The organism is Streptomyces sp. NPDC030222, assembly GCF_055573115.1.
In genome coordinates this window covers 1-57047 of the sequence record NZ_JBVICA010000032.1, presented here as the reverse complement: position 1 = coordinate 57047, position 57047 = coordinate 1, and the positions used below count along the sequence as shown (strand labels likewise).

The window sequence follows — 57047 nt, the reverse complement described above, 5'->3', positions numbered from 1 at the left end:
TGGCGCGGGCGGCTGCCCAGTAATGCAACGGCGCCAGCAGGGCGGGGTCGTCTCCGGCCTCGGTGAACGCCTGCCGCAGCGCTTCCGCCACATCGGCGTCCCCCAGGGCCTGGCCGGCGCTGTTGAGAACTACCGTCCAGGCCCGCACCCGGTCGGTCCGCCGCCTGGAGATCGCCAGCGCCTGGCGTGCGGTCCGCCCGGCCAGCTCCCAGCTACCGGCCGCGATCGCGTCCTCCGCAGCGTTCAACAACCGCGCGCTCAGGACGTCGGCCTCAGTACTGTCCCGCAGTGTGCGGTCCACGGCGAGCAGCCCGAGCTCCAGTGCCAGCGCCGGTGCGCCCCGTCTGCGGGCGGACCGGGCCGCTGCGTCGAGAGCGGCGGCCACCGCCTCGTCGGGGCCCGGCGAGGCCAGCGCCAGGTGCCGGCCACGTTCTACGGGGTCTGTGACTGTACGGGCCAGTTCAGCATGGGCGCCGCGCCGTTCCTCGTCGCCTGCCTCGTCGTACACGGCGGCCGCGAGCAGTGGGTGCGTGAACCGCACCACTCCGTCCTCGTCCAGCTCGACCACCCCGGCCGCCCGCGCCGAATCCCACGCATCCCGCCCGCCCAGGTCCTGCGCACGCGGCCGTACTGCCGCACTGACCAACAGCAGCCGCTTGCGGGTATCCGGGGGCAATCGCCGCACGCGTTCGAGAACGAGCCCTCGCAGCGAGTCGGGAACGGGCAGCGGACCGTACGGCGGAAGCGGTCGCCCGCGCAGGCTCCGGGCCAATTCCCCGGCGTAGAGCGGGTTTCCGCCGCTGACCCGGTGCATCTCACGCACGAGGGCACCGGACAGACCCGGTCCGATGACGTGTGCGGCCTCGGAACGGTTCAGGGGCGGCACGGTGAGCAGCTCCGCCGGAACCGGTGCTATGGCCAGCCATCGGCGTGCCTCGTCGCCGGATTCCGATTCCGTACGGACCGTGGCCAGCATCCGCACCACGCCGCCTGACAGCCGTCGTGTCGCGAAGGCCAGGAGTTCTGCACTGGCCTGGTCCATCCACGGCACATCATCCACCGCCAGCAGGACCGGCCCCCGAGCCGCCAGGGCTCGCAGCGCCGACAGCACCGCCAACCGGAGGGCAAGTCGTCCCCGGGGCGCCGCGGGCGCCACATCCCCGATCAGCACCGACCGCAAGACGGCGCACTGAGGCTCGGGCATGTCCTGACGTACCGCCTCGAAGGCCCCGGCCAGAAGATCGATGATCGCCAGGAAGGGCAGACCGCTCTCCGCCCGGTCCAGCGAACACGAGAGCACGGCCGTATCCGGCCGCCGTCCGCTCTCCGCTGCCACGGCCGCGCGCAGCACAGTGGTCTTGCCGATCCCGGCAGGTCCGGCCAACACCACGCTGCCGCCGGCGTGGAGTCGACTGTGTATCGCTGAGTGCAGACCTGTCCGTGAACCGACCCTCACCGCTGCCTCCCGACCCCGCAAGAATGGCGCCTTCAGGTGAACCGGTCTCTCATCCAACCCCACCGCATCACCGCCTGGCGAGCACGCCCGAACGGCGGCTGCACTGCCGGGTGATCGCTCACTGGTGGCTCCGAGGCGGGTGAGGTCGGGGCAGAGGACGTTCTGGGGCCACGGCCCGAGAGGCCACCTGCGCTCGATGCATGACCTCATCCCCCCTATTCTGTAAGCCAGTTGAACCCGAGACGCTTCATACGCTCCAGCGAATCAGGTCGTGGGATCCCATCGGGCATGACCGGCAGCCGGGCCGCGCAGGCACGGCGGGTGCGGCACCCGCCGGCGGCGGCGTCGGCCACGTCACGACCACGAGGACGGGCAAGCCCGGCTTCGCCTACTGAACCCGGCCGGTACGTGCCGCCGTCCCTACAGGCGTTCCGGCGGCACGGCCGCGTACACCTCGCGGAGTGCGTCGAGCACCGGGTCGTCCACCGCGAAGCGCACGTCGTCCACCGCGCCGATCGCGCGTACGCCGATCGACGTGCTGGTGGCGAAGGCCGCCCGCAGGGAAGGCAGTTCACCGACCGTCACGGGACGCGTGACGCACCGCGGGTGCGCGCCCCGGAGCAGCCGCATGGTGACGCCCGGCAGCACGTCGGCCTCCGGCCACACCACCGTGCCGTCCCGGTCCACGAAGCCGGCGTTCCAGGTGCACCCTTCGGAGACCAGCCCGCCGGGTTCGACGAACAGGACGTCGTCGAACCCGGCGAGCTGCGCCTCGCGCCGCAGCCTGAGCTGGCCGAAGAGGGCGACGTGCTTCACCGCCGCCGCGTCGCGCCGGAACGGGAGGGTGCCGGCCCTGAACGGCGGGGGTGACAGTGCCCCGGCGGGACGCGTCGTGACGAGGACACGGGGGTTCGCCGGAGCCGCGGGTTTCAGCATGTCCAGTGCGGGGTCGAAGACGGTGACCCGGACCGTGAACGTGCCGGGCCGCCCATCGGTCTCCTGCCGGACGCAGCGCAGGACCCGGGCGGGATCGAGGTCCGCCCCGAACACCGTCGCGCAGTCCCGGGCCAGCCGTTCGAGGTGCAGCGACAGTCCGCGCACCGCTCCGTCCTCCACCCGCATGGTGGTGAAGTGCCCGTAGTTCGTGAGGGCGAGGGCCTGCATGTCGTCGGTGCTCGCCGGCGCTCCGTCGAGGGTAGCCATGCGGAAAGTGTGACAGCGCCGTCGCGGCGTGACGCGGTGACGGCCGCCGGAGCGTGGTTGCCGGAGCGTGGTTGCCGGAGCGTGGTTGCCGGACGAGCCGCCGCCGCGCACGACGGCGTGCCCCGTGAAGTGAATGGTGCTAACTTCATTGGCACCATGTTGCTGAGACTGAACACCGCGGACACCCGTCCGCTGCACGAGCAGGTGGCGGGCGCGATCCGGCGTGCCATCGCCGAGGGGGAATGCGGTCCGGGTGACCGGCTGCCCCCCGCGCGCGATCTCTCGCAGGCGCTGGGGGTCAACGTCAACACCGTCCTGCGCGGGCTCCGGGCGCTCCGTGACGAGGGTCTGCTGGAGTTCCGGCGCGGCCGGGGCGTGACGGTGGCCGGCGATGCCGACGGGCGGTCCGCGCTGCTCGACCGGGTGCGCGAACTCGTCGCCGACGCCGCCCGCATGGGTTACAGCAGAAGCGATCTCATAGAGATGATCAGGGGGATGCCGTGAACGACAGCATGATGCGCGGGAACGTGGCGAGGTGGGCTGCGGTCGGCTGGGCGCTCGGTGTCCTGGCGCTGCTCGTGGCCCTCCCGGCGGCCGCGAGCGGGCGTCTGCCGGACAGGCTGGCGACCCACTGGGACCTGTCCGGAACACCCGACGGCTCCATGCCGCTCTGGGCGGCCGCGGTCTTCCCGGCGATGATCTGGGGAGTCCTGGCACTGGGAGTCGCGTTCGTGCTGCGGCGGGCGAAGCCGGGCGTGGGCCCGTGGACGGGCGGAGGGGCCGCCACCGCCCTGCTGTCCGGCGGGGTCTTCCTGGTCGGTGTGCAGGCGACCGTCGTGCGGGCCAACCTCGACCACGCGGACTGGCGCGAGGCGGGTCCGGTGACCGGCGCCGTCGCGTCGGCCGCCGTGACGGGCGTACTGGCGGGCGTCGCGGCCTGGTGGGCAGCACGCCGGAGGTCCGCCGCGTCGGGTGTCCCCGCCGTGCCGGGGCCGAGCATGGACGTCCCCGCGGGCGAACGCTTCGTATGGCTCTCCCGTACGTCGAACCCGTGGCTCCAGCTGACCTCGGCCGTCACCGGCCTGTTCGCGGTCGGCGCGGCCGTGCTCGTCGTGAGCGGTCTGACCGGTGCGCAATGGGCGCTGATCGCACCGTTCGCGGTGGCCTCGCTCGCCCTCCTGGCTGCGTCCTCCGTGCAGGCGCGGGTCACCGAAACGGGCCTGGAGGTGGGCTTCGGCCCGCTCGGCCGGCCGGTGCGCCGCTGGTCCGCCGACGACATCGAGTCGGCACGGGCCGAGCACCGCACGCCCGCCCAGGTGGGCGGCTGGGGATACCGGCTGAGCGGCCTCGGGACGACCGTGATGCTCCGCGGCGGCGAGTGCCTCGTCGTACGCGCCAGGGGCAGGGACTTCGCGGTGAGCGTGGACGACGCCGAACGGGGCGCGGCGCTCCTCAACTCCCTGAAACGACCGGACCGTTCCTGAGAACCCCCGGTCGGCGCCGCACGTCGTCCCACGTGGACGTACGGCCGCCGGCCGCGCCGGTGCTCCGCCTTGCGGAGGATCTCGCGGGTGACCACCGATCTTCACGCCGTCGGCAAGCCTACGCAGCGTGACAGCGTTCTCCCGGTGAATCACGACCAGTTGGGAGCGGTGTACGGCCAACGGCGGTACGCCCGTGCCCCGTGAACGACCACCCGGCACGGCATGCGTCGGGGGAGAGGAACCCTCTGGGGGAGGAAACACCCTCAGGGCTCGGGGGAAAACCTCCTCAGGGCCGGGAGGAAACCTCCTCGGGAGCCCGGGGAGAAAAACCTGGTGCCCCGGCCCCTTCCCGTTCACTACGCTCGCCTCGCGCGCTGACACGACATCACAGCCCGCGATCCGACGAGGAGGGGAGACGACCGTGCACCACAGCACCGCCGCCGTCGTTCCCCGGTCACGGTACGACGTGATCCTGATGTCCTCCTGTGCCCGGTGCCGGCTGCGCGGCCAGGCACCGGTCCCCGTGACGAACGGCTGACCCCTGATCTCCTGAAGTCCCGTCCCCGGTACGGCCGGTGAGTCGATGGGATGGGCGCGACCCTCCGCGGTCGCGACGCATCAGGGTTCCCGCACGCACGTGCCGGGCAGCCCCGTCCGGACATCGCGCCGCCCTGCTCCCGACCGATCCGAAAGGCACCGGGCCGTGCGTACCGAACTCCACCGCCATCATGTGAACACCCTGTCCGACGTCCGCAACCTGGGCATCCTCGCCCACGTGGACGCCGGCAAGACCACCGTCACCGAACGGATCCTGTACCTCACCGGAGCGACCCACAAGCGCGGTGAGGTCCACGACGGCACGACCGTCACCGACTTCGACTCCCAGGAACGCGACCGGGGCATCACCATCTTCGCCGCGGCCGTCAGCTGTACCTGGGACGGCCACCGGATCAATCTGATCGACACACCGGGCCATGTCGACTTCTCCGACGAGGTGGAACGCTCGCTACGGGTGCTCGACGGGGCGATCGCGGTCTTCGACGCCGTCGCGGGAGTCGAACCGCAGAGCGAGGCGGTGTGGCGGCAGGCGGACCGGCACGGTGTGCCCAGGCTCGCCTTCGTGAACAAGCTGGACCGCGCCGGAGCCGACCTCGACACGACGGTCGAGTCGATCCGGCGGCGGCTGCACACCGTTCCGCTGGTGGTCCAGCTGCCGGTCGGCAGGGAGGACGGCTTCACCGGAGTGGTGGATCTGCTGCGCATGCGCGCACTGGTCTGGGCCGACGGCCGCGACACCTTCGAGGAGACCCCGGTGCCGGACGCCCTCCGGGACGAGGCGCTGCGCCGCCGCCGACTGCTCGAGGAGGCGGTGGCGGAACTCCACCCGGACGCGCTGGAGGAGTTCTGTGCCGAGTCGACGCTCTCCGCCGGGACCCTGGCCGACGCACTGCGCGATCTGACCCGCACCGGGGAAGGCGTGGTCGTGCTGTGCGGCTCCGCCTACCGCAACCGCGGGATCGAACCGCTCCTGGAGGCAGTCGTCGCCTATCTGCCCTCACCGCAGGACGTGCCCGCGGTGCGCGGCACCCTGGACGGCGCGGTGCAGGAGCGGGCCGCCGACCCGGCCGGGCCGTTCGCCGGGCTGGTCTTCAAGGTGAACTCCACGGCCACCGGACGGATGACCTATCTGCGGGTGTACTCGGGAACGGTCGCGAAGGGGGACGTCGTGCTCGACGCGAGCGCGGGCCGGACCGAGCGGATCGGCCGGATCCTGCGGGTACAGGCGGACCGGCACGCCGAGGCGGACCGGGCGGTGGCCGGCGACATCGTCGCCCTGGTCGGACTGAAGGCAGCGCGTGCCGGGACCACTCTGTGCGCACCCACCGCACCGGTGGTCCTCGAACCGCCGACGACGGCCGCCCCGGTGGTCTCCGTCGCGGTCGAGGCCCGGAGGAGCCTCGACACCGACCGGCTGGCGTCGGCGCTGGCACGTCTCGTCGAGGAGGATCCCTCACTGGCGGTCCGGACCGATTCCGAGACTGGCCAGACCCTGCTGTCGGGGATGGGGGAGCTGCACCTCGAAGTCGCGGTGGAGAAGGTGCGCCGCGCCCACGGGCTGGACATCGGCGTCGGCCGTCCGCAGGTGGCCTACCGGGAGACGGTCGTCCGCGGGGTGACCGGCCTGGTGTACCGGCACGTCAAACAGGAAGGAGGCGCAGGACAGTTCGCGCATGTGGTCCTCGACGTCGAGCCCCTGGAGGCCGACGCCGACACCGACGGCGCCGGCGGCCTGGTCTTCCGGTCGACCGTGACCGGCGGACGGGTGCCGCAGGAGTTCGTGCGGGCGGTGGAGGCCGGCTGCCGGGACGCGATGACGGACGGGGGTCCCCTCGGCGGTCACCCGGTGACCGGGCTGCGGGTCGTCCTGACGGACGGAGCCACCCACTCCAAGGACTCCTCGGAACTGGCGTTCCGTACGGCCGGCCGCTTCGCCCTCCGGGAGGCACTGCGGACCAGTGCCATGGCGATGCTGGAACCGGTGGCCGAGGTCACGGTCACCGTGCCGGACGAGGCCGTGGGCGCGGTGCTCGGCGACCTGGCGGCGCGCCGCGGCCGCGTGTCGGGCTCGACCACGCGGGCGGGCACCGCGGTGGTCACCGCGACCGTGCCGCTGGCCGAGCTGTTCGGCTACGCGTCCCGGCTGCGCAGCCGGACCCAGGGCCGCGGGACCTTCACCAGCCGGGCCACCGGCTACGCACCCGTGCCGGCAGTGGTCTCCGACGGGCTGCCGACACGGTAGGGCCTGGTGAAGGCCCCGCCCGCGGGAGGCCCCGCCCCTCGGCGGGCTCTACGTCCTTGATCGGGTTGGTCCCCCCATTCGTAGGGTGGGGACACCCGGGGGCATCGGGTGTGGCTCTCAGTGGGCTGCCGTCTTGTGGCTCCCCCCGCTTCGCCGCCCGGTGCCCCACGACGACTCGGCCGCCGATCAGGAAGTGCGAACAAGTCGCTGAGCAGAGCGGGGCCGTCCCGTGTCGTGCGCGGACCGGCCCCGGGGCCGCTGCCCCGCCCGTCGGGGTGTCACCCCTTGCGCCAGATCCTCAGGTACGCCTCCTGGTAGCCCACGGGGTCCCAGGACGTGGCGCCGCCGGTGTTCTCGGCGGTGGAGACGTGGACGGGGGCCACGTACCCACTGGGGGGCCGGCCGGCGAAGGAGCGGTTGAACTCGTCGACGATCTGCCAGCCCTGCTGCAGCAGCGGCTCCGGGACGGTGGCGGACTGGTACTGCTCGCTGTTGATGCGCTGGAAGGCGGAGGGGTCGCCGTCGCCCGCCCCGATGTTGAAGGGCGGGCCGGAGCCCGGCTTGCCGGCCGCCCGGAACGCCGGCGCGGCATCGGCGAAGTAGAGGTCGTTGATGGCGACGGAGTACGTCCACCTGTCCCGGAAGCGGGACAGCAGGGAGGAGACCTCCTGGGGCGTACGGCGGCTGGCGTCCGGGATGGGGATGTTCTCGTACGCCAGGATCCTCACCCCGGCGCAGGTCTCCAGTTCCTTCCGGATCAGCTGTGCCTTGTTCCTGGCGAACGGGATCGAGTCGTCGGTGAAGACGACGACCCCGGCGTTGCCTGCGGAACGCGCGATGATCCAGTCCGCGCTGATCCTCGCCACGTCGTCCACATTGGTGGTGATGTTGGTGAACAGCCCGTCGCCCGGGCCGGGGGAGGCGACCGCGTGCCAGCCGACGAGCGGGATGCCCGCGGCCCTGGCCCGCGCCAGCTGTTGCTGCGTCAGACGGGGGTCGAAGCCTCCGATGGCGATGCCGGAGGGCTTGAGGGTGATGGCCTGGCTGAGCGCCGCCTGGATGCCGGCGGGGGTGCCCTCGCCGTCGATCACCCGCACGTTCCAGCCGATCAGCCGGGCGGCCTGCCTGATGCCGTCCGCGACGCCCGCGACACCGGGGTTGGTCATGGTCTGCGCGACGTACACGATGGTCCTGCCGGGAACCGCCGGCGGGCCGCTGGTGGGGCCGTGCCAGTCGGAATCGGGGCTCTCGGCCTGCCGGACGGCCGTCGCGGCCCCGGCGAGGACGGCGGGGCAGCCCGGTCCGGAGGGCCCGGTGCCGGTCGTCGAGCCGCGCTCGCAGCCGGCGAGGACGGTGGCCGCCGCCGACAGCAGGACTGCGGCGGTGAGGGCGGTCATGCGGCTCGAGTACACGGTGCTCCTGGTGCGGGTGGGGCGTCGGTGACGTGTCCTACGGTTGTCGTCCGCCGTCGGTGCGGTGTCCTACGGTTGACTGTCGGCCGTCGGCGCGGGCGCCGGCTCCGGGCGCGACGGCCCGCTCCCGGTGGTGTCGGCGCGCAGCCGGCGGCGTGCGGAGTAGCCGGCCATGCCGACCGCGATCAGCAGGGTGCAGCCGTTGAACAGCGGAGTGACCCAGAACGGGGCACCGAGCTGGCCGATGCCCGCGAGGCCGACGGCGAGCACGGCGACGGCCACGACCGTGCCGACGGCGTTGGGGCGGCCCGGTTTGATCGCGGTGGAGCCGAGCAGTGCGCCGACGAACGCGGGCAGCAGGTAGTCCAGGCCGACGCTCGGATTGCCGGTCTGCTGCTGTGCGGCGAGGAGGACGCCGGCGAAGCCCACGATCAGGCCCGAGGCGGCGAAGACGTAGACGGAGTACCTGCGGGTGGGGATGCCGAGCATGCCGGCGGCGCGCGGGTTGGAGCCCATGACGTACAGGTACCGTCCGAGCGGCAGCCGCTCCAGCACCACCCAGAGCGCGACGACGAGGACCAGGACGTAGAAGGCGGGGACGGGGAGGCCGAGGAACCGGGAGTCGTAGACGTCGGTGAATCCGGGTGGCAGGCCCTGCGGACCGGGGACGATCCGGGCGCCGTCGGTGATCCAGCCGGTGAACGCGTACATGATGCTGCCGGTGCCCAGGGTCGCGATGAGCGAGTCGATGCGGGCGAGCTCCACGACCACGCCGTTGAGGGCGCCGACCACCGCCCCTCCGAGGACCACGACGAGACAGGCGAGCGGCCAGGGCCACCCGCCGCCGACGATGAGGTGCATCACCACGACGTGTGCCAGGCCGAGGCCGTAGCCGAGGGAGAGGTCGAACTTCCCCGTGACGATGGGAACCGTCGCCGCGAGGGCGAGGACGGCGGGGATCGCCTGGTTGGAGAGGATCGCGGAGACGTTCTCCCGGGTGGGGAAGGTCTCCGGCAGGACGACGGAGAAGACCAGGAAGAGCAGCGCGGTGAGGGCGAGAAGGCCGTAGGTCCCGAGGACTTGGCCGCGCAGGCTCCCCAGCGGGGACCGGGAAGGGGCAGGGGCCATCTCGGCGTCACCGTCCGGTGATGGCGGGCATGGCCGACGCGGTGCGGGTCAGTCCGGCGACGGTGAGGGTGTCACCGGTGAGCTCGGCGGTCACGGTCCCGCGGACGAACACCAGGGCACGGTGGCACACGTGGGCGACCTCCTCGAAATCGGTGGAGATGAGCAGGACCGCCAGGCCGGCGGCCAGCGCGTCGTCGAGCAGCCGGTATACGGCCGCCTTGGCCCCGACGTCCACGCTGGCGGTCGGCTCCTCGAGGATCAGCAGACGCAGACCGGGACGCAGCCACCGGCCGATCATCACCTTCTGCTGGTTCCCGCCGGACAGCGTGGCGATCGGGACCTCGCTGTCGCGGGGGCGCACCGAGAACCGGTCGATCAGCGCGGTGGCCTCCGCCCGCTCGCGCCGCGGCGCGAGCCAGCGCAGGGCGGGCACTCCCGCCGCCCGCGGGTTGGCCAGGAAGTTCTCCCGCACCGTCAGGTCCGGGGCGCAGCCCTCCTCCTGACGGTTGCCGGTCACGAGGGCGACACCGGAACCGAGCGCTGCGGTGACGGTACGCGGGTGGTACGGCCGGCCGTCGAGCAGCGCCCGTCCGGCGAGCACCGGCCCGGCGCCGGCGAGGGCACGGCCCAGATCCCTGTGCCCGGCGCCGGTCAGGCCCACCGTGCCGAGGACCTCCCCGGCACGGAGCTGCAGGCTGACCGGTCCCGCGTACGCGGTCCGCACGCCGTCCAGGCTCAGGACGGGCGGTCCGGCGGACGGGGTGGTGGCGGGCCGGTGGCCGGACTCCTCCCGGCCGACGATGTCGTGAACCAGACGGGCGGGGGCGTAGGCGGCGAGCGAACCCCGGCTGACGAGGCGGCCGTCGCGCAGCACGGCGAACGTGTCGGCGACCCTGTACACCTCGTCGAGCCGGTGGCTGACGTACAGGATGCCGTGCCCCCGGTCGCGCAGGGAGTGCAGTACGTCGAACAAGCGGGCGCAGTCCGCGGCCGGCAGGGTGGCGGTCGGCTCGTCGAGGACGATCAGTTCGGCCCGTGTCGTCAGGGCGCGGGCGATGGCGACCAGTGAACGTTCGGCGGGTGCGAGGTCGGCGATCCGGGCGTCGGCGTCCAGATGTCCGGCGACGATCCGCAGGGCCTCGGCGCAGCGCTCCCGGGTGCGCCGCCAGGAGATGAGTCCATGACGCCGTGGGTAGCCGGTGCCCAGGGCGATGTTCTCGGCGACGGTCATCCATTCGACGAGTCCGGGATCCTGGTGGATGAAGGACATGGTCCGGGCGGCGGCGTGCGAACCGAGCGGGTGTCCGGCCACCGTGACCTCGCCGGTGTCGGCGTGGTGGACACCGGCGAGGATCCTGATGAGCGTCGACTTCCCGGCTCCGTTGGGACCCAGCAGGGCGAGGACGCTGCCGCGGTGTACGTCGAGGTCGACCGCGTCCAGCGCGAGCGTGCCGCCGAACCGCTTGCCCAGACCTCGTATACGGACGAGAGGTACTCCGCCGCGGCCCGGACGTGGGTCCGACGAGGTGTCGGGAGCGTCATGCACGGACTTCTCCGGGGGTCGGCCTCCGGGTTCTTCCCGACTGCATGGGGGATATTACTGGGATTCGAGACGATATCTCCGGTATTGCGCACGGGTCACGCCGCGTCAAGGGCGCACTCCGCCCAGATGACCTTGCCGTCGGTGGTGTAGCGCGTGCCCCAGGACTGGGCGAGCTGCGCGACGAGGAAGAGCCCCCGGCCGCCTTCGTCGGTGCTTGCCGCGTGACGCAGCCGCGGGGCCGTGCTGCTGGTGTCGGACACCTCGCAGATCAGGCTGTGGTCGTGGATCAGGCGCACCTGGATGGGCTCCGAACCGTAGCGGACGGCGTTGGTGACCAGCTCGCTGAGCAGCAGTTCGGCGGCGAACGCGGTCTCGTCCAGCCCCCAGTCGGTCAGTTGGCGGACGGCCGCGGCCCGGATGTCGGACACGCGCGCCGGGTCGGCCGGCAGGTCCCAGCTGGCGAGCCGGTCCGGGGGCGTGGCATGTGTGCGCGCGACGAGCAGCGCGACGTCGTCGCCGGGGTGTTCGGGTGCCACGGCGTCCAGGACCGCCCGGCAGGTCTCCTCGGGGTGCCGGTCCGGGTGGGCCAGCGCACGGCGCAGGGCGTCGAGGGACACGTCGACGTCGCGATGACGGCCCAGCACCAGTCCGTCGGTGTAGAGGACCAGTTGGCTGTTCTCCGGGAGGTGGACCTCGGCCGTCTCGAAGGGGAGACCGCCCAGGCCGAGCGGTGGGCCGGCCGGCACGTCGGGGAACGTCACGGTGCCGTCGGGGTGGACCAGCACCGGCGGGGGGTGCCCGGCGCGGGCCATGGTGCACTGCTGCGACGTGGGATCGTAGACGGCGTACAGACAGGTCGCGCCGACGATGCCGGTGCTGCCCACGACCGGGTTCTCGCCGCACTCCTCCCGGTCCAGGCGCACCATCAGATTGTCCAGGTGCGTGAGGAGTTCGTCCGGAGCGAACTCCAGCTCCGCGAAGTTCCGTGCCGCGGTGCGCAGCCGGCCCATCGTGGCGGCGGCGTGCAGGCCGTGGCCGACGACATCGCCCACCAGCAGCGCCACCCGCGTGCCGGACAGCGGAATGACGTCGAACCAGTCGCCGCCCACTCCGGATTCGGCGGGCACGTAGCGGTGGGCGACCTCCACCGCGTCCTGTTCCGGAAGGCCCCGGGGCAGCAGGCTGCGCTGGAGGGCCAGGGCAAGGGTGTGCTCCCGGGTGTAGCGGCGGGCGTTGTCGATGCACAGCGCGGCCCGGGCGGCGAGCTCCTGGGCCAGCGAGCGGTCGTCGTCCCCGAACGGCGCAGGGTCCTCCGACCGGTAGAAGGTGGCGATGCCCAGCACCACGCCGCGCGCCAGCAGGGGGACGGCGATCAGTGAGTGGACGTTCTGCTCCAGGAGCCGCTCGGTGTGCCCGTAGTCCTGTGCGAGCCAGCCGGCGGCGGCTCGGAGGTCGGGCTCCAGGACCGGCTGTCCGCTGGCCAGGCAGCGCAGATGGGGGGTGCTCGGGCGCAGGTCGACCGACTCGCCGACCGGGTAGAACGGGCAGTCCTCGCGGATGCCGTGCACCACCGTGCGGTGCAGGTCGGTGCCGGGGTCGGCGGACTCCTCGCCGCGCAGCACGGCCTCGGGCAGGTCGATGGTGACGAAGTCGGCCAGTCGCGGGACCGCAGTCTCGGCGAGCTCCCAGGCCGTGCGGCTCACGTCCAGGGTCGTGCCGATACGGGTGCTGGCCTCGGCCAGCAGCTCCAGCCGGCGCCGGGCGGCGACGGCGTACTTGCCCACCTCCGGTTCGCCGAGCAGGACCAGCCCCCTGACGGGGCTGTCGCCGGAGCCGTCGGCGCCCGGTCCGCCGGGCGCCCGCACTGGGGCCGTGGCCCGGCCGGGTACGACACCGGCGGGGTGCCCCGGGGGGCCCGCCGGTCCGTGCGGCGCGGCCGCCGGGGCACGGACGCGCTGCCCGGCGGCGCCGGGCTGGCGGCCGCCCCGTGGCGGGGCGGCGACGCGTGCGTGCGGCAGGTCACCGGACAGGACCGCCTCGATGGCGACGCCCTCCACTCCGGAGGGGCTGGTCACCGGACGGCTGAGGAGGGTGACCCGCCGGTCGTGGTCGAGGTCCACCTCGACTGCGGCGCGCTGCGCCGAGGAGATGAGCTCGGTGGCCTTCTCCCTGAGGATCATCTGGTCGCGCAGATCCAGCCCGCCGCGGAACAGGGTGTCCTGGACGCCTTCGGCCGGGGCCGTCTGCTCGTGGAGGAGTTCGTCCATGCCGACCGTCCGCCCGTTGTTCCCGGGCCCGCCCGCCGCCACGCCGCGCAGAGTGTCGAGATATGCGTCCAGCAGACCGCGCTCGCGCGCCGAACTCTGCTCCATCAGCCGCCGCTCGATGGCCTCCGCGGCATCCCGGATCACGGTGCTCAGCACCGGATCGGCGTCCGCGAGGGGGAAGCCGAAGCAGAGGACCCCCTCGATGCGCCCGCTGAGCTGGTCGCGGACGGGGATCGCGGAGCAGCCGTTGGACTGCGACCGTTCGGCGAAGTGCTCGGCGCCGTAGACCTCGCACAGCCGCCGCTCCGCGAGGGCGAGGCCGATGCCGTTGGTGCCCCCGAACTGCTCGGCGAACACGAAGCCCGGCACACTCTGGATCGCCTCGAGACGCCGGACCAAGGACGCCTCGCCGAAACGGCGCTCCAGCACCATGCCCTGTGCGTCGGCCAGGGAGATGTTCATCCGGCTGCCCGCGAACATGGCCTGCAGCCGGTCGAGAACGGGCCCGGCCGCGCGGACCAGCCGGCTCTCGGGGTCGAAGTCCGGCCGGAAGGGAAGCTCGCAGTGATCCGGTGCGAGTCCCAGCAGCAGGCAGCGCTGCCAGGAGCTCATGATCGGACTTCTCACGTTCTTCTCGTCGACCGATTCGCCGTGCAGGAACCGCTCACGGGAACGTACGGGGCCGATGCGATCACCCGCGACCCCCATCTGTACCACTTCCCTCACGGAGGATTTCCCACGGAATTCGGCGATCACCCCACTCTCCATTTGAGTATATTCCTCGCTTTTTAAGTGATTATGCGAAGGGAAATGGTGCAGCGACGGGTGGTGGCAGGAGGGTTTGGCGGCGAGAACGGCGGTGAGCGGGGCGGCGTGGTCCTGGCCGTGCGGCGCCCCCCGAGCCCCGCTGCCCGTCAGCGGTCCGACGCGCGGAGTACGGCCCCCGTGACGGACAGATCACCGCCGAACTGGGCGATCTGTGAAACGGTCACGTTCTCGAAGGAGACCGTGCGGGTGGGCACGGAAGGGTGGGAGAGCCACGGCGGCGGCGCCGTGGGGGTGACCGTGACGTCGCGGTCCGCGGGGAGCGGCGCACCGCCCAGACCGGTGACCCTGCCGGACAGCTTCCGCGTGTACATCGTCACCCTGCCGGTGCCCCTGCTCGTGATCGTGGAGGTGGTCGCGGGCTCCGACCGCAGACGGACGACCGCACCGGCGGGGCCCGTCGCCAGGTCGAGGCCGCCGACGTCCAGCGAGCGCGCGGTGAACTTCAGGGCACGCTGGGGCCCGGCCGCGGTGGGCACGGTCACCACGCCGTGGAAGACGCTGCCGTGCAGCACGAGCCGTCCGGCGCGCAGCACCCAGGGGACCCCGGCCGGACGATGCGCCGGGGCCTCGGCCGGTGGCGTCCCGGAGGACCGGGCGGCGCCGGGTGCGGGCCGTGCGGCGGAGGCGGCGGTGACCGTCGCCGGGGCCGCGACCAGCACGGCCACCGACAGGGCGGTCAGGGCCGGCGCCCTGGTGGCCGTACGCACCGGCCGCCGGCCGCGCGCGGGTACCGTGGCCGGTGCGTAGGGCGGGATGCGGTGTGCGGCGTCCGTCGGCCGGACGCCGGGGCGGTCACCCGTCGCCATGGCCTTCACCCGCCGTGACGGCAGCGACACGGCGGTCCGGTGCCTGTGCCCCCGGCGGCTCGGGGCCTCCCGCGGGCGGAACCCAGGCGCAGGCCAGGGAACCGCCGATCAGACCGCAGGCCAGCCCCATGAAGAGGCCCCCGAAGTTCGCCACGGGGAACGAGACGAGGGCCAGCACCATGGCCGTGATCCCGGCGAAGACGCGTACCTGCTGGTGGAACCAGAGAGTGAGACCGAGGACCACCAACAGGATCCCGATGACCAGGGAACCGGCGCCCGCCGTGGTCGACAGGGCCAGTGGGACGCCGGCCAGGCGCAGCCGCGCGTAGGGGAAGTAGACGACGGGAAGCCCCGCGGCGACGGTGAACAGTCCGGCCCAGAAGGGCCGCCCGCCCCGCCACGCCCGGAAACGCCGTCGGGCGGCTGCGGCTGCTGCGCGCGGATCCGGACGGCTGCCGGGAGGGATGAGGAACACGTGCATCGTCCAGTGGTTGAGGAGCGGGCGGGGGCCGGGTGCGCACTTCCGTGCCGGGGGCTCAGAAGCAGTCGTGGCTGCCCTGTTTGAGCCGCATCTCCAGGTCGGGCACGTCGAGCGTGGCGGCCGACACCGCCACCGCGGTCGCCCGGACGTCGGTCAGCTCGGCCGACACCGCCTGCTGGGCGACGCCGTTGGGGTCGAAGAACCGGGAGTCCTTGTCCCCGGCGTCCACCGGCCCCTTGGTGATCGATCCGGCCGCCACACCGATGTCGATGTCCTCCAGTTCAGCCTCCCCGATAGACAACGACGTCGCGTCGATGAACATCCGCTTGGCCTGGACCGTGTCGCCGCCGGTGAGCCTGAATGTGTACGGTCCCAGCACCGGGACGGGGACCACCACGGACTGGCACAGCCCGGTGATCTTCGCGCGCCCGAAGCCCTGGACCGCGACCGGTACCAGGGTGCCCTTCCTGGTGACGTCGACCATGCCGTAGACGCTCAGGCCCTTGACGTCGATGGTGTCCGCACGGACCTGGAACTTCTGGCCGGAGATGAAGAACGACGCAGCCAGCGCGCCCTGCGCCATGCAGACGCCGAGCGCTGCCGCCGCCATGACGCCCGGCACGAGGACGGCGGCGAAGCGCTTCCAGCGGGTCCTGCCGACGCAGTGCGACATTCCGTCTCCTCCGTTCGCGGAGTTCCCGTGCCGGCGCCGGACATGGAGTACGGCGCCCGCGCATGCGGTGACGGATCCCAGGCTTCCCGGCCCGTCAGCCGACGGCACGTCAGGCAGGGCAGACGAGTGACGGGCCGCGAGCCCGCCGTACGGGGCGCCCCGTTCACCGCGCGAGCCGTCACGCCCGGCAGTGCGAGCCGTCACCCCCGGCAGTGCGAGCCGTCACGCCCGGCCCGTGCGGGGTGTCGGGTCCGATGCGCGCGGGATGTCGGGCCCGAGGGACCTTCGGCCCATGCACATCACCGGCCACCGGCGCAGGATGAGGTAGCAAGGGCACGTCCGTCTGGAAAGGGCTGATCCGTCATGGGCTGGGCATCGTGGACGACGACAGGGGTGTTTGCCGGTTCGGGGGGCGTACGCACCGACGAGCTGGGCGTGCTGACCGGCGACCTGACCGTGCACACCACCTGGGTGGGCGATCAGGTGCACGTCACCGTGCAGTACAGCGGCGCCTCCGACTGGTTCACGGTCACCGGCAGCCCCGCGCCCTGCTTCTCCGAGGAGGACAGCCGGAAACTGCACCAGGCCATGGTGGAGGCGGTGCGGGCGGGGGAGGGTGCCACCGTGCCGCGCGACGGACAGTCCGTGCGCTCGGCACCCTCCTGAACGCCCCGGGAGACTTGACGGGCCCGGCGGACGACGTGGTCCCGAGCCGGCCCGCCATCGGACGTGACGAACAACGGACGACCGGCGCGTGATTCAGCCCGCGGGTTCACGGGTGCCGGTCGCACGGAGCCGTTCGGCGGGCAGCCGACGGGTGAACGGGAAGCCGGCCAGCGTGATGGCGGCGGCGGCCAGGAAGGCCGTCTTCAGCCCGCCGAGCTGTGCCTCGGCGTACTCCTCGACCAGGGTGTCCGTCTCGTCGGGCGGCAGCGACGCCTGCTCCGCCGCGGTCCGCACCTGGTCGGTGCTCACGAAGCTGACCCCGGCTTCGACGGCCACCCCGGTCTGCTGCCGTGCCGCGTCGGAGATCCTCGGGTCGTCCTCGATCCGGGTGGTGAAGGCCACCACGAGGGCACCGATCAGGATGGAGCCGATGAGGGCGGTCCCCAGGGAGGAGCCGAGGTTCTGGGCCGTGTACTGGAGGCCGCCGGCTTCGCTGCGCTCCGACTCGCCGACGCTCGACTGCACGACATTGCCGAGCTGTGAGGCGAGCAGCCCCATGCCGAGGCCGAGCACGCCCATGGCCAGCGCGAAGGAGAGATCGTCGATGCGGGGCTCGACGGTGGCGATGAGCCACAGGATCGCGAGGAACAGCACACCCAGCCCCGTCCGGACCACCGCGCGGGGACCGGCGACGCGCGCGAGCACGGAGCCGCTCATCGAGGCGATCAGCATGGTGACGGAGGCCGGCACCAGCCGCAGTCCGGTCTGGAACGCGTCGAACCCCTGGACCACCTGCAGATAGACCGGGATCGTGAAGAACAGTCCCAGCAGGACGAGGTTCTGGATGAGCAGCATGACCAGACCGGACCGCAGGGGGATGTTGCCGAAGAGGCCGAACCGCACCAGCGGCTCGCCGTTCCGAGCCTCGACACGGCGTTCCCACGCGCGGAAGAGGCCCAGCAGCACGGCGCCCGCCGCGATGACGAAGACCGTGGGCGAGAAGCCGAAGACGGTGAACGGCGCGTTGCGCGGCTGCAGCCAGCCCCAGGTGCTGCTCTGCAGGACGCCCAGGACCACGAACGCCAGGCCGGCGGCCGACAGGGCGGCGCCTACGGCGTCCAGCCGGGGCCGCGGACCGGTGTGCGGCTGGTCCGCGATCCAGCTGATGCAGCAGAGGATGGCGGCGACGAGCACGACCTCGGCGGCGAACACCAGTCGCCAGGTCAGGTACGTCGTCACCCATCCGCCGACCAGCGGGCCGACGGCGATGCCCGCTCCCGCCAGTCCGCCGATCACGCCGTACGCGAGCGCCCGGTCCCGTCCCCGGTACGTGCCCGCCACGAGGGCGGCGAGGGCGGGCAGGACGAGAGCGGCACCCAGGCCCTCGATCACGGACCACCCGAGTGCCAGCACCCACAGGGTCGGCGCCACCGAGGTGAGCAGGGAACCCGTGCCGTACACCAGCAGCCCCACGGCGAACGCACGGCGGCGCCCGAACATGTCGCCGAGCTTCCCGCCCGTGATCATGAACGCGGCCATGACCAGGGCGTAGAGCGTGATCACGGCCTGGATCGCGGTGACCTCGGTGTCGAAGTCCTCCACCAGCTGGGTGATCGACACGTTCATCACCGAGGTGTCGAGCACCATCAGGAACTGGGCGGTGCCGAGGACCATCAGTGCCCGCCAGTGCCTCAATGCCCGACCTCCACGGCTTCACTGCGCCCACGGAGTGAGCGGCGACCCGGCAAGCAGAATAGAGTCAATTGTCGGAAGAGTGCATTTCCCTGCATGCGAGTCGAGGGAGGCGCCATGACCGCAGCGCCCGATACCGCAACGCCGGGTGGACCCGCGGATCCCGGGGACGTTCTGCAGGATCTCGGACGCTCATGGCAATGGGCGCTCGGCTTCGCCCTCGCCACACTGGTTCCCGGCATCCTCGTCCTGGTCTGGCCGGACGAGACCCTGCACGTCCTGGCGGTCATCGTCGGTCTGCAACTGCTGGCCGTCGGTGTCTTCCGCTTCGTACGGGCGTTCTCGCACGAAGGACTCGGCGGGGGCAGCCGCATCCTGGAGGTCCTGATCGCCGTGGTGGCGGTCCTGGCGGGCGTGCTCTGTCTGCGCAATCCGCTGCAGACGATCGCCGTGCTCTCCCTCGTCGTCGGCGTCTTCTGGCTGCTGTCGGGTCTGCTCACCGCGTTCGTCGCCATCGCCGACCGGGGCCTCCGGCACCGGGGACTGGCCTTCGCCGGCGGCGCGCTCGGCGTCGTGGCCGGCATCGTGGTGCTCGCCTACCCGGTGGAGTCCGCGGTGGCGCTGGCCCGGCTGCTGGGGCTGTGGCTCGTGCTGCTGGGCCTGGTCGAGACGGCCACGGCGTTCGCGCTGCGCTCGGCGGAGCACCGGGCACAGCGTGACGCGGCGCGCCCGGGGTGAGTCGCGGGCCCGCACGGGGTCGTCGGCGTGCCGCCGTCGACGGCGGCACGCCCCCGTGGGTGTACGTCTCCGCCTCGTGCGTGGGTGTACGTCTCCGCCTCGTGGGTGTCCGTCACCGGTCGATCACGGTCTCCGTCACCGTCGCGTCGGCAGGCGCGAGGACCGCGTTCAGCACGACGGCGGCCACCGACTCCGGCCGCAGGAACGTGTCAGGCAGGTACTCCCGGCCCGCGAGCTCGGCCGCCCTGCGCTGCAGATCGGTGTCGGTCGGGCCCGGATGGACCGAGATCACCCGGACCCCGTGGGGCTTCTCCTCGCTCTGCAGCGAGTCCGCGAAGGCACGCAGCGCGTACTTGCTGGCGACGTAGGGACCGCGGTTCGCGGTGATCCGGAGCCCGGACCCCGCGTTGATCAGCACCACCTTCCCACGGCTGCGGCGCAGCGACGGCAGCAGCAGACGGGTGAGCTCCGCGACCGAGAAGAGATTGACCGCGAAGACCCGCTGCCACACGTCCGGCGGGGTGTCGGCGACGGGGCCGGGCTCGGCGACGGCGGCGTTGTGCACCAGCACGTCCAGCCGGTCCACCCCCGCAGCGGCCTCGGCGAGTCCGCCGGGGTGCGCCAGGTCGGCCGGCCAGGGGCGGGCGTGCCCCGGCAGCTCGCGTGCGAGCGCTTCCAGGGCACGGGCGTCCCGGCCGCCGAGGAGCACGTCATGGGTGGGCGCGAGCGCGCGGGAGATGGCCGCGCCGATACCGCGGGAGGCTCCGGTCACCAGCGCACGGGGGCGTGTCGTCGTCATGACGAGCTCCTTTGCGGAACGGGCCGGAAGGTGACCGGCAGGCTGGTCAGTCCGCGCATGAACCGGCTCTGTCCCCAGGCCAGTTCGGAAGGGTCGACCGCAAGGGCCAGCTCGTCGCAGCGATCCACCAGGGTGCGGAGCGCGATCGTGGCCTCGGCCCGGCCGAGCGGCGCGCCCAGGCAGTGGTGGATCCCGTGCCCGAAGCCGAGGTGCCCCCGGCTGTCGCGGAGGATGTCGAAGCGGTCGGGGTCGGTGAACCGGCCGGGATCCCGGTTGCCCGCGCCGTAGGACAGCAGCACGGCCTCCCCGCCGCCGGGGACGGTGACGCCCCCGATCCGGATGTCTCCGGTCGTGAACCGCAGGACGGGAGCCATCTTGATGGGACCGTTGAAGCGCAGCATCTCCTCGATCGCCTGCTCCATGAGGCCTGGCTCCCTCCGCAGCATCTCCAGCTGCTCGGGGTGCTCCAGCAGTGCCAGGACCCCGCTTCCGATGAGGTTCGCGGTCGTCTCGAACCCCGCCACCAGCAGCAGGAAGGACATGCTGATCAGCTCGTCCTCGTCATCGCCCGCCGCGAGCAGCCGGCCGAACAGGTCCCCGGAACCGGCGGCGGACTCCCTGCGGGCCCTCAGCAGCCCGGTGAGGCAGTCCCGCATCGCGGAGGCCGCCTGAGGCATGCGTCCGTGGCCGTCCTCGCTCATCTCCACGTAGACGGTCGCCAGTCGGGCGAAGGTGTCCCGTCCCTCGGCGGGCACCCCCAGGACCTCCGAAATGACCGTGAGGGGAAGGCGCTTGGCGAAGTCGGAGATGATGTCGCAGCGCCCCAGCGGGAGGAACGCGGCCATGAGGCCGTCGGTGATCTCCTGGATCCTCGGGGACAGGGCGTCGATACGGCCCGGGGTGAACTCCCCGGCCACCAGCGCACGCAGCCTCGTGTGGTCCGGGGGATCGCAGCGGAGCATGTTCCGCGTGACGGTGTACGTCTCGGTGGCGAACACCCAGGGCGCGGCCCGTGCGGCCCCGTTGGCGCGCCGGGGATCGTTGCTCAGCCGTGGATCCCTGCTCACCGCGCGGATGTCCGCGTGGCGGGTGACCAGCCATACGGGGACCCCGGCGAACGTCACCCGGCGTACGGGGCCCTCGGCCCGGAGCCGGGCGAGCAGCGCATACGGGGCGCTGACGAAGCCCGTCCGGTGCATGAGGTCGGCGCCGTCGTCCGGGGCCGCGTGTGCGGACGCCACGGGACACGTGACGGCGCTGGTGGTCTGATCGGCGTTCATGGGACCTCCCTGGGCGGCAGGATCGTCCGCGTCCCGTGGTTTCATCCGGCGGCGGGCAGGCCCAGCCGCACCGGCAACGCGTCGCAGTGGGGGTCGGCGGGATCCGCCCGGCAGGGACTCCACGCGCCCCACGAGTGGTAGATGCCGCCGTTCCGGCGCTCCAGGTAGCAGATCAGATTGACCGGCCAGCCGGTGCTGGCGAAGACGTAGGTGTCCATCCTCGTCGGGCGCTCGCTCAGCGGCGAACCGGCGCCCCCGGGCGAGTCGATGTTGTGCCAGTCGGGGTGGAGGTGCACGGAACCGAGCACGTCGAGCCCGCCGGCCTCCGCGTCCCTCATGATGCGCAGCAGGTCGGCCGAGTCGCACCAGTACCCGCGATGGGGGTTCTCGTAGGCCGCCCCGAAGCACGGGACGATGGACTCAGAGAACGTTCCCCGCGCCGCGCCGTCCGTCGCGCGGACGTTGCGGCCGAAGGCGACCCGCTCGATCCGCGCGGTGCCGTCCTGCATGTCGCCGACCAGCACGCCGAAACACGCGTAGGGCAGGCCGGGCGCGACCGTTCCGTAGACGCGTACCGCGGCGTCCAGGAACTCCGAGCAGGCGGCACTCTCCATGAACACATGGACCTCGTCCGCGTGTTCCCCCGCATCCGTGGCGATGCTCATCGTGACTCCCGTTCCGGGCGTCTGACGGGCACGGACGTGAACCCGCGCAGCCGCCCCTGACGTTGGACGGGGGACCCTGCCGGAAGAAGGCCCCGGACGCGCTGCCGGACCTGGCGCAGCAGCAACGACATCTCCAGGTACACCAGTTCGGCACCCAGACAGTGGTGCGCGCCTCCGCCGAAGCTCAGATGACGTGGTCCGCCGCGCCCCGGGCGGAACTCGTCGGGCCGGTGGAACACCCGGGGATCCCGGTTGGCGGCGCTGAGCGCCGCCCACACGTGCGCCCCGCGCGGCACGGACACCTCGCCGATGACGGCCGTTCTCACCGGGATCCTGGGGGCCGGGGTGAACTGCACGGGGGCGTCGTGGCGCAGCACCTCGTCGACGAACAGCCGGGCGGTGGCGGGCCGGTCCAGGAACGACGCCCGCCGGGGGTGGCGGGTCATCAGGACGATCCCGGTCTGGATCCCCGCGGCGATCTGCGGATAGCCGGCCACGACGAGTCCCGTGAGAATGCCGACGAGTTCGTCCACGGCCAGGGCGCCGGTCTCCCGGGCGTTCGCCCGGACCAGTTCGGACATCAGGTCGTCGCCCGGCCTGCGTCGCCGCCCCTCCGCCTCGGCCCGGAGGTAGGCGGTGAGCCGTCGCATCGCAGCCGCCCCGGCACCGTCGGTGTCCGGCAGCGGTCCGGACGTGGGGAAGATGTCGGCGACGAGCGCGGACACGAGGTCCCGGTCGCTCCGCGGCAGGCCCAGGAGATGCATGACCGTGTCACGGGGGAGGTCCTCGGCGACTCCGGCCAAGTCGGCCGCACTGCTGCGGAGGCGCTCCACGACGGGGTCGAGGAGCCGGTCGCAGTGGACGCCGATCCACGGCTGAAGACCGCGAACGTGCTCGACGAACAGCCGCGCCACCGCGGACCGCATCCGGGTGTGCCGGGGCGGGTTCTGCGCACTCATGACCCGGGACAGCACCGGCTCCGGCCGGTCCGGCCCGTCGGCGGAGGGCCCGGGGCCGCCGGGCGCCAGGAAGTACTCACGGTCGGCCAGGACACGACGGCAGTCGTCGTAGCGGGTCAGCAGGTACGCGCCGTTCCGCATCCGGTGCACCGGTGCCGTCTCGCGCAGCCGCTCGTAGACGGGGTAGGGGTCACCCGTGTGAAGGTCCCAGAGGGCGTCGGTGGAGCGGGCGGTTTCCATCGCATCAGCCCCTCGCGGTGATGGGTGGTCCGGACCCTTTCCGCTCCCACCCGGCAAGGGGGCCGGGCTCCGCGGAGGGCCGGTGTCCGGGGCAGCCGCACGTCCGATGCGTCCAGCGGTCCGGTCGGAGCTCATCCCGACGGCCTGGGCCTGCCCCTGACCATTGACCACTCCGAACGGGTGACGCGCGACCCGGGGCGACGGGGCGCTGCTCCGAACGGGTGAGTCGGGGCGGAGCGACGGGGAACGGTGGGGGATGTGCGATGGCGGGGAGGAGGTACGACGAACAGGGCGCGAGGCGCGAGGACATGGAGGCGGCACGACGAACCTGCCGTGGGGACACACGACCGAGGGCCGCCCGGCAGGGGCCGGGCGGCACCGGTCACGGCGTCATGACCGTCCCGCCCGCATGGGGGGACGGGCGGGGACGGGCGGGACGCTCAGGGCATCACCTGGGTCACGGGTACGGCCCGGGGCCCTACGACGGGCCGGCTCACCAAACGACGGCTTGGCTCACCACGACGGCCGGCTCACCGATAAGGCCTGGCTCACCACCACGGCCGTCGGGTCCGGACGTCGGACCCCCGGCCCGCGGGCCGCGGCGGGGGCGCCGGAGTGGCCGCCCAGGGAACCGTGGTCGGCTCCTCGGGCATGAGCATCTCGTCACCGTAGATGGCCTGCAGCCAGTTGGTCTGGTAGACGGTGTCGAGGTAGCGCTCGCCGAGGTCCGGGGCGATCGCCACCGCGGTGAGGTCGCGGGTGTCGTGCTGGGCCAGCCACTCCATGGCACCGCTCACCACCGTGCCGGTGGAGCCGCCGAACAGGAAGCCGTGCTTGGCCATGCGGTGGCAGGCCCTGATGGTGTCCGGCTCCTCGACGCGTATCACCTCGTCCACGTACGACTCGTCGAGCAGCGGTGGACGGATGCTCATGCCCAGGCCCGGGATCATCCGGCGTCCGGGCGGGCCGCCGAAGGTCACCGAGCCGACGCTGTCCAGCGCGACGATCCGCACGGGCCGGTGCCACTCCCGGAACCAGCGTGCGCAGCCCATCAGGGTCCCGGTGGTGCCGGCGCCGACGAACAGCACGTCGAGCCGCGGGAACCGCCGGGCGATCTCCGGAGCCGTCGTCTTGTAGTGAGACTTCCAGTTGCCCGGATTGGTGTACTGGCTGAGCCATACGTAGCGGTCGTCGGACGCGCACAGCGCCTGGACGTAGTCGATCCGCGCGGGGAGATAGCTGCCGTTGGCCTCCTGTCCGGAGATGATGTGCACCTGGCTGCCCAGGGCCTCCATCATCAGCCTGGTCGACAGGTTGCAGCGGGCGTCAGTCACGCAGAGGAACCGGTATCCCTTGCTTGCCGCGATCATGCTCAGCGCCACGCCGAGGTTCCCGGACGATGATTCGACCAGGATCGAGTCCGGCTTCAGGACTCCCTCCTGCTCGGCGCTCTCCACCATTTCGATTGCGGCCTTCAGTTTGATCGAGCCAGCGAAGTTGAAACCCTCGCACTTCAGGAAGAGCGGATACCCGAACATCGACCTCAGGTCGACGAACAGGTCCTCCTCGTTGAAGTCGTAGGGGACGGATATGACTGGCACGATGCCCTCCTCATCTGCAGCAGAGCACTGTCTGAACGTCCGTCCGACCGGGGATCCGGTGTCCGACGCAAGCCAGACGGGGAGGCTCTGCGTCAGCGGCCGCGGTGTCGTGCGCGCCAACCTGCGGCGACCTGACCGGTGTTCGTCTCTGGGATCAGTCCTGCGGGCGCCTCCTTGCCCTCGGGCCCGGGCGGGTGACGGGGTCTCGCGGGCGTTCCACCGCCCGGGTCATCCGTACCGGCGGAGTTCGTGGAAGAAGTCGTCGACGACCCGGAGTTCTCCGGACCGGGCCACCTCGTCGTAGACGTACTTGCCGACCGCGAGGTCGAGAACCCCGAGGCCGAACGGGGAGAACACCAGGGGCCGGTCCGCCGGAAGCGTCAGCCGCCCGGTGAGCACGTCGTCCAGCGTGCCGTCCAGGAAGTCCCGTCCGCCGGTCAGCTGCTCGGCCAGATGCGGCGAGGTGTCCGCCTTCAGGCAGTGCTCGACGTCGTCGACGACGTTCGCCGAGGCGAGCAGGATCTCCGGCGCGAGGTCGCGCAACGACACGTGCAGTACCAGCGGGTTGTGCGCGAACCACGACGGGTCGTGGACATGGGGCTCGCCCGCGATCGTGGCGAAGACGACGAGGTCGCTGTAGCGGATCAGTTCCTCGGCGCTGTCGTGCACGGTGATCCGGCCCGCGGTGCCGGACTGCTCCAGGTAGCAGCGGAAGCCGGCCGCGCTGTCGGCGGACACGTCGTGCACGCCGATCTCGTCGAACGACCAGCCGGTGGCGGTCAGGAAGGTGTGGATGTAGCGGGCGATCAGACCCACTCCGAAGAATCCGACGCGGGTCGGCCGCAGCCGGTCGCGGCTGAGCCGGTCGGCCGCCAGCGCCGCCGACGCGGCCGTCCTGGTGGCGCTGATGATCGAGGCCTCCATGCACGCGAACGGATAGCCGGTGTCGTGGTCGTTGAGGATCAGCACGGCCGAGGCCCTCGGGACGCCCGCCGCCACGTTCCCGGGGAAGCTGGAGATCCATTTCAGGCCGTCCACCCGCACCGACCCGCCGATCGACGCGGGCAGGGCGATGATCCGGGAGGAAGGGCGGTCCGGGAAGCGCAGGAAGTAGGACGGCGGGTTCACCGAGTCACCGGCCCCGTGCAGCCGGTAGGTTGCCTCTACCAGCTCGACGATCTGCTTCTCGCGCCCCTGCAGAGCGCGCTGCACCTGGGCGCCGGAGACCACCGCGAACGGCGGCACCGTGGCCTTCCCGGACTTCTCCGCGGCCGTCGTGACGGGAGGGAAGGGACTCATCGTGGCGTCACCTCCACGGTCGGCGCACAGTCCGTCAGGGACACCGCGTCGCCCAGCCCCACCAGCACCTCGCGGGGGCCCTCGAAGGGCTCCCTGCTGTGCGCGGTACGGATGTTGTCGACGAGCATCAGGTCGCCGGCCTGCCACGGTTCGCGTGCGGTGTGGGACTCGTAGACCTTGTTGAGCAACTGGACGACGTCCTCGCCGATCGGGTCGCCGTTGCCGAAGCGGGTGTTGAACGGCAGCCCGTCCGCGCCGTAGACGTCCACCAGGTACTCGCGCACCTCGGGGGCCATCGTCCACTCGTTCAGGAACGCGATCTGGTTGAACCAGCAGCGCCGGCCGGTGACCGGGTGGCGCACCACGGCACTGCGGCGCTGCCTGGTGCGCAGCCCGCCGTCGGACTGCCACTCGAACTCGATGGCGTTGGCGCGGCAGTAGTCCTCGACGGAGGCGCGGTCGTCGGTGCCGAAGGCCTCCGCGACGGACGCCCCGATCTCGTCGTTGTAACTACGGGTGAGCAGCCAGCCCTCCCGCTCGAACCGCTCGGTCAGCTCGGCGGGCAGCGCCTCCAGCACGGCCGAGGAGTCGGCCACCCCGGTCGCCCCGCCCTCGGTGGGCGCACCGAGGCACGCGAACAGCATCAGGCCGGGGAACTCCAGCCGGTAGCTCAGCTCGTGGTGCATGCACATCGGCTGGTTCTGCGGCCACTGCGACGAGGAGTAGACACCGCCGGAATGGCTCTGCCGCGCGGCGAAGGCCTCCTTCTCGGTCATCAGGCCCGTGGTCAGCCGCTGGAAGACGGCGCCGGTCTGCGCCACGTCGCGCAGCCCGAGGCCGCGGACCATGACGGACCCGTGCTCGGCGACGACGGCACGCAGGGCCTCCCGGTGTTCGGCCGCCCAGCTCGGCGCGTCGCCGGTGGTCCCGGCCCGGAGCACCGGCGGTTTGCCGGGGTGCAGCTCCGGGGCGGGGAATGACGCCGGGGATGAGGACGACATCTCGGTTTCCTTTCGGTTTGCCACTCAGGAAGAAGCCGGCAGTCGGGCGGCGTGCAGCACGGCCTCGGCCGTCCCGGCCGGGCGGGTGCGCAGGAAGTAGTGACCGCCGTCGGTCAGTTCGTGCAGGTCGACGTGCTCGGCCAGCAGCTGCCAGTCACGGTGCCGGTGCGGATGCCCCGCCGTGATCGGGTCGTCGGCCGCGACGACCACGGTGACCGGCGCGGACAGCTTCACCGCGGGCGGCGCGTCCAGGGCGTCGGCGAAGTAGCGGTGGGCCGACACGCAGTCGTGCCGGTACGCGGCGCCGATGTGCTCGGCATGCCGTGCGGACAGCTCACGGAGCTCGGTGTAGCCGCTGTCCCGGCCGAGCGCAGCGGCGATCTCGGCGTCGCTGCGCCCGTCCAGTTCCGCGACGGCTGCACGCCGGGACTCGGCGTCACCGAGCAGCTGCGCGCCGATGAAGACCCGCAGCACCTCCACCCCGCGTTCCTGCAGCCTGCGTGCCGTCTCCAGGGCCGGCGCGGCACCCGAGGAGTGCCCCCAGAGCATGACCCCGGGCAGGCCGAGCCGGATGATCTCGGCTACCACCTGGTCGGCCACCTGGTCGATCGACGCGAACGGCTCGCTCTGCGCGGCCACGTCGTGTCCGGGCAGTTCCACGGCGTGGACCGCCGGCCCGTGCTCCTGCAGCGCCTTTGCCATCGGCTGGAAGTTCACCGCGTTGCCGCCCGCGTAGGGGAAGCACACCATGGCCACGGCCTGCGTGCCGCCCGGACCGGACAGCGGCTGCAGCAGCTCGGGGGGACGCTCGGACCTGCCGTCGGCCCGGGACCTGCCGTCGACCAGTCCGGCGAGATCGCACAGGACGGGATGGCTGGTGACGTCCTTCAGGGACACCGCCCGGTCCAGGGCGATCGCCAGCTTCACCGCCGACAGCGACGTCCCGCCGCGGTCGAAGAAGTGGTCGTGCCGCCCGATCTGGTCCTTCGGCACGCCGAGTACTGCCGCCCAGGCGGCTGCAAGCCGGTGCTCGGTCGGTGTGCCCGGCGCGCGGTAGGCGTCCTCGGTCACGTCGAGTTGTGTGGCGAGTGCCCCGAGGGCCTTCTTGTCGATCTTGCTGTTGGCGGTCAGCGGCAGGCTCTCCCGCCAGTGGAACACCGAGGGGACCATGTACGCGGGCAGCGATCCGCCGAGCCGGGCCGGCAGCACCTCGGTGCCGATCGGCTGCGGTGCTGCGTAGAAGGCCACCAGGTGCTTGCTCTGGTCGGGGCGCTCGGCGACGACCACCGCGGCGTCGCGGACACCGGGCACCCGCAGCAGGGCGTTCTCGATCTCGCCGATCTCGATCCGGAAGCCCCGGATCTTGACCTGGGAGTCCCGGCGGCCGAGGAACTCCAGCTTGCCGTCGGGCAGCCAGCGGCCGTGGTCGCCGCTGCGGTAGAGCCGGTTGCCCTCGCGGTGCGGGTCCGCCATGAAGGCGAGCCGGGAGCGCTCCGGGTCGTTGACGTATCCCCGGCCGACGCAGACCCCGGAGAAGACGATCTCGCCGGGGGCGCCCAGTGGCACGGGTGCCAGGTGCTCGTCGACGACGTAGACGTGGACGTTGTTCACCGGGCGGCCGAGCGGGACCCGTTCCGTGTCCGGCGCCCGGTCCATGACCTCGTGGTTGGTGTCGTCCGAGGTCTCGGTCAGGCCGTACGCGTTGACCAGCCTCACCCCGGGCCCGGTGGTGAACCAGCGCTGCGCGAGCTCCGTCTTCAGCGCTTCGCCGGTGGCCGACACGCAGCGCAGGTCCGGCAGCGGACGGGGCTGCTGCTCCAGGCAGGACAGCACCACCTCGAGGTAGGACGGTACGACCTGGAGGACCGACACCCGGCCGTCGGCGATCCTGTCGAGGAACCGGGGGACGTCCAGGATCACGTCCTGCTCGACGAGCAGGGTCCGCCCGCCGACCAGGAGCGCGGAGACGAGCTGCCACAGCGAGATGTCGAAGCACTGCGGCGCCGTCTGGGCGACCACCTGCCCCTCGCCGATCTCCAGGTCGTCGATCTTCGCGTAGAGGTGGTTGAGCAGGCCCGCGTGCTCGCACATCGCGCCCTTGGGTTCGCCCGTGGAGCCGGACGTGAAGTACACGTAGGCGAGCTGGTCCGGCGCGACGTCGACACCGAGGTCGTGGTCGGCGTGGTCCTCGGCGCAGGCGGCGTCGATGTGGAGGGCCTGCACTTCGGGCAGCGAGGCGAGGGCCTCGTCGAGCGTGGCCGTGCTGTCCGCCTCGGTCAGGACGAGCCGGCATTCCGCCCGGGCGAGCGTGGCCGCGATACGCCCGGCCGGGAAGTGGGGCTCGACGGGCAGATAGACGCCTCCGGCTTTGAAGACGGCAAGGACCGCGGCCATCCAGTCCAGGTTGCGCTCGGTCACGACGGCGACGACGCCTTCCCGGCGCAGTCCCCGCGCCAGCAGGGCCCGCCCCAGCCGGTTCGCCCGGGCGTTGAGTTCCCGGTAGGTCCACTGCCGGTCTCCGTGGACCGCGGCGACGGCGTCCGGATGGGCCCTCACCCGCTCCTCGAACAGTTCGTGGAAGCGGCGGTCGGGCAGCTCCCGGCGCGGTCCGGCGAGCCCTTCGAGCTGGAACCGCAGCTCGTCGGCGGAGAGCAGGCTCTGCCGTCCGTGCCGGGCGTCCGGACCGGCGGCGATCAGTGCCAGTGCGGTGAGGTGGTAGCCGGAGATCCGACGGGCCGCGTCGGCGTCCAGTACCTCCGTGCGGTACCGCAGCCGCAGCACGAGCCGGCCGTCCCGAAGCGAGAATCCGACCCACAGGGCGGTGGCCTGCGGAAGTGCGTTGTCCTGGTCTGGTGCGGGGTCCCCGGCAGGGCCGCCGTTCACCCCGGTCGCGTCGAAGACGGCCTCGGGAGGCGGCCCGGCCGGGCAGTCCGGCTCCCGTCGGAGTTCGTCGAGCGGGAAGTCCTGGTGCGCGAGCAGTTCCGACTCGGCGCGGTGCGTGGCCGACAGCAACTGCCGCCAGGAGTCCGGTCCGGTCGTCAGCGGGCAGGGCAGTGGCGGGCCGCCCGCCACGGCGACGTAGCCGGTCGAGACGTCGGTCTCGCCGGACAGCGCGGAGAGCACCTTGGCGTGTGCGGCGAGCAGCACCGAACCGAGCGGCACCGCCATGGCCTCCGCCGTCCCGCGCAGCGCCTCCACGATGTCGTCGGGGACCGTCGCCTCCTGCTCGGCGACACCGGGACCGGGCGTGAGCGTCCAGCGCGGTACGGGCGTGAACCCTCCGGCCGCGAGCACGCCGCGCCAGTACTCCCGGCCGGCCTCCAGGGGCCCGGCCTGCACGTGCGTTGCCATGGGATCTCCACTCACCGTCGCCGCGCCGCGGGCTGATAGGGGGCGTCCTGCTTCTCCGTGGCGGGATTTCCGCCCCACCGGGCGTGGGAGGGGACCTCCTCGCCCTTCATCAGGAAGGAGTCGGCGGCGAGCACCGCGCCGTCGCCCATCGTGACGCCGTAATGGACATGGGCCCCGACGCCGAGCGTGCTGCCGGCGCCGATGGTGCTGTGGTCCGACTTGAAGGTGCCGTCCTCCTGCGAGTGGCACTGGACCTTGCTGCCCGCGTTGAGCGTGCAGTCGTCCCCGATGGTGGTGAGCGTCCGCTCCGTCACGTAGCAGCCGTCGTCGAAGACCCTGCGGCCGAGCCGTACGCCCAGCATCCGCCAGATCACATTCCGGAACGGGGTTCCGTTGAAGACGTTGAAGTACTCGTCGGGGACCTTCCAGAGGCGCTCGTGCCACCAGAAGTAGGGGTCGTAGATGGAGCACAACTGCGGCCGCAGCGGGCGGAAGGCGGCGATGCCGCGCTCCACCAGCGCGAAGTACGCGGCGGTGAAGGCGAGGCCGAGGGCCGGGTAGGCGGCGATCACGAGCAGCCCGAGGATGCCGTACAGGTCGAGTGTCGCGAAGGCCAGCACGGTGAGCGCGAAGAAGTGAAGCCAACGCACCACCAGGAAGAAGGCCATGCTGCGGATGTTGTAGCGGTTCTTCGCGGCGAGACGGCGGCGCAGCTCGCTTCCGGCCCGCAGATGGTCGAACCGGGTGTCGCGCTCCACCGACCGGGGGATCTCGAAGCACGGTGAGCCGAGCAGGCCCACCCCTTCGCGGACTTCGCCTTCCAGCGGGACCATCACCTTCGTCGCCAGCAGACAGTTGTCGCCCGTCCTGGCACCCGTGGGGAAGACGATGTTGTTGCCGAGGAAGTTGTGGGCTCCGATCGTCGCCCGGGACACCCGGAACGACGAGCTCGAGAATTCGGCGTTCACGACGGAGAGTCCGTCGGCGATCATCGTTCCGCTTCCGACGGTCGTCAGATACGGCGTCTCGTGCTGGACTTCCGTTCCGAAATTGGATCCGGTCTGCTCGACCCGCGACAAGTCGTATCCGAGGCCTCGCAGATAGTGGACGATGTAGGAGCTGTCCCCGAAGAGCCATTTGAAGAACTTGATGTTCGTCATACGTGAAATGGCCCGGTGCACCGAATAGTGGAATCCGTAGAGCGGATAGACCTTGTCCGGCTTGATCACCAGGTTCATCAGACGTGGAACGGTGAAGAGTGCTGCCATTCCCAGGACAACGAATCCGAAGAACAGGAGGAGGGAGAGGACGAGGCAGTCGGAGTAGAACTCCACCGAAGTGAGCGACGCCGCGTCCGGACCCAGCAGCACACCGACCGCCGGGACCTCCGTCAGCAGGATGTACGTGCCTCCGACGGTCGCCGGCACGTACAGCAGGAACAACTGGAGCAGCGTGGTCAGGCCGTAACCGAACCGGCGCATCGTGCCGCACGGCACTGGTGCGACCCGGAGGTAGTCGACCTCGGTCCGCTCCGCCGGGGATCCGTGCCACCGCTCGCCCGCCGGGACCGACTCGCCGCTCTGCAACGCCGAGCTGTGGCCCAGTTGCGCCCCGTCACCCATCGAGGTGTCGATGTCGAGTACGGTCTTCTCGCCGATCAGCACGTCCTTGCCGAGCGTGACCCGGCCGGTCTGGATGCGTCCGGCGTGTGCCCGGTAGCACGGCAGGAAGGAATCCTTGCGGATCACGGTCCCGGCCCCGATCGTGAGCAGGTCGGTGCACACCGGAACCGTGCGGCTGAGGATCGTGACCCCCTTGCCGATCCGCGCGCCGAGAGCCCGCAGGTACAGCACGTACAGCGGATTTCCGACCAGGAAGATCATGGGACTCGCGTGGATCAGCGCCTTGACCGTCCAGAAGCGCAGGTAGGCCAGGCTCCATACCGGGAACTCGCGGGTTTTCCACCGGCCGATGAGGATCCACTTCCCCACGATCGGGAAGGTGCACAGCACGACGAAACCGATCCCGCCGAACACGACCGACCGCAGGTAGATGTCGACCGCGTCCGAGCCGCCCTTGACCCAGTCGTAGCCTTCCGCGGCGATGACTCCGGCCAGGAACGAGTAGGCGAGGAATATCAGGAGCTGGAGGGCCCCGCACAGGGCGAACCGCGCCGAGCCGGAGGGCGTCACCACGTCCTCCGGAGCAGGGGCCGGAGTCACGGCAGGGGCGGCCGGAGCGTCCGCCAGCGCCGCCGCGAGGTCCCGGATCGTCGGGTGGCCGTAGATGTCCTTGATGGACACCGACGGCAGGTCGTCGCGCTTCCTGACCCGGGCGCAGAACTGCGCCATCACCAAGGAATTGGCACCGAGATCATCGAAGAAATGGCTGTCGACGGGTACATACTCGACACCCACGACGCCGGCCAGCACCTCGGCGAGACCACTCTCGGTGCCCGGCGTCGGGCCGGCGTATCCACGCTTGTCGAGTGCGGATCCGTCCGGCCCGGGCATCAAGACCTCGACAGATTTTTCTTCCATTCGAGCTCCCTGAGGAGAATTCGACCACCAACGGCCAGTCACTGCCGGCAACCGGTTTCCTCGCGCACTCGGCCGGAGCAATCCGTCCGGCGGCCATGAACTCATGAGTTCCTGCCCGGTCACAAACCGTGTCCTCAGTCTTCCCCTTACACCGCAAGGTTGCCACTCGAAGTCGATCGCATCCAGGCCGTCTCCGTACGGAAGGGCTTTCGGGCCCTTGATTCCGGCGATTTCGCGGTTTCGGACGGTTCCGTGCCCGTCCCCCATTCGGCCCTGATGTGCAGTCAGTGAGGCGGTGAGAGAGTGATTCCGCTGGGGCGGTGAGGGCATGATTCCTCGTCCGGGACTACGGAATGACGCAATTCATCGCGCGCAGTGAGTGCCGGTGTTCCGCCACTCGAATGCTCCGTCCGTATGTACACGCAATGAACCCTCACCCGTCTCGGGTGAGGCACCGGGCGTGTCCTTCCGGGCACCCTGTCGGCGGGATCGCCGTGCCGGTGGCCGTGCGCGTGCGCCGGCACGGCGGACCGTACTCCCGAGCCGCTGCGGGTGCGGATCGTCGCCGTACGGCATCTACTGGGCCCTCCGGCCCGGTAGCGCCCGGACCGGGGCGCCGCGAGATCGGGGAGGCCATGAGCGACCTGGACACCGCACCGGTGCGCGTCTGCGCTGCCTCCCGCGGCCACGCGGCCGGACGGGCCGACGGCGGCCGTACGGGTACCCGGCCGGGGTCTCCCGGCTCCGGTTCATCCGTTCGGCACGGCGGTCGGGTGCCGTCCGGGAGGTGCCGCCCGCCCGAGCAGTGCGGCGGCCGGTCCGCGACGTACGGCGAGTTCGGCGGTCACGCCGAGAAGGCGGGGTGAACGTGCTCGGCAACCACCGGTCGGACGGCCGTACCGCGCTTCCCGAGAACCATGTCGTGGTGCTGTTCGGCGCCACCGGGGACCTCGCCCGGCGCAAGCTCCTGCCGGGGCTCTTCCATCTCGCGAAGGCGGGACTGCTGCCCCCGCGCTACCGCATCGTCGGCTCGGCACCCGCGAAGGCCGCACTGGACGACGAGGCGTTCCGCAAGCACGCCCGCGAGGCGGTCGCGGAATTCGGCCGGTCGAAGCCCGAGGGACGGGCGTGGCAGGAGTTCGAGGCCGCACTGACCTTCGGCGCGGCCGACCCGGACGCCCCCGAGCCGCTGATCGAGGCCGTGCGGGTGGCCGGGCTGGAGATCGGCGGGAGCCCGCGGCGCCTGTTCCACCTCGCGGTACCGCCGAACGCGTTCACCTCCGTGGTGGAGCTGCTCGGCTCGACCGGCCTGGCCGACGACGCCCGGCTGATCGTCGAGAAACCGTTCGGTACGGACCTCCCCTCGGCCCGCGCCCTCAACGCGACGATCCACAGCGTCTTCGACGAGTCCCGGGTCTTCCGCATCGACCACTTCCTCGGCAAGGAGTCCGTCGACAACATCCTCGCGCTCCGGTTCGCCAACGGTCTGTTCGAGCCCGTCTGGAACCGCGACCACATCAGCCATGTGCAGATCGACGTGCCGGAGCGGATCGGGATCGAGGGCCGTGCACAGTTCTTCGAGGGGACCGGCACTTTCCGCGACATGATCGTGACCCATCTATTCCAGCTGCTCGGCTTCGTGGCGATGGAGCCCCCGACGTCCTTCTCGGCGCAGTCCCTGCGCGACGAGAAGGTGAAGGTCTTCCAGTCCATGAAACCGCTCGCGCCGGAGCACGTCGTGCGCGGCCAGTACGAGGGGTACCGCGCCGAGCGGGGCGTCGACCCCCGCTCGGACACCGAGACCTTCGTCGCGCTCCGTGTCGAGCTCGACAACTGGCGGTGGGCCGGGGTGCCCTTCTACCTGCGGTCGGGCAAGTCGCTGGGGCAGGGACGGCACGTCGTGACGCTCGGCTTCCGGGAACCCGCCCTGCGTATGTTCCCGCTGGCGGCCCGCAGCGGACCCGGCACGCGGAACAACGAACTCGTGATCGACTTCGACGACCCGGGCCGGATCACCGCCCGCTTCCTGGTCAAGGACCCGGGGCCCGCGATGCGTCTGACCGGTGCCGAGATGGTCTTCAGCTATGCGGAGTCGTTCAACACCATGCACGCGCTGGAGGGATACGAACGGCTGATCCTGGACGCCATGCTGGGCGACCAGTCGCTGTTCACCCGCGCCGACGGGATCGAGCGGCTCTGGGAGGTGTCCGCGCCGCTCCTCGACGACCCGCCGGCGGTGCAGCCCTACCTGCCCGGTTCCTGGGGACCCGAGGGGATCCACCGGCTCATCGCACCGTACCGCTGGAGCCTTCCGGACCGCCTGTGACGTCCGTGGGCGCCGCCGCCTGCCGGGGAGTTGCCGCGGCCGCCCTTGCTCCGTATGGCGTCCGCGCATCATGCCCGCGGGCCTACCCCGGCGCGGCGGCGGTGTCCGTCGCCTCCGGGCGGCGCCGGCCCCTCCTAGCCTCGACGGCATGCTGGGTCTTCCGGATCACGTACGCACCTGCCTGTTCGACCTCGACGGAGTCCTCACCCGCACCGCGGAGGTGCACGCGGCGGCGTGGAAGGAGATGTTCGACGGCTACCTGCGGCGGCGCGCCGACCGTGACGGCGAGCCCTTCGTGCCCTTCGACGACGTGCACGACTACGACGAGTACGTGGACGGCCGCCCCCGCGAGGACGGGGTCCGCACCTTCCTCGCCTCGCGCGGTGTCCGCCTGCCCGACGGCTCGCCCGACGACGGACCGGAGGCGGAGACGGTGAACGGCCTCGGCACCCGCAAGAACGAACTGGTGCTACGGAGGATCCGCGAGCAGGGCGTCCGCGCCTTCGAGGGCTCGGTCGCCTATGTGCGCGCCGTACGGGACGCCGGGATGCGGCGCGCCGTGGTGTCCTCCAGCGCCAACTGCCGCGACGTGCTGGCCGCGGCGGGCATCGAGGACCTCTTCGAGGAGCGCATCGACGGGATCGTGGCACGGCGGTTGCAGCTGCGCGGCAAACCCGCCCCGGACACCTATCTCGCCGCGGCCCGCGCCCTCGGCGCCGAGCCGGGCACGGCGGCCGTGTTCGAGGACGCGCTGGCCGGCGTGGAAGCCGGGCGGGCGGGCAGGTTCGGCTGTGTCGTGGGCGTCGACCGGACCGGTCAGGCGGCCGAACTGCGCCGGCACGGCGCGGACCTGGTGGTGAACGACCTCGCCGACCTCCTGGAGTCACGATGATCACCCATCCCAGCTACGCCGTCGAACCGTGGTCGCTGCGCGAGACCGAGCTGAACCTCGACGTCCTCGCCCAGAGCGAGTCCGTGTTCGCGCTGGCCAACGGCCACATCGGCTGGCGCGGCAACCTCGACGAGGGCGAGCCGCACGGACTCCCGGGCGCCTATCTCAACGGCGTCCACGAAACGCACCCACTGCCGTACGCCGAGGCGGGCTACGGCTATCCGGAGTCCGGTCAGACGCTGATCAACGTCACCGACGGGAAGATCGTCAGACTGCTGGTGGACGACCATCCCTGCGATCTGCGCTACGGCGAACTCACCGCGCACGAACGGGTGCTGGACTTCCGCACCGGGGTCCTCGGCCGCACCGCGGAATGGACCACCCCGGGCGGCCGTGCGGTGCGCATCACCTCGAAGCGCCTGGTGTCCTTCACCCAGCGGGCCGTCGCCGCGATCGCCTACGAGGTGGAGCCGCTGAACGGCCCGGCGACGGTGGCCGTCCAGTCCGAGCTGGTCGCCAACGAACAGCTGCCGGTCGTCACCGGGGACCCGCGGGTCGCCGCCGCGGTCGAGTCCCCGCTCGCCGCGGAGGAGGACTTCGCCGAGGACACCCGGCTGCGTCTGGTGCACCGCACCCGGCGCAGCGGTCAGCGGGTGGGAGCTGCGGCCGACCATGTCGTCGAGGGCCCCGAAGGGACCACCTGGTCGGCCGAGAGCGAGCCCGACGTCAGCAGACTCACCGTCACCGCCACCCTGGAACCGGGACAGCGGCTGCGCCTGGTCAAGTTCGTGGCGTACGGATGGTCGGCCGAACGCTCGCTTCCCGCGGTCCACGACCAGGTCGACGGTGCCGTCGCCGCGGCCAGGACCACCGGCTGGGAGGGCCTGCTGGCCGAACAGCGCGCCTACTTGGACCGCTTCTGGGCCTGCGCGGACGTCCGGGTGGAAGGCGACGCACAGATCCAGCAGGCCGTGCGCTTCGCCCTGTTCCACGTGCTCCAGGCAGCGGCCCGCGGCGAGCAGCGGGGCATCCCGGCCAAGGGCCTCACGGGCACGGGCTACGACGGACACTCCTTCTGGGACACCGAGTCCTTCGTCCTCCCCGTGCTCACCTTCACCGCGCCGCAGGCCGTCGCCCAGGTGCTGCGCTGGCGCCACGCGATCCTGCCCGCCGCGCGTGAGCGGGCCCGTCAGCTGGGACTTGCCGGAGCCGCCTTCCCCTGGCGGACCATCACCGGCGCGGAATGCTCGGCCTACTGGCCGGCGGGCACGGCTGCCTTCCACGTCAACGCCGACATCGCCGACGCCGTCGTGCGCTACGTGGCCGTCACCGGCGACGAGACCTTCGAGCGCGGGCCCGGCACGGAACTCCTCGTCGAAACCGCCCGGTTCTGGCGCTCCCTCGGCCATCACGACGCCGAGGGCGTCTTCCACATCGACGGCGTCACGGGACCCGACGAGTACAGCGCCGTCGCCCGCGACAACCTCTACACGAATCTGATGGCCCGCCGGAACCTCCTGGCCGCCGCGGAGGCCGTGCTCCGGCACCCCGACCGCGCGGAGGAACTCAAGGTCGACGACGAGGAGACCGCGGCCTGGCGGGACGCCGCCGCCCGCATCGCGGTGCCGTACAACGAGACGCTCGGTGTGCACGAGCAGTCGGCAGGCTTCACCGGCTTCCAGCACTGGGACTTCGACGCCACCTCGCCCGAGCAGTATCCGCTGCTCCTGCACTTCCCCTACTTCGACCTCTACCGCAAGCAGGTCGTCAAACAGGCAGACCTGGTGCTCGCCATGGTGACCTGCGGGGATGCCTTCACAGCCGAGGAGAAGGCCCGCAACTTCGCCTACTACGAGCCGCTGACCGTACGGGACTCCTCGCTCTCCGCCTGCGTCCAGGCCGTCATGGCCGCGGAGACCGGACACCTCCGGCTCGCCTCCGCCTACGTGGGCGAGGCGGCGCTGATGGACCTGGAGAACCTTGAGCACAACACCCGCGACGGGCTGCACATCGCGTCCCTGGCGGGCACCTGGATCGCGCTGGTCCTCGGGCTGGGCGGGATGCGCCGGCACGACGACGGGGCCGGGAAGCCGGGCCGGGTGGGATTCGCGCCGCAGCTTCCCGAGGACCTGTCCCGGCTGACCTTCACCGTGCTGGTCAGGGGGCGCCGACTGCGGGTGGACATCCGCCCCTCCACGACCCGCTACACCCTGCTGGAGGGCGAGCGGCTGGAATTCCTGCACCATGGCGAGCCGCTCACCGTCACGGCCACCCAGCCGGTGGAACGCCCCCTGCCGCCGGTCCGCGTACAGCCGGAGCCCCAACAGCCCAGGGGCCGTCGGCCCGCCGACCGCCCGGGCGGCACGGAGACGGCCCCTGCCGGGCAGGCCACCGTCCAGGCCGCCACGGGGCAGCCGGCCTGAGCGACCACCGAGGACCCACGAGGACTCACCCCCGAAGGCTCAGACCGCCATCGGCCGGTCCGTCGCCGCGATGGGCGCCGGGAGCGCCGTGGAGCCGGTCAGGAAACGGTCCGTGGCAGCCGCAGCGGCCCGGCCCTCCGCGATGGCCCACACCACCAGCGACTGCCCGCGCCCCGCGTCGCCGGCGACGAAGACCCCGTCCGGGACGGCGCGGCCGGTCCGCGTCGTCCGCCCCGCGGGGACGGCCGCGAAGGCGGCGTCCCGGGCGAAATTCCCCCGGTCGTCGAGCTTCAGCCCGAGCTGTTCCGGAAGTCCGCTGCCCCGCTCGGGACCGGAGAAGCCGAGGGCGATCAGTACCAGGTCCGCCGGTATCACCCGCTCGGTGCCCGGCAGCGGCCTCCGGTGCTCGGGCTCCACCTCCGTCAGGTGCAGTGCGCGCACCCGGCCGGCCGGGTCCCCCTCGAAACGGAAGGTCGCGGAGGAGAACAGGCGCGGATCGGCGCCTGCTCGCTCCCGGGCCTCGTCATGCGCATGGGAGACGCGGTAGATCTTCGGGGTCACGGGCCAGGGCTGGTTCTCCGGCCGTGTCTCTCCCGGCTCCGGGTTGATGTCCAGTTGCACCACGGAGGCGGCGCCCTGACGCAGGGCGGTGCCCAGACAGTCCGATCCGGTGTCCCCGCCGCCGACGATCACCACATGCCGTCCCTGTGCGGTCACGGGCGACGAGGCGTAGTCGCCCTCCATGGTCCGGTTGGCGAACGTCAGGTAGTCCATCGCCTGGTGGATGCCCGCGAGCTCCCGCCCGGGTACCGGCAGTTCCCGCTGCTCCGTCGCCCCGACGGCGACCACGACGGCGTCATGGCGCCGCCTGAGCTCGCCGGCGTCGAGACCGCCCCCGACGTCCACACCGGTGTAGAACTTCGTGCCCTCCGCCCGCATCTGCCCGACCCGGTTCTCCAGGTGCCGCTTCTCCATCTTGAACTCGGGGATGCCGTAGCGCAGCAGGCCGCCCACCCGGTCGGCGCGCTCGTAGACGGCGACGGTGTGGCCGGCGCGGGTGAGCTGCTGCGCCGCCGCCAGCCCCGCGGGCCCCGAACCGATGACCGCCACGGTCTTCCCGCTGAGCCGCTCCGGGGGCTGCGCCGGCACGTACCCGTGCTCCCAGGCCTGGTCGGCGATGGCCTGCTCCACGTTCTTGATCGTGACCGGTTCGGCGTTGATCGAGAGCACACAGCCCTCCTCGCACGGCGCGGGGCACAGCCGCCCGGTGAACTCCGGGAAGTTGTTGGTCGCGTGCAGCCGCTCGGAAGCGGTCCGCCAGTCGCCGTGCGCCGCGTAAGCGTTCCACTCCGGGATGAGGTTCCCCAGCGGGCAGCTGTTGTGGCAGAACGGTATGCCGCAGTCCATGCAGCGTCCGGCCTGCTCGGACACCAGGGGCAGCAGGGGCCGCCCGGCACGGACCTCGTGCCAGTCGCGCAGCCGCTCCTCGACGGGGCGGGCGGGGCCGGTCCGGCGGGGGAACCGGAGGAAGCCGTGGGGATCGGTCATGCGCCCCTCCATCGACCGTCTGGGGTGCATTACGGCGGTCAGGTCAGAGTACGCCCGGATTGTCGCGATATCACCCCTCGGTGATGACCCCGGCAACCCTCGGTGTACCGGTCGGCACTCTCCGGTGGGTGGCCCGGGCAACGGCACCCCTGGGCACGGGCGCGCCGGCTCGCCGACCGGCCGGTCGGCGGGCCGTCCCGGCCAGTCGGCGGGGGCGTTCCGGAAACCTGCCGGATGGTTGTCGCCGACCGCCTCCGCGAACGTAGGACACAGGCGCAGGACGCACCGGCGGACGCCGCGCCCTCCACGGTGGCACCGTGCGGTGCGGGACGGACGGCCCAGACAGCCCACCACGGGGCGAAGGAGCGGGACCCACCACGATCCACCCAGAACGGGAAGGCGTTTCCATGACCGGCTACTCATCCGCCCCGAGGGAACTGCGGACCCCCCGGTCCCTCCAGGCGAGGTCCCTCGTCAGGCTGACCCTGCTGGAGGCCTCCGACTTCCTCCGCGCACGCAGCGAGGGCGACATGTTCGCCATGCCGTACATGGCGGCCGAGGCCTTCTTCGTCAACGACGGGGCCTTCGGGGGCGATGCCTTCATCGAGAGCCAGCTGGAACTGACCAGGTCGCTCGGACTGCACGCACCGTTCTGGGCGCGTATCACCGACTACCGGGAATGCGGCGACGCCGACGTCATGACCGAACGGGGCGGGCGGATGTACGGGGTGATGGGCATCGTGCTGCACCCGGACGGCGACGCCCCCGGCGCCCACCGCTACTGGACCGCCGTGCACGCCCCGGCCGGAACCGACAGCGCCGGGCGGTACCACCTGTACTACTCGATGCGCCGGAAGCAGAGCCACGACGGCCTGGAACTCGGACAGCCGGCGCAGGCGCTCCGCACCGCGAGTCCGGCGACGCCCCGGGAACCGCTGCCCACCACCAGGACGCTCACGGAACGCTGACCGCCCGTACCTCCCGACCGCCGGCCGTGCACGCCGGCGGTCCGGCGTGCGCCGGGGCGCGCGCACCGGTGCGCGGTCGCGGTTGCCCGCGGACCGACGGTGATGCGGCTGTGAGGGTGGTCTGAGATCCGCGTGCCGACGCGGTCCCTCAAGCACGGACCCGACCGGAAACAGCCCGACCGTTCCCCAGGGAGCGGGACCGTGGCCCGGCGACCCGACCGGCGCCTAGGACGGGTCACTGCCAGGGGTACGGCCGGAGTCGCCGTCGGCGGCCGGATCAACCGGGACCAGGACCGGGAGCGGGACCGGGATCACCGGGAGCTGGATCGCCGTCGGCGGGATCGCTGTCGGGGGCATAGCCGTGCCCGCCGTACAGGCGGACGAAGCACGCGGGAACGACGGTCCCCCGGTGCACCAGCCCGCGGGCGGTCCGCTCGAACAGCTCGACCAGTTCGCACCCGCCCGGCCCGATGGGCTGCACGAGCCGCCCGCTGGCGCGGAGCTGCTCCACGAGCGGGGGCGGCACCTCGGGGAAGGCCGCGGAGACGATCACCGCGTCGTACGGAGCACGGTCGGGCACCCCGTAGCTCCCGTCGCCGCAGCGGACCTCGACGTTCCCCATGCCCTCCGCGGCGAGACGCCGCCGGGCCTCCTCCGCCATGTCGGGCCGGCGTTCGACGCTCACGACGGACGCGGCGAGCCGTGCCAGCACGGCGGCCTGGAACCCGTACCCGGTGCCGACCTCCAGGACCCGTTCGCCGCCCGACAGGCCCAGGGCCTCGACCATCAGGGCGACGAGCGACGGCTGCGTGGTCACCTGGCCGTGGGGGAGCGGTACGGGTACGTCGGCGTACGCGGAGGCCAGGTGGGCGGCCGGGACGTAGGCCGCTCGCGGCGTGACCAGTACGGCCCCCAGCACGCGTGCGTCCGTCACGCCCGCGGCGCGGCACGCCCGCACCAGGGCCTCGGACCCGGTGCGGGCGTCCGCGGGCCGGCCGGACGGTTCACGGGTCATCAGGGCGTCCCCCGGTCCGTGTAGCGGAGCAGCACGCCCACTCCGTCCCGCATCGCGAGCTCCTGGGCGGGGACGACGACCAGTTCGGCCCCGGTGCCCACCAGGGCCCGGATCAGGGCCTCGTCGGCGGCCTCCTCGCGGGGGGCCCGCACCCCGAAGGACAGCAGTTCCTCCTCGGAGAGGGCGAGCTGGGTCGGCCGGGGGCCCACCCAGAGCGGAGCCGAGGACGCCCGGGGATGGTTCAGCAGCAGCGCGGACACCTGGCCGCGCTGCAGCGCGGCGACGGTGGCGCGCAGGCCCTCGGCGGTGCCCCGGTGCCCGGCCCGGCGGGCGAGGTACGTCTCCACGAGGTGCCGGTCGTGGACGGCCATCCGGCCCCGGAAGACGCCTTCGAGCTGCGGTTCCAGGAGGGCGCGGCCGGTGTCCGTCGGTGTCGGGCCCGCGACGCGCACGACCCTGCGGCGCAGCGCCCGTGGCAGGCGGCGGACCAGGACGTCGCACGCCCAGCCGTTCCCGCCGGTCACAACGGCGTCGGCCCCGTCGCGTCGCACCCAACCGTCGAGCTCGTGCCCGAGCCGGATCGCCGTGTCGTGCCATGCGCCCACCGGCACGAGACGTTCCAGCCGTTGCCCCGGGTCGACATTGGAGACCGGCCAGGTCCCGGCTTCGGCCACGACGGAGACCGTGCCCTCGGCCCCGGCGGTGGGCAGCCCGCCGTAGTGCACGACCACGGCCAGGTAGGGGATCTCCGGCGCGTGCTGGGCCACCAGCGGCATGGCGTCCGGCAGGGTGCTGTAGCGGGCGGAGTCCCGTACCGGCGGCTCGGGCAGCTCTCCGTCCAGCACCACGGTCCCGTGGGCGGTGAAGATCGCCTGCCCGTGCAGGCCGGGCAGCTCCGCGTCCGTCCCCACCACCCGCTCCACGGCCGTGAGCGTGGCCCCGTCCGCGCCCTGAAGGGCCAGATCGTCCCGGAGCCGGCGCCAGCGCAGCACGATCGCCCGCTCCGGATCCTCGGTGTCGCGCGAGGTGTCCAGGTACACGGAGGCGAACGGGCCCGGCTCGGCGTAGAGGGGCCGCAGGAACGACAGCCTCATCATCTCTCCCTGCTGACGCTTCCCTCTTCCGATGATGCGCTCGGGGCCGGGGTTCGCGTCGGGCGGTGGGACGATCACGAGCAGGCGGCAGCCGCCACACGTCGCAGCCCGCCGCTCGGCAGCGCATACCCGGCCGCGGCCCCGGCCGGCCGCTGTGAACACACCGCGTACACACCGCCCGCAGCCGGTACGAGGAGGTTCGGACCGCCCGGCCCCGGGCCGAGGAAGCCCTCCTCCTCTCCGGCACACGGCGAAGCGCGGCGCTCGCACCCCGGACGACCCCGGACACCCGTCCCCGTGCAGGGGGAAGGCCCCCGGCTGTGCCGGGGGCCTTCGGTACGGGGCGTCACACCGCCGCCGTGCGCAGTGCGTGCCGTGTCAGCAGTTGCCCGCCGGCCGTTCGCGGACCACGAGGTCGGTCCAGCCGGTGGTGCCGTCGATCCACGCGACCTGGCGGCCGCTGCCGGCGGCCGGGTAGTTCTGCTCGCCGCGGTTGCAGGAGACCCGGTCCTTGCGGGCGCCGTCGGTGGAGAACTGCCACAGCTTCGACAGGTTCTCGTTGCGGTACTCCGTGCCGGGCGTCTGGGCGGTGACGGTCAACGCGTCCTCGGACACCGTGAGTTCCGAGGCGATGAGCGCGCCCGGCTTGTACTCGCTGCTGAGGCTCACGGTGCCGCTGCCGTCGAGGCCGGCGCGCAGGACGGACATCTGGCCCTGGTCGGAGCCGTTCGCGTCGGCCAGCCAGAAGGCGTGGCGGCCGTTCACCCCGGTCTGGCCCAGGCTCCGGGGCTCGTCCAGCTGGTCGAGGAGCGCCGTCCTGCCGGTGGCCAGGTCCATCGTCTCGACGCCGAGACGGTAGGTGCCGTCCTGCGGGTACAGCTTGGCGTAGACGAGCTTGCCGCCCTTGACGGACGGTAGGGCGGTGGCCAGGTTCCAGTTGCGGCCGTCGACGAACGTCGGTGCCTTGTCGGTGGCCCGCACATAGGCCACATGTCGGCCGCCGAAGAAGTCGTACTCCTCGAACACCGTCACACCGTTGTCGACACGCAGACCGGCGACGCCCGTGGAGGAGCTGTGCAGCTTCTTGATGGGGCCGCCCGCGACGGGACGGGACAGGATGTCGACCGAGGTGGGGCCGTACGCCGCCCAGACGACGGTCTTGCCGTCGGTGGCGGGCGAGCTGTGGTACCGGCCGTCGTTGGGGCTGATCACCTTCGGGGCGCCGCTGCCGTCCAGACGTCCCGCGTACACGGAGTACGGCTCGGAGCCGTCGTCGTTGGACTTGGACACCGTCCACCAGCCGCCGCCCGCACCGGCACCGCTGTCCGTGGTGTTGAGCCGTCCGAAGAGGGAGTCGGAGTCGACACCGAGGGCGTCCTCCCACCCGGGCACGATGCCATGGGCGCTGAAGGACCGCTTGACGGTGTTCTGCTGCCGCGCGTCGAGACCGAGGTCCTTGGCGGCCGCGAGAACGGCGTTGCGTGCCTCGGTGAACCCGTCCAGCGGGGTCATGTACTCGGTGAGCGCCTTGTAGACGATCCTGTCGGACAGCTCGCCGCCGAGGTCCTCCCGCATGTCCCAGAGGGCGCCGGAGAAGATGGTGGAGTTGAGGTGCACACCGCCGTTGTCGGTGGCGAAGGAGACGCCGAGGAAGCTCTTCGAGGTGCTGGCACCGTCGTTGAGGTCCCGCAGGGCGCAGTCGGCCGCCGACTTGGTGCGGCACAGGTCCTCGCCGATGAGGCCCGCGGTCGGGTCGTCCATCGGCGTGCCGTTCGCGGTGACGTCGATGGCGTTGCCGAAGTAGTCGGCGAGGGCCTCGTTCAGGGCGCCGGGCTGGCCCGCGTAGACGAGGTTCGCCGAGTTCTCGATGACGCCGTGCGTCATCTCGTGACCGACGACGTCGGTGTCGGCGGAGAGCGGCTTGTACTCCTTGTCGCCGTTGCCGTACACCATCTTCTGGCCGTCCCAGAAGGCGTTGACGTACGGCAGGCCGTAATAGGTCACGCCCACCAGCGAGTTGACCGTCATGCCGCGGCCGTCGAGGCTGTCGCGGCCGTGCGTGTTCTTGTAGTAGTCGTAGACCTGTCCCGCGTTCCAGTGGGCGTCGACCGCTCCGGAGTCGGTGGCGGGGGCGCCGAAGTCGGCGGTTGGGGAGGAGAACTCCTTCAGCCCCGTCGGCCACTTGCCGGACGCCTCGGACACGTAGCGGCCGCGGGCGTCCCAGGTGGACAGCATGTTCTTGCTGGTGGTGCGCATGCGCGACCGGTCCGTCATCAGGTACTGGCCGGCGGTGGCGTCGTGCGACAGCTCCAGGGACGCCTTCCGGCCGTTCAGCCGGACGCCGGAGCCGGTGGCGACGGGCAGGTCGGCGACGGTGCCGGGCTCGTCCGCGGCCGCTCCGCGCCGGGCGGTCGCGGCGGCCTCCGTCTCCGGCGCGGTCAGCGTCTTCAGGGCGCTGAACTGGAGCACGGGGTAGCCGGCGCGGGCGTCGATGTAGACCTCGCGGACGATCGGCGCACCGGTGTCCGGCATGGTGCCGCTGACGGTCACCCGGTAGGCGAGGACTCCCTCGCCCTTGGGCAGCACGACCAGCCCCTCGGCGGTGCCCGACAGGGCGGCTACCGACGGCGTCCGCTCGCCCTCGGCGCGGGCTGCGTCGTCCTTGCCGAGCCGGTCGGCACCGAGCTGACGGGCGGTGGCGGCCACCGCGCGCTGCACGGCCAGGTCCTCGCCGACCGACGGAGTGGTGGTCGTCCTGAGGCCGGTGAAGTAGTGGCCCGAGGTGCCTGTGACGACCCTTCGGCCGTCCTTCTTCTCCATCCGTACGACGTACTGGCCGCCGAGGACCTCGACGCCGCGGTGCTTCTGCTGGAGGCGGACGGTCTCCTCCGCACCGCTGCGCAGGGTCGCGACGGGGGCGAGATCGGTGCCGGGCCGGGCGATCCGGTAGCGGCTCTGTTTCGCCGCCAGGTGGCTGCGGGCGGCGTCGGCGGGGGCGGCCTTCGCGTCCACTGGCTCGCGTATGCCTTCGACGAGTGCCGGCGTGGCCGTCTCCGTGCCGGGCACGATGCCCCCGGCTGGGCCGCTGGGTCCGTCGGCCGCGTGGGCCGGGACCGCGGTCGCCAGAAGGGCCGCGCCGAGCAGGGCGGCCAGTCCTCCGGCGGTGATGGAACCGGACATCCCCCCGGATGTGCGTCCGGCCGAAGCGAGGGTGCGTGTTCTGTGCTTGCGCAAGGCTGATCCTCCACGGGCTGTGCCTGAACGCTTGCGTTCGGTCATGACCATGCAAACCGTGCGAGGGCCCACTGCCAACACCGCCGCCGAACTCATAAGTGGACACGCACACTTGTGAGGGAAGTGTGCGGAGGGAAAGAATCCGGGCATGATCGAGACCGAACTGCTCAGCCTCGGACTGGGAAAGACGGAGGAACGCGCCTATCGGGCGCTGTTGTCGGGGGAGGCCTCGGACGCGGAGGAGCTCGCACGATTACTGGGAGTCCCCCGGACCCGGCTCGACGACGTGCTCGCCGCCCTGGCAGACCACGGCTTCACCGTGCCGGGCCCCAGCGGCGGCCCGGACGCCCTGCCCCGCCCGGCCGCCCCCGCCGCCGCCATCCGCACCCTGATCCACCGCCGCCAGGCGGCACTTCACCACCAGTCGGCCGAACTGGAACGGCTGCGCGCCCAAGCCGACCGCATCGCCGGCCGGCTGCTGTCCGGATCCCCGGCGGCACCCCTCGGCAGCTTCGAAGTCGTCAGCGGCGCGGCCGACGTCGCCGACCGCGCCGACGGTCTGCTCGCCTCGGCGGAACGGGAGGTGCTCATCCTCGACCGCCCACCGTACGTCAAGGGTGTTCCCCACGACGGACGTTCGGGAAGCGCGGCCGGCCTCGACATCGAGGCGCTCCTCGCCCGCGGGGTCACGGTACGCGCCGTCCTCGACCGCGAGGGCCTCGACTACCCGGGGAAGATCCGCCGTCTGACCGCGCTCACCGGGCGCGGACTCCGGGCACGCGTGGGCAGCGGCCTGCCCACCAAGCTCATCGTCGTCGACCGCCGCACCTGCCTGCTGCCGCCGTCCGAGTCGGTCGACCCGACCGCGTCCGCGCTCGTGCTCGGGAACTCCCTGCTGCGCAACGCCGTTCTTCCCCTCTTCGAGACGGTGTGGGACCGGTCCACGCCGTTCGGGAGCACCGGGAACCCCCTCGGCGGTCCCCAGCGGGAGCTCCTCGGGCTGCTCGCGGCCGGCCTGAAGGACGAGGCCATCGCCCGCCGGCTGGGCGTCCATGTGCACACCGCCCGGCGCAGGATCAGCCAACTGCTCGCGGAACTCAACGCCGACACCCGCTTCCAGGCCGGAGCCCAGGCCACGATGCGCGGCTGGCTTCACGACAGCCCGCTGAGCGGTATCGCGTAAAGGGGGTCTCCGGCCGCCCACGCCCCACCGTCCGTCCCGCGTGCACCCGGGCCGACGGTCCCCAGGGCGACGGAGGAGCCGCGTGGCGGGAGAGCCGCCCGCACGCGACTCGACGGACCGGACCTCGGGACTCCGGGCCTACCCGGCGGGTGCCGGACACGCCGGCGCCCGGGTGTGCGCGCCCGCCCGCCGCGGCAGCTCCCGTACGGAACCGGCCATTCAATCCGGCGGTGGCAGCAGTGTCCCCAGCGGTCCGAGATCGAGGTTCAGGTCGTCCATCGTCAGCCCGTACTGTGCGCACAGGTCGTTCATGCGGTCGTGCAGGACCAGCAGCGTCGCCCCGAGCCGTTCCTCCTGCTCCTCGGTGAGGTCCCCCTGATCGACCCGGTGCAGCGCCTGGCGTTCCATCAGCTGGCGCAGCAGCTCGACCAGGGTGAGGACGAGCCGGACCAGGTCGCGTTCCACGGTGTCGGGATCGGCGCTGATCCGGTGCGGCACGGGACGGGCGGTCCGTCCCGGGGCCGGCAGGTCACGGGGAGCCGCCGGCAGCAGACGGAACGCGCGGGCCGCCGCGTCGGCGACTTCTTCGAGCCGTCGCGCCGGTTCCCTGGCGTCCTCGCGCGTCATGGTTCCTCATGGGTCATGGTTCGCCAAGGGCTGGGTTCTCCAGGTGGCCGGGTTCCCGGGTCGTTCGCGGTGCCGCCCTGCGCCGAGCGAATGGATACGATCAGCGCCCGCAGCGAGATGCGGACCAGGTCGATGTCGGCGATGGACAGCACCACGTCCCCGGTGAGGACCACACCGCCGCTGAGCAGCCGGTCCAGCAGGTCGATGAGAGCCACCTGACGGCCCGCCAGGGGCTCAGGTGCCGACGACGGGCCGGACGCGGTCATGGACGGGCGCCTTCCGCCGTGTCGTCGGACACCTCCGGGGGCATGGCGAAGGAGTACGGCGCCCAGGGACCGGTTACCTCGACCCGGACCCCTTCGACCTCGTCGGCGGCCCGGCTCACCTCGGCGCGGAACTCGTCGGCCCGGTCCCTCGCCACCAGATACGCGTCGTTGACCACGTTCTCGCCCGGGCCCTCGGCCAGCCGGCCCTGCTGCACGCGGTGCCGGGCGTGGTCGGTCGCGTATCTGCGTCCCGTTTCCTCCACCCGCTCGGCGACCTGCCGGGCAGCCTGGTAGACGTCGTCGCGCACGCTCCGCTGGGCCCTGCGGGCCCGGAGGTACGCGCGCCCGGGGCTGAGGTCCGCCGGGGCGGCGGGTGCGGGCGCCGCCGGGACCGCGGACGGCTCCACGTGGATCTTCACCCCCCATTCGATGTGCGCGGCGAGGCGCGAGAGCCGCTCCGCGAACGCCGCCCACCCGGCCTCCAGGACCGTCCGCGCCCGGTCGTCGTCGAGGTACACGGTCGCCAGCCGCAGGGGGAGCAGCGCGGTGCGTGCGGACAGCGCCTCGATCACACCGTGATGGGCCCGGGCCACCGATTCCAGCCATTCCAGGTCCTCGAGGTGCCTCTTCAGCGCGTCCTCCTGGAAGTCCGCCGACGGCACCGGGCTCACTGCGAGCACCATGTCGTCACCGTGGGTGCCGGTCAGGAGACGGACCGGGGCCCCGGCCACGCCGGTGAGCCCAGCGGCGGCCTCGGCCAGCTCGGGTGCGCCCCGGGCGACGGCGTAGACGTAGGTCACGTGCTCGGTCATCGCGGGCTCCCTCTCCGCGGTGGCCTGCCGGTACCGTGGCTCCCTCTTGCGGAGCGCGGTGCGTCCTCGGCAGACGTCCCGCCCTCGGGGACCTGCTCCTCCTCGGCGACCGCCTCGTCCTCCGGAAGCTCGTCGGCCCGGAGGCCCCCGCCCCGCGGAAGCGTGCCGCTCCTCCGCAGCGCGTCGATCTCGGCCCGCAGCCGCCGGTTCTCCGCAGCCAGGGACCGGTCGTCGTGCGCCCGGGACGACAGCGCGGGATCGTGCTCCCACCAGTCGATGCCCATCTCCTTCGCCTTGTCGACGGACGCGACGAGCAGGCGGAGTTTGATGGTCAACAGCTCGATGTCGAGCAGATTGATCTGGATGTCGCCGGCGATCACGATGCCCTTGTCGAGCACCCGCTCCAGGATGTCGGCGAGATTGGCCGAGGATCCCTGCCCATAGGGCGGTGCCGCCCTGGACGGGTAGGAGCCCAGCCTGTTGGCCACGGGATCAGTCACGGCGGTTGCCTCGTGCTTCCTGCCAGTAGGTCCTGATCTCCTCCAGCCGGTCGAGGAGTTCGTCCTCCCTCCGGTCGAACGTCTCCTCGTCGATGCGTCCCGCGAGCAGATCCGCTTCGAGTGCCGCGAGTTCCCGCTGCACGGGCTCCGGGTCGTAGTACTCGTGCTCGGCCGCCTCCAGGACGCGGTCCACCACCCATGCGACACCGCGCACGGGTGCCAGCGGCAGAGTGACGATCTGGGTGAACAGACCCATCGTGATTCCTTCAGACGAAGCTGTACGGGGGAAGAGGTCCGCTCAGCCGGAATCGGAACTCGTCGCCCATCTGATTGGCGAGGCTCAGCTCCGTGGTGAGGAAGAGCTCTTCCTTGTCATGGGCCACCAGGAACGAGACGCTGACGAAGTCGTCCCCGGTCGGCTGGAACACGTCCGCGTCACGGGCGAAGGACCGGAGCGCCTCGACGACCCCCGTGGCGAGTGCCTCCTGGCGTGCCTGCACCTCATGGGCGACCAGCTCGCCGAGGGCCAGGCGCGCCTGCGGGTCCCCCTTGCCGCTGCGGACGTCGTCGTTCAGCTGCCGGGCGGCATCGGACTCCTGGAGGATCTCGCGGAGCAGGGCGTCCTCGTCCTGCGCCACCTTCAGGTGGTACTCGGCGCAGCCTTCCAGCATCCGGAGCCGCTCCGCGTAGTCGGCGGCGCCGTCCTCCAGAGCGGCGCGGACGGCGTCGTCGTCCGGAGCCGTGAGGCCGAATCTCAGCGGCAGCACGGTGCCCTCCGCCATCAGACGGTCCTGGACCTCCTGGTGCGCCGTGATGTCGCGGCGCTTGGGCCGTAGATCGTCCGGAGCGTCGCTCACCACCGCGCTGAGGCGCCCCGCCGTCACTCTCCGCAGAGGGGGTGGGGACTCGCCGACTCCCCGCAGGCCGTCGAGGCGGAGCGGGTGCCGCGCGTCCGTGATGGAGTAGACGTACACGGGCATGGTCACCCCTCCTCGCGTTCCCTCGCGCGCCGGGGGGTGCGCCGCGTCGGCCTTCGCCGCCGCTCCACAGGCTCCTTCTCCTCTGCCCCTTCGCCCTCGTCGGCGTCCTCCTCGTCCTTCTCCCGCCCGTCACCGGTGAGTGCCTCGCCCACGGCTTCCACGGCGCCGGAGAGGGCACCCTTGGACTTGCCCTGCGCCCCCTTCTCGAGCGTGTCCCCGACGACGTCGGTCAGCTGCGCCGGTGCCTTGCGTCCGGCCTCCAGGTCGAGGCGGTTGCAGGCTTCGGCGAAGCGCAGGTAGGTGTCGACGCTGGCCACGACGATGCGGGCGTCGATCTTGAGGATCTCGATCCCGACCAGTGACACGCGGACGAAGACGTCGATGACGAGTCCTCGGTCGAGGATGAGTTCCAGAACGTCGTAGAGGCTGCTGGTACTGCCGCTGCCCCCTCTCGACAGGCTGCTTCCGCCCTGCGGCACCACGGTCATGGTGCCTCCCTTCACTGGCCGGCCGTGTATCAGGCCCGCCGGTCGATCTGTCCACGGGTGTAGCGACGTACTCGTTCGTAGGACACCAGGTCGCCCTCCTCGTCCAGCGTGACGCGATAGGTGGCCATCACGCTGGTGGTCTCGGGGATCCGCTCGAGCTCCAGGACCTCGACATCGGCCTGCCACCCGTCGTCCGTCGGCTTCAGGGCCGACACCGACTCGGGGCGGCGTCCCAGCAGCTCCTCCAGTTGTTCTGCCGCGGAACGCATGGCGGCTGCCGCTCCCTGCCTGCGCCGCCTTCTGGCGGGCTCTGCTGCGGCCATGGCCGGCCTCCTTGGCACGGTGCGGGCGCCATATTCCATGCGTAAATATAAAATCTCACCATATAGGGACATACCCCGCCTTGATGTGGGCAATTCTTCTGCAAGTGTTCGGTTCGCCCTTCAATGGCCCTTGCCGAAGGGAACAGTTCATGAATGACACGACCAAGATCGCTCTCGCGGCCGCGGTCGCGGGCGGGTATCTGCTCGGGCGGGCGAAGAAAGGACGGCTCGCGTTCGCCCTGGCGACGTATGCCGCCGGGCGCCGCTTCGGGCTCGATCCGCAGCAACTGGCTTCGGAAGGCCTGCGCAGGCTCAAGGACGTGCCGCAAGTCGCCGACCTGGGCGACCAGATAAGGGGCGAACTGCTGGACGCGGGACGCCAGGCGATCGCGGCCACCGTCGACCGCAGGCTCGCCGACCTGGCGGACACCCTTCACGACCGCCGCCTCCAGCTCGAAGGGAAGGGCGAAGAGGAGGAAGAAGAGGGGCCGGACGAGGAGTACGACGAGGAGCCAGAGGTACCCGAAGAGGAATGGGAGGAAGAACCGGAGGGAGGAGAACGGGAGGAGGAACCCGAGGAGCGGGAGGAAGTGGCAGCCGAGGAGCGGCCGCGCCGTCGCCGTGCCGCCGCACGGGAGCCTTCCCGGCCGGCCCGTCGACCGGCCACCCGGAAGGCGGCCGCCGAGAAGGAACCGGCAAGGAAGGCTCCTGAGAAGAGGGCGCCCGCGAAGAAGGCGCCTGCCGGGAAGGCGCCGGCCAAGCGCACACCCGCGAAGAGGGCCGCGGCCGAGAAGGCCCCTGCCGAGAAGGCTTCCGGGAAGGCGTCGGCTGAAGGGGAGCCCGCCAGGAAGGCCCCGGCCAGGAAGGCGCCCGAGAAGAAGGCGTCGGGTCAAAGGGCGCCCGCCAAACGGAGCGCTGCGAAGAAGGCCCCCGCGAAGGCCCCCGCGAAGAAGGCCCCGGCCAAGCGGGCCACGGCACGGAAGACGGCCGCCAAGAAGACGACGGCCAAGAAGACGGCCGGCAAGAAGACGGCCGCACGCCGGAGGTAGACCAATGGCTGGAACGGCTCGTGACTCCCGTGCCGGAGAGGCCTCGGGTGCGGACCTGCTGCGCGACGAGTTGGTCGACTACCTCGGCGCCCAGGTGGAGAACCTCGCGGACAAGGCCGGTGACAAACTCGCCGACCTCACCGACCAATTGCTCGACGTCGCGGAGAACGGCGGGTCACTCCCGGGCGCGGCACTGAAGGCTCTCGTCGGCAGCAAGGCCAAGGGCCTCAAGGACAACGTCCTGGGAAAGGCTCAGGACCTCCTCGGTGGTGGCGGAGGCCGCAGCAAGTCCGGTGGCGGCAAGTCCATGAACCTCGTCGAAGTCCTCGACGTGGGCGTGCCGGTCCGCACGGCGTACAACCACTGGACCCAGTACGAGGCGTTCAGCGGTTTTGCCAAGGGCGTGCGCAGTGTGTCGCAGAACGACGAGATCTCCAGCAACTGGAAGGTCAAGGTCGGTCCGTCCACGCGCTCCTGGAGGGCCACGGTCCAGGAACAGATCCCGGACGAGCGGATCATGTGGACCTCCGAGGGCGCGAAGGGCACCACACGGGGCTGTGTCACCTTCCATGAACTGACGCCCGACCTCACCCGTATCGTGCTGGTCGTCGAGTACTTCCCGTCGGGGTTCTTCGAGAAGACCGGGAACCTCTGGCGGGCCCAAGGACGGCGCCTGCGCCTGGACTTCAAGCTCTTCCAGCGGTACGTGACGCTCTCCGACGAGGAAGTCGAGGGCTGGCGGGGCGAGATCCGCGACGGCGAAGTGGTCCTCACTCATGAAGAGGGGCTGGAGGAGGACAAGAAATACGACGCCGAATACGAGGAGGAGTCCGAGGGTGAGGAACGGGAGGACGAGGACGACGAGGAGGGCGCCCCCGACGGCGAATACGCCGAGGACGACGACGAGTACGAGTACGAGGACGAAGGCGACGAGGAGGGGGAAGAGGAGTACGAGGGCGACGCCGAGAGGGAGTGAGGTTCCCGACGCCGCTCGGTGCGGGTGCAGGTGCAGGTGCAGGTGCCGGGGACGACGGGCCCCGGGCGGAGAGGCGCTCCCGCCCGGGGCCCGTCGTCTCCCGCACATGGCCACCGGCCCCGGGGTACCCGTCTCGTCACGGCTTCGGCATGAGGGAGAGGCCGATGGGCGTCCCGAGGACGGAAGTTGTCGCACCGGACTGCGCGGACCCGGAGCCACCGGCCGAGTTCCACGCCGCGTTGCTCGACGCGAGGTGCGTCCACGGGCGACCCGATCTCATCGAAGTCACCGGGCGGGTCGGTTCGGTGCCGGCGTCACGCCAGGACCGGGTGCCGGCGTGCCTCGCCTGGCGCGGCTTCCTGGCCGACGGGCGGCCTCTCGGGTGCACATCCCCCAGATGATTGACGCATCAATCAAGCAGAACGCAACGCCCGCGAGCACCCGGACGGAGGAGCACCGCCTGGCACTCTTCCGGCTCCCCCGGTCCGGCTCGTGCTCCTCCGCCTCCGTTTCGCACAGTCGCCCGCACGCGGTGCCGCACGCCGTGCCGCACAGGAGGCATCCGACGCCTCCCTCGGCCCGCCCTCATGGGAGGCCGAGGGAGGCGAGGAGAACGGCCGCGGGCTGCTCCTCCTGGATGCGTCCGGCGACCGCCGGGGTCAGGATCCTGTCGCGGGCGGCCTGCCGACGGCACGCCCTGCATGGACGGTCCCGAGCCCCCGTCGTGGGCCCGGGACGGCAACGAGAAAGGCTGGATCATGACGGATTCCCCCCTCTCGCCCGAGGACGCCGGCATCCCGTCCACCCGCGTCGACCGCGGGGCGCTCCGCGTGCTGGTGCTCTCCGGATCGTTCAGGTCCGGCTCCACCAACTCGCGACTGGCCTCGCTGGTGGCCGAGCTCGTCCGGCGGGCCGGAGCCACCGCCGATCCGGCGCGCCTCCGCGACTTCGACACCCCCTCCTACGACGGGGACCTGGAGGACGCGCAGGGACCCCCCGCGGCCGCCGTTGCCCTGCGCGACCGCATCGAGTCGGCCCAGGCCCTCGTCATCGCATCGCCCGAGTACAACGCCTCGGTGCCGGGTGTGGTGAAGAACGCCATCGACTGGGTGTCCCGCTTCCGGCCCCAGCCCTTCAAGGACAAGCAGGCGCTGCTCGTCTCGGCCTCGCCGTCCATGGTCGGCGGCAACCGCGGGCTGTGGGCGCTGCGGGTCCCGCTGGAGCACCTCGGCGCCCGCGTCTACCCCGACATGTTCAGCCTCGCCCAGGCCCACCAGGCGTTCACGGACGACGGCAACCTGATCGACACCCGGCTGCAGGAACGGCTGGCCACGACCGTGGACTCCTTCCTCGACCTGGTCGAGGCGGACACGCTCTACCCCTGTCTGCAGCGCCGCTGGTACGAATTCCTCGGCGACAGCACGAGCGCCACCGTGACACAGCGCGCGGAGCAGTGACCGGCCCGCGCCGCATCCGACGGGCACCACCCCGAGACGTCGGCACCACCCCGACACCCCGGCGCCGCGCAGACCCCGGCACCCCCCGGACCGGGCCGCGGCTCAGTCCATCCATGCCTCGTACGAGAGCACCGCCCCGGCCTTCAGCCGGTACTCCGGCACGGCCCGGGTGACCGTCGTCTCCAGGCCGAGTACCCGTCCCGACCGTGGGTCGACGATCAGCAGGTAGCGGTTCGTGTCGCCCGTGCCGCCGGGAACGTACGCGTACGCCTGGCCCCGCCGTCCCAGCCGGTCGGTGACCGTGCCGACCGGGCCCAGCCCCTCGGCGTCGGCCAGGACCGCGGCGAGCGCGGCGTGCTGCCGGGCACTCGGGGTCCACTCGCCGAGCAGGGTGGAGACGCCCTGGAGCAGCCTCGTGGTGACAGGGGTCCCCGACCCTTCCGGCGCGGTGGCGAGGAGGTGGCGGCGCAGGGCGGCCGGATCCTCCGGCGGCCCGCCTACGGGGAGACCGGGACCGAAGGCCCCGCCGGGCTCCGTGGTGTTCCGCAGGACCGTTCCGTCGCGGACCGCACGCGGGCTGCCGTCGTCGTCCGTGATGACCGGCTCGCCGGGCGCGGACGGGTCGGTGGCGACGACGAGTTCGGTGCGGGTGCCGTCCCGGTTCCACCGCGTCATGCGTTCCTCCGGCACGGTGACGGGGGGCTGCTTCCCCGAGCCGTCGCCCATGTCCAGGCTCCACGACTGGACATGGCTGCCCGGGTGGCCCGCCCCGGCGGCGTCGGCGGCCGACTGCCCGGCCCGGCGGGCGACTTCCGCGAGGGGGACCGGAGGGGCGTCCTGGCGCAGCACCAGTGGCGCCGGTGCGGCCACGGCCGGTGTCGTTCCCGCACCCGCGACCAGCAGCAGCACTCCCGCCGTGACCGCCGCGGCGAGACAGGCGGCCAGACCGAACGCGGTGCGCCTCCGGACCGGGCGCCGGACGGTCCGCGGGCGCAGCGGGAGCACAGGTGCCTGCGCCGTTCCGCCGTGCAGCAGCTCGTCCAGCCGGCGCTCGGCGGCGGCGTCCAGCGGCCGGTCACGGAACGGGCCCTGACGGGCGGAGACCGGGTCGGCCTCGCGCAGCAGGTCGAGTTCGTCAGCCATCGGCGCTGTTCCTCCCACCGGCCGGCGCACCGGCCGGCACGTTGATCCGCATCGCTTCGATCCGCGTGCGCAGCCGGGCGCGGGCTCGGTGGAGCCGCATGGCCGCCGCCCCCGGCCGGCAGCCCAGGACGACCGCGACCTCCGCCACTTCCAGTCCCTCCCAGGCGGTCAGCCGCAGGATCTCCTGGTCCGCCGGGTCGAGCCGGCCCAGCGCCTCGTGCATCCAGGAAGCCGGCCCTTCGGCGCCGGGCCCCTCCGCCATGTCCGTCCGGTGCGCGGCCTGGTGGTTGCCCAGCCGGTCGAGCAGCCGACGGTACCGCCCGGCGCTGCGCACGGAGTTGGCGAGACAGTTGCGCGCCACGCCGTAGAGCCAGGGGAGCGGGGACTCCGGGAGTTCCGCCCGGCGCCGCCACGCCACGAGGAACACCTCCGCCACCACTTCCTCGATCGCGCCCGTCTCGCCGCCCAGCCGCCGCGCCACATAACGGCTGACCGCCCAGTAGTGCTCGCGATAGGCAGCGGCGAAATGTTCGTCGTTGCTCATGTCCCGTCAGTGTCCGGCAGTCCCACGATCATCACACCTGTGTTCTGACTCACTTCTCCGCCGAAGTGTGATGCTGCCCGGGCGGCCGGACACAGCCGGGTTGTGAACGAGATCCGCTCCAGAGCCGCCGTGCCTGCCCCTCCCCCTGCGTCCGTCCCCGACCCCGGGGGGACGGCAGCCCCACCGGTCCGTGTCGTGAAGTGGCTGACCACCACGGACCACAAGACGATCGGCACGCTGTACCTGGTCACCTCGTTCGTGTTCTTCGTCATCGGTGGCGTGATGGC

General features: G+C 71.9%; 46 protein-coding genes (1 of these 46 running past the window's edge). 13 read left to right on the top strand and 33 right to left on the bottom strand.

Annotation, left to right across the window (positions count from 1 at the left end; genetic code table 11):
* A protein-coding gene (locus tag ACZ4Z5_RS31625) for an AAA family ATPase (protein WP_468269406.1) crosses the window boundary here: on the bottom strand, positions 1–1456 show its 5' portion. 1298 nt of this gene lie to the left of the window's left edge; only the first 1456 of its 2754 coding nucleotides appear in the window; its start codon is at positions 1454–1456; the stop codon falls past the left edge of the window.
* 420 nt (positions 1457–1876) lie between these two features.
* A complete protein-coding gene (locus ACZ4Z5_RS31620) occupies positions 1877–2659 on the bottom strand; it encodes an aminotransferase class IV family protein (protein ID WP_468269404.1) in 783 nt (260 codons plus the stop codon).
* 156 nt (positions 2660–2815) lie between these two features.
* Here ACZ4Z5_RS31620 and ACZ4Z5_RS31615 point away from each other — a divergent pair, with 156 nt between their 5' ends.
* The 3 genes from ACZ4Z5_RS31615 (at position 2816) to fusA (ending at position 6943) form a co-directional block, all read left to right on the top strand.
* Positions 2816–3163, top strand: coding sequence for a GntR family transcriptional regulator (locus tag ACZ4Z5_RS31615; protein ID WP_468269402.1), 348 nt, complete (start codon positions 2816–2818; stop codon positions 3161–3163).
* Positions 3164–3171: 8 nt separating this feature from the next.
* Positions 3172–4143, top strand: coding sequence for a DUF1648 domain-containing protein (locus tag ACZ4Z5_RS31610; protein WP_468269432.1), 972 nt, complete (start codon positions 3172–3174; stop codon positions 4141–4143).
* Positions 4144–4846: 703 nt separating this feature from the next.
* The gene (fusA, locus tag ACZ4Z5_RS31605; RefSeq protein ID WP_468269400.1) at positions 4847–6943 is read left to right on the top strand and encodes an elongation factor G; all 2097 of its coding nucleotides are present in this window, start codon (positions 4847–4849) and stop codon (positions 6941–6943) included.
* A 278-nt stretch (positions 6944–7221) separates the two neighbouring features.
* Here fusA and ACZ4Z5_RS31600 read toward each other — a convergent pair whose 3' ends face one another.
* The 7 genes from ACZ4Z5_RS31600 to ACZ4Z5_RS31570 all read right to left on the bottom strand — a co-directional run bounded on the left by ACZ4Z5_RS31600 (position 7222) and on the right by ACZ4Z5_RS31570 (position 16081).
* Positions 7222–8340 (bottom strand): substrate-binding domain-containing protein, encoded by a 1119-nt coding sequence (locus ACZ4Z5_RS31600; RefSeq protein WP_468269398.1) that lies wholly within the window; start codon positions 8338–8340, stop codon positions 7222–7224.
* Positions 8341–8424: 84 nt separating this feature from the next.
* A complete protein-coding gene (locus tag ACZ4Z5_RS31595; protein ID WP_468269396.1) occupies positions 8425–9483 on the bottom strand; it encodes an ABC transporter permease in 1059 nt (352 codons plus the stop codon).
* 7 nt (positions 9484–9490) lie between these two features.
* Complete coding sequence (locus ACZ4Z5_RS31590) at positions 9491–11029, bottom strand: sugar ABC transporter ATP-binding protein (protein ID WP_468269394.1); 1539 nt, start codon at positions 11027–11029, stop codon at positions 9491–9493.
* A gap of 92 nt (positions 11030–11121) precedes the next feature.
* A complete protein-coding gene (locus ACZ4Z5_RS31585) occupies positions 11122–14001 on the bottom strand; it encodes a SpoIIE family protein phosphatase (protein ID WP_468269430.1) in 2880 nt (959 codons plus the stop codon).
* A 206-nt stretch (positions 14002–14207) separates the two neighbouring features.
* The gene (locus ACZ4Z5_RS31580; protein WP_468269392.1) at positions 14208–14927 is read right to left on the bottom strand and encodes a hypothetical protein; all 720 of its coding nucleotides are present in this window, start codon (positions 14925–14927) and stop codon (positions 14208–14210) included.
* Positions 14914–15408: a DUF6114 domain-containing protein gene (locus ACZ4Z5_RS31575; protein WP_468269390.1), complete on the bottom strand. Its 495-nt coding sequence runs from the start codon at positions 15406–15408 to the stop codon at positions 14914–14916. The genes ACZ4Z5_RS31580 and ACZ4Z5_RS31575 overlap by 14 nt, the downstream gene beginning before the upstream one ends.
* Before the next feature lie 55 nt (positions 15409–15463).
* Positions 15464–16081 (bottom strand): DUF6230 family protein, encoded by a 618-nt coding sequence (locus ACZ4Z5_RS31570; RefSeq protein WP_468269388.1) that lies wholly within the window; start codon positions 16079–16081, stop codon positions 15464–15466.
* Between the two features lie 363 nt (positions 16082–16444).
* Here ACZ4Z5_RS31570 and ACZ4Z5_RS31565 point away from each other — a divergent pair, with 363 nt between their 5' ends.
* Entirely contained in the window at positions 16445–16747 is a 303-nt protein-coding gene (locus tag ACZ4Z5_RS31565; RefSeq protein WP_468269386.1) for a hypothetical protein, read from the top strand.
* 93 nt (positions 16748–16840) lie between these two features.
* Here the strand turns inward: ACZ4Z5_RS31565 and ACZ4Z5_RS31560 are convergent, their stop codons facing one another.
* Positions 16841–18442, bottom strand: a complete 1602-nt coding sequence (locus tag ACZ4Z5_RS31560; RefSeq protein ID WP_468269384.1) for an MFS transporter — start codon at positions 18440–18442, stop codon at positions 16841–16843.
* Between the two features lie 114 nt (positions 18443–18556).
* Between ACZ4Z5_RS31560 and ACZ4Z5_RS31555 the strand changes: the two genes are divergently transcribed.
* On the top strand, positions 18557–19177 hold the full coding sequence (locus tag ACZ4Z5_RS31555; RefSeq protein ID WP_468269382.1) for an HdeD family acid-resistance protein: 621 nt from the start codon (positions 18557–18559) through the stop codon (positions 19175–19177).
* A gap of 112 nt (positions 19178–19289) precedes the next feature.
* On the opposite strand, the gene ACZ4Z5_RS31550 is transcribed toward ACZ4Z5_RS31555, so the two are convergent.
* The 9 genes from ACZ4Z5_RS31550 to ACZ4Z5_RS31510 all read right to left on the bottom strand — a co-directional run bounded on the left by ACZ4Z5_RS31550 (position 19290) and on the right by ACZ4Z5_RS31510 (position 32912).
* On the bottom strand, positions 19290–19976 hold the full coding sequence (locus ACZ4Z5_RS31550) for an SDR family oxidoreductase (RefSeq protein WP_468269380.1): 687 nt from the start codon (positions 19974–19976) through the stop codon (positions 19290–19292).
* The gene (locus tag ACZ4Z5_RS31545; protein WP_468269378.1) at positions 19973–21256 is read right to left on the bottom strand and encodes a cytochrome P450 family protein; all 1284 of its coding nucleotides are present in this window, start codon (positions 21254–21256) and stop codon (positions 19973–19975) included. Before ACZ4Z5_RS31545 ends, ACZ4Z5_RS31550 begins: the two co-directional genes overlap by 4 nt.
* Positions 21257–21297: 41 nt before the next feature.
* Entirely contained in the window at positions 21298–21921 is a 624-nt protein-coding gene (locus ACZ4Z5_RS31540; RefSeq protein WP_468269376.1) for a hypothetical protein, read from the bottom strand.
* Positions 21918–23120: a cytochrome P450 gene (locus ACZ4Z5_RS31535; protein ID WP_468269374.1), complete on the bottom strand. Its 1203-nt coding sequence runs from the start codon at positions 23118–23120 to the stop codon at positions 21918–21920. Before ACZ4Z5_RS31535 ends, ACZ4Z5_RS31540 begins: the two co-directional genes overlap by 4 nt.
* A gap of 548 nt (positions 23121–23668) precedes the next feature.
* Positions 23669–24721: a 2,3-diaminopropionate biosynthesis protein SbnA gene (gene sbnA, locus ACZ4Z5_RS31530; protein ID WP_468269372.1), complete on the bottom strand. Its 1053-nt coding sequence runs from the start codon at positions 24719–24721 to the stop codon at positions 23669–23671.
* A gap of 228 nt (positions 24722–24949) precedes the next feature.
* Positions 24950–26020, bottom strand: coding sequence for a 2,3-diaminopropionate biosynthesis protein SbnB (gene sbnB, locus ACZ4Z5_RS31525; RefSeq protein WP_468269370.1), 1071 nt, complete (start codon positions 26018–26020; stop codon positions 24950–24952).
* On the bottom strand, positions 26017–27021 hold the full coding sequence (locus ACZ4Z5_RS31520; RefSeq protein WP_468269368.1) for a TauD/TfdA family dioxygenase: 1005 nt from the start codon (positions 27019–27021) through the stop codon (positions 26017–26019). Before ACZ4Z5_RS31520 ends, sbnB begins: the two co-directional genes overlap by 4 nt.
* 24 nt (positions 27022–27045) lie before the next feature.
* Entirely contained in the window at positions 27046–30372 is a 3327-nt protein-coding gene (locus ACZ4Z5_RS31515; protein ID WP_468269366.1) for a non-ribosomal peptide synthetase, read from the bottom strand.
* An 11-nt stretch (positions 30373–30383) separates the two neighbouring features.
* Positions 30384–32912 (bottom strand): Pls/PosA family non-ribosomal peptide synthetase, encoded by a 2529-nt coding sequence (locus ACZ4Z5_RS31510; protein WP_468269364.1) that lies wholly within the window; start codon positions 32910–32912, stop codon positions 30384–30386.
* Between the two features lie 862 nt (positions 32913–33774).
* Here ACZ4Z5_RS31510 and zwf point away from each other — a divergent pair.
* The 3 genes from zwf to ACZ4Z5_RS31495 all read left to right on the top strand — a co-directional run bounded on the left by zwf (position 33775) and on the right by ACZ4Z5_RS31495 (position 38553).
* Complete coding sequence (gene zwf / locus ACZ4Z5_RS31505) at positions 33775–35238, top strand: glucose-6-phosphate dehydrogenase (protein WP_468269362.1); 1464 nt, start codon at positions 33775–33777, stop codon at positions 35236–35238.
* A gap of 148 nt (positions 35239–35386) precedes the next feature.
* The gene (locus ACZ4Z5_RS31500) at positions 35387–36130 is read left to right on the top strand and encodes an HAD family hydrolase (RefSeq protein ID WP_468269360.1); all 744 of its coding nucleotides are present in this window, start codon (positions 35387–35389) and stop codon (positions 36128–36130) included.
* A complete protein-coding gene (locus tag ACZ4Z5_RS31495; protein WP_468269358.1) occupies positions 36127–38553 on the top strand; it encodes a glycoside hydrolase family 65 protein in 2427 nt (808 codons plus the stop codon). The genes ACZ4Z5_RS31500 and ACZ4Z5_RS31495 overlap by 4 nt, the downstream gene beginning before the upstream one ends.
* 39 nt (positions 38554–38592) lie before the next feature.
* On the opposite strand, the gene ACZ4Z5_RS31490 is transcribed toward ACZ4Z5_RS31495, so the two are convergent.
* Positions 38593–40101, bottom strand: coding sequence for a glutamate synthase subunit beta (locus ACZ4Z5_RS31490; protein WP_468269356.1), 1509 nt, complete (start codon positions 40099–40101; stop codon positions 38593–38595).
* 407 nt (positions 40102–40508) lie between these two features.
* Between ACZ4Z5_RS31490 and ACZ4Z5_RS31485 the strand changes: the two genes are divergently transcribed.
* A complete protein-coding gene (locus ACZ4Z5_RS31485; protein WP_468269354.1) occupies positions 40509–41069 on the top strand; it encodes a hypothetical protein in 561 nt (186 codons plus the stop codon).
* A 277-nt stretch (positions 41070–41346) separates the two neighbouring features.
* On the opposite strand, the gene ACZ4Z5_RS31480 is transcribed toward ACZ4Z5_RS31485, so the two are convergent.
* The 3 genes from ACZ4Z5_RS31480 to ACZ4Z5_RS31470 form a co-directional block, all read right to left on the bottom strand.
* On the bottom strand, positions 41347–42084 hold the full coding sequence (locus tag ACZ4Z5_RS31480) for a protein-L-isoaspartate(D-aspartate) O-methyltransferase (protein ID WP_468269352.1): 738 nt from the start codon (positions 42082–42084) through the stop codon (positions 41347–41349).
* The gene (locus ACZ4Z5_RS31475) at positions 42084–43181 is read right to left on the bottom strand and encodes a baeRF2 domain-containing protein (protein WP_468269350.1); all 1098 of its coding nucleotides are present in this window, start codon (positions 43179–43181) and stop codon (positions 42084–42086) included. Before ACZ4Z5_RS31475 ends, ACZ4Z5_RS31480 begins: the two co-directional genes overlap by 1 nt.
* A 375-nt stretch (positions 43182–43556) precedes the next feature.
* On the bottom strand, positions 43557–46358 hold the full coding sequence (locus ACZ4Z5_RS31470; RefSeq protein WP_468269348.1) for a M4 family metallopeptidase: 2802 nt from the start codon (positions 46356–46358) through the stop codon (positions 43557–43559).
* Between the two features lie 202 nt (positions 46359–46560).
* On the opposite strand from ACZ4Z5_RS31470, the gene ACZ4Z5_RS31465 reads away from it, so the two are divergent.
* Positions 46561–47595: a TrmB family transcriptional regulator gene (locus ACZ4Z5_RS31465; RefSeq protein ID WP_468269346.1), complete on the top strand. Its 1035-nt coding sequence runs from the start codon at positions 46561–46563 to the stop codon at positions 47593–47595.
* A gap of 219 nt (positions 47596–47814) precedes the next feature.
* On the opposite strand, the gene ACZ4Z5_RS31460 is transcribed toward ACZ4Z5_RS31465, so the two are convergent.
* Genes ACZ4Z5_RS31460 through ACZ4Z5_RS31425 form a run of 8 tightly spaced genes read right to left on the bottom strand, consistent with a single transcriptional unit; the run spans position 47815 to position 51591 of the window.
* Positions 47815–48222 carry a gas vesicle protein K gene (locus ACZ4Z5_RS31460; RefSeq protein ID WP_468269344.1) on the bottom strand — a complete coding sequence of 136 codons (408 nt, stop codon included), beginning with the start codon at positions 48220–48222 and terminating at the stop codon, positions 47815–47817.
* The gene (locus ACZ4Z5_RS31455) at positions 48219–48488 is read right to left on the bottom strand and encodes a gas vesicle protein (RefSeq protein ID WP_468269342.1); all 270 of its coding nucleotides are present in this window, start codon (positions 48486–48488) and stop codon (positions 48219–48221) included. The genes ACZ4Z5_RS31460 and ACZ4Z5_RS31455 overlap by 4 nt, the downstream gene beginning before the upstream one ends.
* Complete coding sequence (locus ACZ4Z5_RS31450) at positions 48485–49300, bottom strand: GvpL/GvpF family gas vesicle protein (RefSeq protein WP_468269340.1); 816 nt, start codon at positions 49298–49300, stop codon at positions 48485–48487. The genes ACZ4Z5_RS31455 and ACZ4Z5_RS31450 overlap by 4 nt, the downstream gene beginning before the upstream one ends.
* Positions 49297–49800: a gas vesicle protein gene (locus ACZ4Z5_RS31445; RefSeq protein ID WP_468269338.1), complete on the bottom strand. Its 504-nt coding sequence runs from the start codon at positions 49798–49800 to the stop codon at positions 49297–49299. The genes ACZ4Z5_RS31450 and ACZ4Z5_RS31445 overlap by 4 nt, the downstream gene beginning before the upstream one ends.
* Positions 49793–50056 (bottom strand): gas vesicle protein GvpG, encoded by a 264-nt coding sequence (locus ACZ4Z5_RS31440; RefSeq protein ID WP_468269336.1) that lies wholly within the window; start codon positions 50054–50056, stop codon positions 49793–49795. Before ACZ4Z5_RS31440 ends, ACZ4Z5_RS31445 begins: the two co-directional genes overlap by 8 nt.
* A 10-nt stretch (positions 50057–50066) precedes the next feature.
* Positions 50067–50780: a GvpL/GvpF family gas vesicle protein gene (locus ACZ4Z5_RS31435; protein WP_468269334.1), complete on the bottom strand. Its 714-nt coding sequence runs from the start codon at positions 50778–50780 to the stop codon at positions 50067–50069.
* A gap of 2 nt (positions 50781–50782) precedes the next feature.
* A complete protein-coding gene (gene gvpJ, locus ACZ4Z5_RS31430) occupies positions 50783–51268 on the bottom strand; it encodes a gas vesicle protein GvpJ (RefSeq protein WP_468269332.1) in 486 nt (161 codons plus the stop codon).
* A 29-nt stretch (positions 51269–51297) separates the two neighbouring features.
* Positions 51298–51591, bottom strand: a complete 294-nt coding sequence (locus ACZ4Z5_RS31425) for a gas vesicle protein GvpO (protein ID WP_468269330.1) — start codon at positions 51589–51591, stop codon at positions 51298–51300.
* A gap of 149 nt (positions 51592–51740) precedes the next feature.
* Between ACZ4Z5_RS31425 and ACZ4Z5_RS31420 the strand changes: the two genes are divergently transcribed.
* The 3 genes from ACZ4Z5_RS31420 (at position 51741) to ACZ4Z5_RS31410 (ending at position 55073) form a co-directional block, all read left to right on the top strand.
* A complete protein-coding gene (locus tag ACZ4Z5_RS31420) occupies positions 51741–52640 on the top strand; it encodes a histone protein (RefSeq protein ID WP_468269328.1) in 900 nt (299 codons plus the stop codon).
* Positions 52641–52644: 4 nt separating this feature from the next.
* Positions 52645–53616, top strand: coding sequence for an SRPBCC family protein (locus ACZ4Z5_RS31415; RefSeq protein ID WP_468269326.1), 972 nt, complete (start codon positions 52645–52647; stop codon positions 53614–53616).
* Positions 53617–54374: 758 nt separating this feature from the next.
* Positions 54375–55073 carry an NADPH-dependent FMN reductase gene (locus ACZ4Z5_RS31410; protein WP_468269324.1) on the top strand — a complete coding sequence of 233 codons (699 nt, stop codon included), beginning with the start codon at positions 54375–54377 and terminating at the stop codon, positions 55071–55073.
* 102 nt (positions 55074–55175) lie between these two features.
* On the opposite strand, the gene ACZ4Z5_RS31405 is transcribed toward ACZ4Z5_RS31410, so the two are convergent.
* Positions 55176–56216, bottom strand: coding sequence for a CU044_5270 family protein (locus tag ACZ4Z5_RS31405; protein WP_468269322.1), 1041 nt, complete (start codon positions 56214–56216; stop codon positions 55176–55178).
* The gene (locus tag ACZ4Z5_RS31400) at positions 56209–56760 is read right to left on the bottom strand and encodes an RNA polymerase sigma factor (RefSeq protein ID WP_468269320.1); all 552 of its coding nucleotides are present in this window, start codon (positions 56758–56760) and stop codon (positions 56209–56211) included. Before ACZ4Z5_RS31400 ends, ACZ4Z5_RS31405 begins: the two co-directional genes overlap by 8 nt.
* Positions 56761–57047 lie beyond the last annotated feature (287 nt).

Bases quoted from the DNA above. Each gene is read 5' to 3' on its own strand.
- sbnB (WP_468269370.1), bottom strand. From the start codon at position 26,020: ATGAGTCCCTTCCCTCCCGTCACGACGGCCGCGGAGAAGTCCGGGAAG.
- ACZ4Z5_RS31585 (WP_468269430.1), bottom strand. From the start codon at position 14,001: ATGGGGGTCGCGGGTGATCGCATCGGCCCCGTACGTTCCCGTGAGCGG.
- ACZ4Z5_RS31610 (WP_468269432.1), top strand. From the start codon at position 3,172: ATGATGCGCGGGAACGTGGCGAGGTGGGCTGCGGTCGGCTGGGCGCTC.
- ACZ4Z5_RS31600 (WP_468269398.1), bottom strand. From the start codon at position 8,340: ATGACCGCCCTCACCGCCGCAGTCCTGCTGTCGGCGGCGGCCACCGTC.
- ACZ4Z5_RS31555 (WP_468269382.1), top strand. From the start codon at position 18,557: ATGACCGCAGCGCCCGATACCGCAACGCCGGGTGGACCCGCGGATCCC.
- ACZ4Z5_RS31435 (WP_468269334.1), bottom strand. From the start codon at position 50,780: ATGCCCGTGTACGTCTACTCCATCACGGACGCGCGGCACCCGCTCCGC.
- ACZ4Z5_RS31535 (WP_468269374.1), bottom strand. From the start codon at position 23,120: ATGGAAACCGCCCGCTCCACCGACGCCCTCTGGGACCTTCACACGGGT.
- ACZ4Z5_RS31460 (WP_468269344.1), bottom strand. From the start codon at position 48,222: ATGACGCGCGAGGACGCCAGGGAACCGGCGCGACGGCTCGAAGAAGTC.
- ACZ4Z5_RS31575 (WP_468269390.1), bottom strand. From the start codon at position 15,408: ATGCACGTGTTCCTCATCCCTCCCGGCAGCCGTCCGGATCCGCGCGCA.
- ACZ4Z5_RS31595 (WP_468269396.1), bottom strand. From the start codon at position 9,483: ATGGCCCCTGCCCCTTCCCGGTCCCCGCTGGGGAGCCTGCGCGGCCAA.
- ACZ4Z5_RS31405 (WP_468269322.1), bottom strand. From the start codon at position 56,216: ATGGCTGACGAACTCGACCTGCTGCGCGAGGCCGACCCGGTCTCCGCC.
- ACZ4Z5_RS31570 (WP_468269388.1), bottom strand. From the start codon at position 16,081: ATGTCGCACTGCGTCGGCAGGACCCGCTGGAAGCGCTTCGCCGCCGTC.
- ACZ4Z5_RS31550 (WP_468269380.1), bottom strand. From the start codon at position 19,976: ATGACGACGACACGCCCCCGTGCGCTGGTGACCGGAGCCTCCCGCGGT.
- ACZ4Z5_RS31415 (WP_468269326.1), top strand. From the start codon at position 52,645: ATGGCTGGAACGGCTCGTGACTCCCGTGCCGGAGAGGCCTCGGGTGCG.
- ACZ4Z5_RS31620 (WP_468269404.1), bottom strand. From the start codon at position 2,659: ATGGCTACCCTCGACGGAGCGCCGGCGAGCACCGACGACATGCAGGCC.
- ACZ4Z5_RS31425 (WP_468269330.1), bottom strand. From the start codon at position 51,591: ATGGCCGCAGCAGAGCCCGCCAGAAGGCGGCGCAGGCAGGGAGCGGCA.
- ACZ4Z5_RS31515 (WP_468269366.1), bottom strand. From the start codon at position 30,372: ATGGCAACGCACGTGCAGGCCGGGCCCCTGGAGGCCGGCCGGGAGTAC.
- ACZ4Z5_RS31615 (WP_468269402.1), top strand. From the start codon at position 2,816: ATGTTGCTGAGACTGAACACCGCGGACACCCGTCCGCTGCACGAGCAG.
- ACZ4Z5_RS31580 (WP_468269392.1), bottom strand. From the start codon at position 14,927: ATGGCGACGGGTGACCGCCCCGGCGTCCGGCCGACGGACGCCGCACAC.
- ACZ4Z5_RS31440 (WP_468269336.1), bottom strand. From the start codon at position 50,056: ATGGGTCTGTTCACCCAGATCGTCACTCTGCCGCTGGCACCCGTGCGC.
- ACZ4Z5_RS31500 (WP_468269360.1), top strand. From the start codon at position 35,387: ATGCTGGGTCTTCCGGATCACGTACGCACCTGCCTGTTCGACCTCGAC.
- ACZ4Z5_RS31470 (WP_468269348.1), bottom strand. From the start codon at position 46,358: ATGTCCGGTTCCATCACCGCCGGAGGACTGGCCGCCCTGCTCGGCGCG.
- ACZ4Z5_RS31455 (WP_468269342.1), bottom strand. From the start codon at position 48,488: ATGACCGCGTCCGGCCCGTCGTCGGCACCTGAGCCCCTGGCGGGCCGT.
- ACZ4Z5_RS31510 (WP_468269364.1), bottom strand. From the start codon at position 32,912: ATGGAAGAAAAATCTGTCGAGGTCTTGATGCCCGGGCCGGACGGATCC.
- ACZ4Z5_RS31475 (WP_468269350.1), bottom strand. From the start codon at position 43,181: ATGATGAGGCTGTCGTTCCTGCGGCCCCTCTACGCCGAGCCGGGCCCG.
- ACZ4Z5_RS31495 (WP_468269358.1), top strand. From the start codon at position 36,127: ATGATCACCCATCCCAGCTACGCCGTCGAACCGTGGTCGCTGCGCGAG.
- ACZ4Z5_RS31540 (WP_468269376.1), bottom strand. From the start codon at position 21,921: ATGAGCATCGCCACGGATGCGGGGGAACACGCGGACGAGGTCCATGTG.
- ACZ4Z5_RS31545 (WP_468269378.1), bottom strand. From the start codon at position 21,256: ATGAACGCCGATCAGACCACCAGCGCCGTCACGTGTCCCGTGGCGTCC.
- ACZ4Z5_RS31485 (WP_468269354.1), top strand. From the start codon at position 40,509: ATGACCGGCTACTCATCCGCCCCGAGGGAACTGCGGACCCCCCGGTCC.
- ACZ4Z5_RS31480 (WP_468269352.1), bottom strand. From the start codon at position 42,084: ATGACCCGTGAACCGTCCGGCCGGCCCGCGGACGCCCGCACCGGGTCC.
- ACZ4Z5_RS31420 (WP_468269328.1), top strand. From the start codon at position 51,741: ATGAATGACACGACCAAGATCGCTCTCGCGGCCGCGGTCGCGGGCGGG.
- ACZ4Z5_RS31400 (WP_468269320.1), bottom strand. From the start codon at position 56,760: ATGAGCAACGACGAACATTTCGCCGCTGCCTATCGCGAGCACTACTGG.
- gvpJ (WP_468269332.1), bottom strand. From the start codon at position 51,268: ATGACCGTGGTGCCGCAGGGCGGAAGCAGCCTGTCGAGAGGGGGCAGC.
- ACZ4Z5_RS31565 (WP_468269386.1), top strand. From the start codon at position 16,445: ATGGGCTGGGCATCGTGGACGACGACAGGGGTGTTTGCCGGTTCGGGG.
- ACZ4Z5_RS31520 (WP_468269368.1), bottom strand. From the start codon at position 27,021: ATGTCGTCCTCATCCCCGGCGTCATTCCCCGCCCCGGAGCTGCACCCC.
- ACZ4Z5_RS31450 (WP_468269340.1), bottom strand. From the start codon at position 49,300: ATGACCGAGCACGTGACCTACGTCTACGCCGTCGCCCGGGGCGCACCC.
- ACZ4Z5_RS31490 (WP_468269356.1), bottom strand. From the start codon at position 40,101: ATGACCGATCCCCACGGCTTCCTCCGGTTCCCCCGCCGGACCGGCCCC.
- ACZ4Z5_RS31465 (WP_468269346.1), top strand. From the start codon at position 46,561: ATGATCGAGACCGAACTGCTCAGCCTCGGACTGGGAAAGACGGAGGAA.
- ACZ4Z5_RS31410 (WP_468269324.1), top strand. From the start codon at position 54,375: ATGACGGATTCCCCCCTCTCGCCCGAGGACGCCGGCATCCCGTCCACC.